The organism is Erwinia endophytica, assembly GCF_009295515.1.
Classification (GTDB): Bacteria; Pseudomonadota; Gammaproteobacteria; order Enterobacterales; family Enterobacteriaceae; genus Erwinia; species Erwinia endophytica.
The window spans coordinates 1-57,671 of sequence record NZ_RQVV01000016.1 but is presented as its reverse complement, the minus strand read 5'-3'; the positions used below and the strand labels follow the sequence as shown (position 1 = coordinate 57,671).

Annotated in this window: 50 protein-coding genes and 7 tRNA genes (1 of these 57 running past the window's edge); 16 read left to right on the top strand and 41 right to left on the bottom strand. The window is 52.3% G+C overall.

Going from position 1 to position 57,671, the window contains the following annotated elements; all coding sequences use genetic code 11:
• Both glpT and glpQ read left to right on the top strand, forming a co-directional pair.
• Nucleotides 1-1,267, top strand: partial view of a glycerol-3-phosphate transporter gene (gene glpT, locus EH228_RS06040; protein ID WP_152320777.1) — the 3' portion only. It extends 89 nt beyond the left edge of the window; 1,267 of the gene's 1,356 nt are visible here — the last part of the coding sequence; the start codon falls outside the window, past its left edge; its stop codon occupies nt 1,265-1,267.
• An 11-nt stretch (nt 1,268-1,278) separates the two neighbouring features.
• A complete protein-coding gene (gene glpQ / locus EH228_RS06035) occupies nt 1,279-2,328 on the top strand; it encodes a glycerophosphodiester phosphodiesterase (RefSeq protein ID WP_420841450.1) in 1,050 nt (349 codons plus the stop codon).
• 38 nt (nt 2,329-2,366) lie between these two features.
• Here glpQ and yigL read toward each other — a convergent pair whose 3' ends face one another.
• Together yigL and pldB are read right to left on the bottom strand one after the other, a co-directional pair.
• A complete protein-coding gene (gene yigL, locus EH228_RS06030; protein ID WP_152320775.1) occupies nt 2,367-3,167 on the bottom strand; it encodes a sugar/pyridoxal phosphate phosphatase YigL in 801 nt (266 codons plus the stop codon).
• A 70-nt stretch (nt 3,168-3,237) separates the two neighbouring features.
• Entirely contained in the window at nt 3,238-4,230 is a 993-nt protein-coding gene (pldB, locus tag EH228_RS06025) for a lysophospholipase L2 (protein ID WP_152320774.1), read from the bottom strand.
• A gap of 113 nt (nt 4,231-4,343) precedes the next feature.
• Between pldB and rhtB the strand changes: the two genes are divergently transcribed.
• Nucleotides 4,344-4,967, top strand: coding sequence for a homoserine/homoserine lactone efflux protein (gene rhtB, locus EH228_RS06020; RefSeq protein WP_152320773.1), 624 nt, complete (start codon nt 4,344-4,346; stop codon nt 4,965-4,967).
• A gap of 134 nt (nt 4,968-5,101) precedes the next feature.
• Here the strand turns inward: rhtB and rhtC are convergent, their stop codons facing one another.
• From rhtC to pldA, 3 genes are all read right to left on the bottom strand, one after another.
• Nucleotides 5,102-5,731 (bottom strand): threonine export protein RhtC, encoded by a 630-nt coding sequence (gene rhtC, locus EH228_RS06015; protein WP_152320772.1) that lies wholly within the window; start codon nt 5,729-5,731, stop codon nt 5,102-5,104.
• Between the two features lie 27 nt (nt 5,732-5,758).
• A complete protein-coding gene (gene recQ, locus EH228_RS06010; RefSeq protein WP_152320771.1) occupies nt 5,759-7,585 on the bottom strand; it encodes an ATP-dependent DNA helicase RecQ in 1,827 nt (608 codons plus the stop codon).
• 61 nt (nt 7,586-7,646) lie between these two features.
• A complete protein-coding gene (pldA, locus tag EH228_RS06005) occupies nt 7,647-8,525 on the bottom strand; it encodes a phospholipase A (protein ID WP_152320770.1) in 879 nt (292 codons plus the stop codon).
• Nucleotides 8,526-8,812: 287 nt separating this feature from the next.
• Between pldA and EH228_RS06000 the strand changes: the two genes are divergently transcribed.
• Both EH228_RS06000 and rarD read left to right on the top strand, forming a co-directional pair.
• On the top strand, nt 8,813-9,283 hold the full coding sequence (locus tag EH228_RS06000; protein WP_152320801.1) for a thioesterase family protein: 471 nt from the start codon (nt 8,813-8,815) through the stop codon (nt 9,281-9,283).
• Between the two features lie 34 nt (nt 9,284-9,317).
• Nucleotides 9,318-10,211: an EamA family transporter RarD gene (gene rarD, locus EH228_RS05995; RefSeq protein ID WP_152320769.1), complete on the top strand. Its 894-nt coding sequence runs from the start codon at nt 9,318-9,320 to the stop codon at nt 10,209-10,211.
• A gap of 98 nt (nt 10,212-10,309) precedes the next feature.
• Here the strand turns inward: rarD and corA are convergent, their stop codons facing one another.
• Nucleotides 10,310-11,263: a magnesium/cobalt transporter CorA gene (gene corA, locus EH228_RS05990; RefSeq protein WP_152320768.1), complete on the bottom strand. Its 954-nt coding sequence runs from the start codon at nt 11,261-11,263 to the stop codon at nt 10,310-10,312.
• 286 nt (nt 11,264-11,549) lie between these two features.
• On the opposite strand from corA, the gene EH228_RS05985 reads away from it, so the two are divergent.
• Nucleotides 11,550-12,023: a WbuC family cupin fold metalloprotein gene (locus tag EH228_RS05985; RefSeq protein ID WP_152320767.1), complete on the top strand. Its 474-nt coding sequence runs from the start codon at nt 11,550-11,552 to the stop codon at nt 12,021-12,023.
• A gap of 10 nt (nt 12,024-12,033) precedes the next feature.
• Here the strand turns inward: EH228_RS05985 and uvrD are convergent, their stop codons facing one another.
• From uvrD to EH228_RS05950, 7 genes are all read right to left on the bottom strand, one after another.
• Entirely contained in the window at nt 12,034-14,196 is a 2,163-nt protein-coding gene (gene uvrD, locus EH228_RS05980) for a DNA helicase II (RefSeq protein WP_152320766.1), read from the bottom strand.
• Nucleotides 14,197-14,252: 56 nt separating this feature from the next.
• The gene (yigB, locus tag EH228_RS05975) at nt 14,253-14,969 is read right to left on the bottom strand and encodes a 5-amino-6-(5-phospho-D-ribitylamino)uracil phosphatase YigB (protein ID WP_152320765.1); all 717 of its coding nucleotides are present in this window, start codon (nt 14,967-14,969) and stop codon (nt 14,253-14,255) included.
• A complete protein-coding gene (xerC, locus tag EH228_RS05970) occupies nt 14,969-15,877 on the bottom strand; it encodes a tyrosine recombinase XerC (protein ID WP_152320764.1) in 909 nt (302 codons plus the stop codon). The genes yigB and xerC overlap by 1 nt, the downstream gene beginning before the upstream one ends.
• Entirely contained in the window at nt 15,874-16,578 is a 705-nt protein-coding gene (locus tag EH228_RS05965) for a DUF484 domain-containing protein (RefSeq protein WP_152320763.1), read from the bottom strand. Before EH228_RS05965 ends, xerC begins: the two co-directional genes overlap by 4 nt.
• Nucleotides 16,575-17,399, bottom strand: a complete 825-nt coding sequence (gene dapF / locus EH228_RS05960; protein WP_152320762.1) for a diaminopimelate epimerase — start codon at nt 17,397-17,399, stop codon at nt 16,575-16,577. Before dapF ends, EH228_RS05965 begins: the two co-directional genes overlap by 4 nt.
• 26 nt (nt 17,400-17,425) lie before the next feature.
• Nucleotides 17,426-17,626, bottom strand: coding sequence for an LPS translocon maturation chaperone LptM (gene lptM / locus EH228_RS05955; RefSeq protein WP_152320761.1), 201 nt, complete (start codon nt 17,624-17,626; stop codon nt 17,426-17,428).
• A 146-nt stretch (nt 17,627-17,772) separates the two neighbouring features.
• Nucleotides 17,773-20,328, bottom strand: coding sequence for a class I adenylate cyclase (locus EH228_RS05950; protein WP_152320760.1), 2,556 nt, complete (start codon nt 20,326-20,328; stop codon nt 17,773-17,775).
• Nucleotides 20,329-20,615: 287 nt separating this feature from the next.
• On the opposite strand from EH228_RS05950, the gene hemC reads away from it, so the two are divergent.
• The 4 genes from hemC to hemY are packed head-to-tail and all read left to right on the top strand — an operon-like array spanning nt 20,616 to nt 24,641.
• Nucleotides 20,616-21,557 (top strand): hydroxymethylbilane synthase, encoded by a 942-nt coding sequence (gene hemC, locus EH228_RS05945; protein ID WP_152320759.1) that lies wholly within the window; start codon nt 20,616-20,618, stop codon nt 21,555-21,557.
• Nucleotides 21,554-22,294, top strand: a complete 741-nt coding sequence (gene hemD, locus EH228_RS05940) for a uroporphyrinogen-III synthase (RefSeq protein WP_152320758.1) — start codon at nt 21,554-21,556, stop codon at nt 22,292-22,294. Before hemC ends, hemD begins: the two co-directional genes overlap by 4 nt.
• 23 nt (nt 22,295-22,317) lie before the next feature.
• The gene (hemX, locus tag EH228_RS05935) at nt 22,318-23,448 is read left to right on the top strand and encodes a uroporphyrinogen-III C-methyltransferase (protein ID WP_152320757.1); all 1,131 of its coding nucleotides are present in this window, start codon (nt 22,318-22,320) and stop codon (nt 23,446-23,448) included.
• 2 nt (nt 23,449-23,450) lie between these two features.
• On the top strand, nt 23,451-24,641 hold the full coding sequence (gene hemY, locus EH228_RS05930) for a protoheme IX biogenesis protein HemY (RefSeq protein WP_152320756.1): 1,191 nt from the start codon (nt 23,451-23,453) through the stop codon (nt 24,639-24,641).
• A gap of 690 nt (nt 24,642-25,331) precedes the next feature.
• Here hemY and EH228_RS05925 read toward each other — a convergent pair.
• The 17 genes from EH228_RS05925 to trxA form a co-directional block, all read right to left on the bottom strand.
• Nucleotides 25,332-25,408: transfer RNA gene (locus EH228_RS05925), tRNA-Pro, on the bottom strand.
• Nucleotides 25,409-25,479: 71 nt separating this feature from the next.
• Nucleotides 25,480-25,556 (bottom strand) — tRNA-Pro (locus EH228_RS05920).
• Between the two features lie 38 nt (nt 25,557-25,594).
• Nucleotides 25,595-25,681, bottom strand: a tRNA-Leu gene (locus tag EH228_RS05915).
• Nucleotides 25,682-25,696: 15 nt separating this feature from the next.
• A tRNA-His gene (locus EH228_RS05910) sits at nt 25,697-25,772 on the bottom strand.
• A 59-nt stretch (nt 25,773-25,831) separates the two neighbouring features.
• Nucleotides 25,832-25,908, bottom strand: a tRNA-Arg gene (locus tag EH228_RS05905).
• 303 nt (nt 25,909-26,211) lie between these two features.
• Nucleotides 26,212-26,952, bottom strand: coding sequence for a lipopolysaccharide N-acetylmannosaminouronosyltransferase (gene wecG, locus EH228_RS05900; protein WP_152320755.1), 741 nt, complete (start codon nt 26,950-26,952; stop codon nt 26,212-26,214).
• A gap of 51 nt (nt 26,953-27,003) precedes the next feature.
• The gene (gene wzyE / locus EH228_RS05895; RefSeq protein ID WP_152320754.1) at nt 27,004-28,350 is read right to left on the bottom strand and encodes an ECA oligosaccharide polymerase; all 1,347 of its coding nucleotides are present in this window, start codon (nt 28,348-28,350) and stop codon (nt 27,004-27,006) included.
• On the bottom strand, nt 28,347-29,417 hold the full coding sequence (locus tag EH228_RS05890) for a TDP-N-acetylfucosamine:lipid II N-acetylfucosaminyltransferase (RefSeq protein ID WP_152320753.1): 1,071 nt from the start codon (nt 29,415-29,417) through the stop codon (nt 28,347-28,349). Before EH228_RS05890 ends, wzyE begins: the two co-directional genes overlap by 4 nt.
• A complete protein-coding gene (wzxE, locus tag EH228_RS05885) occupies nt 29,414-30,664 on the bottom strand; it encodes a lipid III flippase WzxE (protein WP_152320752.1) in 1,251 nt (416 codons plus the stop codon). Before wzxE ends, EH228_RS05890 begins: the two co-directional genes overlap by 4 nt.
• Nucleotide 30,665: 1 nt before the next feature.
• Complete coding sequence (gene rffA / locus EH228_RS05880) at nt 30,666-31,796, bottom strand: dTDP-4-amino-4,6-dideoxygalactose transaminase (protein WP_152320751.1); 1,131 nt, start codon at nt 31,794-31,796, stop codon at nt 30,666-30,668.
• Between the two features lie 4 nt (nt 31,797-31,800).
• Nucleotides 31,801-32,520, bottom strand: coding sequence for a dTDP-4-amino-4,6-dideoxy-D-galactose acyltransferase (rffC, locus tag EH228_RS05875; RefSeq protein WP_240116236.1), 720 nt, complete (start codon nt 32,518-32,520; stop codon nt 31,801-31,803).
• A complete protein-coding gene (gene wecC, locus EH228_RS05870; protein ID WP_152320750.1) occupies nt 32,517-33,779 on the bottom strand; it encodes a UDP-N-acetyl-D-mannosamine dehydrogenase in 1,263 nt (420 codons plus the stop codon). Before wecC ends, rffC begins: the two co-directional genes overlap by 4 nt.
• Nucleotides 33,776-34,906 carry a non-hydrolyzing UDP-N-acetylglucosamine 2-epimerase gene (gene wecB / locus EH228_RS05865; protein ID WP_152320749.1) on the bottom strand — a complete coding sequence of 377 codons (1,131 nt, stop codon included), beginning with the start codon at nt 34,904-34,906 and terminating at the stop codon, nt 33,776-33,778. Before wecB ends, wecC begins: the two co-directional genes overlap by 4 nt.
• A gap of 49 nt (nt 34,907-34,955) precedes the next feature.
• Nucleotides 34,956-35,984 (bottom strand): ECA polysaccharide chain length modulation protein, encoded by a 1,029-nt coding sequence (gene wzzE, locus EH228_RS05860; RefSeq protein WP_152320748.1) that lies wholly within the window; start codon nt 35,982-35,984, stop codon nt 34,956-34,958.
• A 57-nt stretch (nt 35,985-36,041) separates the two neighbouring features.
• Entirely contained in the window at nt 36,042-37,121 is a 1,080-nt protein-coding gene (gene wecA / locus EH228_RS05855) for a UDP-N-acetylglucosamine--undecaprenyl-phosphate N-acetylglucosaminephosphotransferase (RefSeq protein WP_152320747.1), read from the bottom strand.
• A 310-nt stretch (nt 37,122-37,431) separates the two neighbouring features.
• Complete coding sequence (rho, locus tag EH228_RS05850) at nt 37,432-38,691, bottom strand: transcription termination factor Rho (RefSeq protein ID WP_152320746.1); 1,260 nt, start codon at nt 38,689-38,691, stop codon at nt 37,432-37,434.
• A gap of 380 nt (nt 38,692-39,071) precedes the next feature.
• Nucleotides 39,072-39,404: a thioredoxin TrxA gene (gene trxA / locus EH228_RS05845; protein WP_152320745.1), complete on the bottom strand. Its 333-nt coding sequence runs from the start codon at nt 39,402-39,404 to the stop codon at nt 39,072-39,074.
• A 117-nt stretch (nt 39,405-39,521) separates the two neighbouring features.
• On the opposite strand from trxA, the gene rhlB reads away from it, so the two are divergent.
• Entirely contained in the window at nt 39,522-40,814 is a 1,293-nt protein-coding gene (gene rhlB, locus EH228_RS05840) for an ATP-dependent RNA helicase RhlB (protein WP_152320744.1), read from the top strand.
• Nucleotides 40,815-40,821: 7 nt separating this feature from the next.
• Nucleotides 40,822-42,306 (top strand): exopolyphosphatase, encoded by a 1,485-nt coding sequence (gene ppx / locus EH228_RS05835; RefSeq protein WP_152320743.1) that lies wholly within the window; start codon nt 40,822-40,824, stop codon nt 42,304-42,306.
• 125 nt (nt 42,307-42,431) lie between these two features.
• On the opposite strand, the gene rep is transcribed toward ppx, so the two are convergent.
• Complete coding sequence (rep, locus tag EH228_RS05830) at nt 42,432-44,459, bottom strand: DNA helicase Rep (RefSeq protein WP_152320742.1); 2,028 nt, start codon at nt 44,457-44,459, stop codon at nt 42,432-42,434.
• Nucleotides 44,460-44,551: 92 nt separating this feature from the next.
• On the opposite strand from rep, the gene ppiC reads away from it, so the two are divergent.
• Nucleotides 44,552-44,833, top strand: coding sequence for a peptidylprolyl isomerase PpiC (ppiC, locus tag EH228_RS05825; RefSeq protein ID WP_034938966.1), 282 nt, complete (start codon nt 44,552-44,554; stop codon nt 44,831-44,833).
• An 82-nt stretch (nt 44,834-44,915) separates the two neighbouring features.
• Here ppiC and ilvC read toward each other — a convergent pair whose 3' ends face one another.
• Complete coding sequence (gene ilvC / locus EH228_RS05820) at nt 44,916-46,394, bottom strand: ketol-acid reductoisomerase (RefSeq protein WP_152320741.1); 1,479 nt, start codon at nt 46,392-46,394, stop codon at nt 44,916-44,918.
• 165 nt (nt 46,395-46,559) lie between these two features.
• Between ilvC and ilvY the strand changes: the two genes are divergently transcribed.
• The gene (gene ilvY, locus EH228_RS05815; protein ID WP_152320740.1) at nt 46,560-47,441 is read left to right on the top strand and encodes an HTH-type transcriptional activator IlvY; all 882 of its coding nucleotides are present in this window, start codon (nt 46,560-46,562) and stop codon (nt 47,439-47,441) included.
• Here the strand turns inward: ilvY and ilvA are convergent, their stop codons facing one another.
• The 6 genes from ilvA to EH228_RS05785 form a co-directional block, all read right to left on the bottom strand.
• Nucleotides 47,442-48,986, bottom strand: coding sequence for a threonine ammonia-lyase, biosynthetic (gene ilvA / locus EH228_RS05810; RefSeq protein WP_152320739.1), 1,545 nt, complete (start codon nt 48,984-48,986; stop codon nt 47,442-47,444).
• A 5-nt stretch (nt 48,987-48,991) separates the two neighbouring features.
• The gene (gene ilvD / locus EH228_RS05805; protein WP_152320738.1) at nt 48,992-50,842 is read right to left on the bottom strand and encodes a dihydroxy-acid dehydratase; all 1,851 of its coding nucleotides are present in this window, start codon (nt 50,840-50,842) and stop codon (nt 48,992-48,994) included.
• Between the two features lie 60 nt (nt 50,843-50,902).
• Nucleotides 50,903-51,829, bottom strand: a complete 927-nt coding sequence (locus EH228_RS05800) for a branched-chain amino acid transaminase (protein ID WP_152320737.1) — start codon at nt 51,827-51,829, stop codon at nt 50,903-50,905.
• Between the two features lie 18 nt (nt 51,830-51,847).
• Nucleotides 51,848-52,105 (bottom strand): acetolactate synthase 2 small subunit, encoded by a 258-nt coding sequence (gene ilvM, locus EH228_RS05795; protein ID WP_152320736.1) that lies wholly within the window; start codon nt 52,103-52,105, stop codon nt 51,848-51,850.
• A complete protein-coding gene (ilvG, locus tag EH228_RS05790) occupies nt 52,102-53,748 on the bottom strand; it encodes an acetolactate synthase 2 catalytic subunit (protein WP_152320735.1) in 1,647 nt (548 codons plus the stop codon). The genes ilvM and ilvG overlap by 4 nt, the downstream gene beginning before the upstream one ends.
• 140 nt (nt 53,749-53,888) lie before the next feature.
• On the bottom strand, nt 53,889-53,987 hold the full coding sequence (locus EH228_RS05785) for an IlvGEDA operon leader peptide (RefSeq protein ID WP_152320734.1): 99 nt from the start codon (nt 53,985-53,987) through the stop codon (nt 53,889-53,891).
• Nucleotides 53,988-54,336: 349 nt separating this feature from the next.
• On the opposite strand from EH228_RS05785, the gene EH228_RS05780 reads away from it, so the two are divergent.
• Nucleotides 54,337-55,854 carry a YifB family Mg chelatase-like AAA ATPase gene (locus EH228_RS05780; protein ID WP_152320733.1) on the top strand — a complete coding sequence of 506 codons (1,518 nt, stop codon included), beginning with the start codon at nt 54,337-54,339 and terminating at the stop codon, nt 55,852-55,854.
• Nucleotides 55,855-55,923: 69 nt separating this feature from the next.
• Here the strand turns inward: EH228_RS05780 and EH228_RS05775 are convergent, their stop codons facing one another.
• Nucleotides 55,924-56,262: a MaoP family protein gene (locus EH228_RS05775; RefSeq protein WP_152320732.1), complete on the bottom strand. Its 339-nt coding sequence runs from the start codon at nt 56,260-56,262 to the stop codon at nt 55,924-55,926.
• Nucleotides 56,263-56,383: 121 nt separating this feature from the next.
• Between EH228_RS05775 and hdfR the strand changes: the two genes are divergently transcribed.
• On the top strand, nt 56,384-57,208 hold the full coding sequence (hdfR, locus tag EH228_RS05770) for an HTH-type transcriptional regulator HdfR (RefSeq protein ID WP_152320731.1): 825 nt from the start codon (nt 56,384-56,386) through the stop codon (nt 57,206-57,208).
• Nucleotides 57,209-57,361: 153 nt separating this feature from the next.
• Here the strand turns inward: hdfR and EH228_RS05765 are convergent.
• Nucleotides 57,362-57,437: transfer RNA gene (locus EH228_RS05765), tRNA-Trp, on the bottom strand.
• A gap of 7 nt (nt 57,438-57,444) precedes the next feature.
• Nucleotides 57,445-57,521: transfer RNA gene (locus tag EH228_RS05760), tRNA-Asp, on the bottom strand.
• Between the last annotated feature and the right edge of the window lie 150 nt (nt 57,522-57,671).

Here is a 57,671-nt window from a genome sequence, read left to right as displayed (position 1 = left end):
CTTTCTGGGAATATTCTTCGGTTATGCCGCTTACTATCTGGTGCGCAAAAATTTTGCGCTGGCGATGCCCTATCTGGTCGAGCAGGGATTCTCACGCGGCGATCTGGGATTTGCTTTGTCAGGGATCTCCATCGCTTATGGTTTTTCAAAATTCGTGATGGGCGCCGTCTCAGATCGCTCTAATCCCCGTTTTTTTCTGCCCGCGGGCCTGATCCTCGCAGCAACGGTAATGCTATTGATGGGATTTGTTCCCTGGGCAACTTCCAGCATTATGGTGATGTTTATGCTGTTATTGTTGTGTGGCTGGTTCCAGGGCATGGGCTGGCCACCCTGCGGCCGAACCATGGTTCACTGGTGGTCGCAAAAAGAACGCGGCAGGGTGGTTTCGCTGTGGAACTGTGCGCATAACGTGGGCGGCGGCATTCCACCTTTACTATTTCTGCTGGGAATGGCCTGGTTTAACGACTGGAAAGCGGCACTGTATATGCCCGCGTTCGGCGCTATTGTGGTGGCGGTCTTTGCCTTTGCCCTGATGCGTGATACGCCACAATCCTGCGGCCTGCCACCGATTGAAGAATACAAAAATGATTACCCGCCGGACTATGACGCGAACCATGAGCAAGAGTTGTCTGCAAAACAGATCTTCAGGCAGTACATCCTGCCGAACAAACTGCTGTGGTATATCGCGCTGGCCAACGTTTTTATTTATCTGCTGCGCTACGGCATCCTTGACTGGTCACCGACCTATCTGAAAGAGGTGAAACATTTCACGCTGGATAAGTCTTCCTGGGCCTATTTTCTGTATGAATACGCGGGTATTCCTGGCACGTTGCTGTGTGGCTGGATGTCCGATACCGTCTTTCGTGGTAATCGAGGGGCTACCGGGGTGTTCTTTATGGTGTTGGTAACCATAACAACGGTGATTTACTGGCTAAACCCAGCCGGTAATCCCAATGTGGATATGGCCTGCATGGTCATCATTGGCTTTCTGATTTATGGGCCAGTGATGTTGATCGGGTTACATGCTCTGGAACTGGCGCCGAAAAAAGCCGCAGGGACGGCAGCTGGCTTTACCGGTTTATTTGGTTATCTCGGCGGTTCCGTCGCTGCCAGCGCAATCGTCGGCTACACCGTCGACTACTTCGGCTGGAACGGCGGCTTCATCATCATGATCGGTGGCGGCGTTCTGGCCGTTCTTCTGCTCATCCTGACCATGATCAGCGAAAACAAACACAAGCAGCAGTTAATGGAGAAATACAATGTTTAATGGAGAAAACAATGTTTAAAACGATGATAGCCGGCCTGATGATGGTTTCTTCGCTGTGCGCAATTGCGGCGGGAAAAGAAAAGATCGTGATTGCTCACCGTGGTGCCAGCGGCTACCTGCCAGAGCATACCCTGTCGGCAAAAGCGATGGCCTATGCTCAGGGCGCGGATTTTCTTGAGCAGGATCTGGTCATGACTAAAGACGACCAGTTAGTGGTGTTACATGACCACTATCTTGATCGTGTGACCAACGTGGCCGAACGTTATCCCGATCGGGCACGCAAAGATGGTCGCTATTACGCCATCGATTTTACTCTTGCCGAGATCAAGAGTTTGAAATTCACTGAAGGTTTTAGCATCAAAAACGGTCAGAAGGTGCAAACATTCCCTGGGCGCTTCCCAATGGGAAAAGCTGATTTTCGCGTTCATACTTTTGCTGAAGAGATCGAGTTTATTCAAGGGCTGAATCACTCCACCGGTAAAAACATCGGTATTTATACTGAGATTAAAGCTCCGTGGTTCCATCGCCGGGAAGGGAAGGATATCTCAGCAAAAGTGCTCGATGTGCTGAAACAATATGGCTACACCAGTAAAAGCGATAATGTGTATCTGCAATGCTTCGACTACAACGAGGTGAAGCGGATTAAAACAACGCTGGAGCCACAACGTGGCATGAACCTGAAAATGGTGCAACTGATTGCCGAGACCAAATGGAATGAAACTCAGGAACTGCAAGACGGCAAGTGGGTGAACTACAGCTATGACTGGATGTTTAAACCCGGCGCGATGAAAACCCTCGCGCACTACGTCGACGGGATCGGGCCTGACTACCATATGCTGGTGGCTGAAGGGTCGACTAAGGGCCATATCAGCCTGACGAACATGGTGCAGGAAGCGCATCAGAACAGCCTGGTCGTCCACCCTTACACCGTGCGCGCTGACCAACTGCCTGACTGGGTTGATCATGTTGATCAGCTCTATGACGTGCTGTATCACCAGGCTGACGTCGATGGATTATTTACTGATTTCCCGGACAAAGCCGTACGTTTCCTGCAGCGCTGAGCAACTTCCGCCCCTGAACTCGGGGCGGATACCGCCGGTCAAACGTGATACAACTTACGCAGATAGTGTGGTACCGCATTGTCTGCGTTGCTGCCAATCACGTCCAGCATCGGCAGCAGATCCTTCAGCCGCTGATGAGCATTGCTCATAATACAGCCTTTACCGGCCATACTCAGCATCTCTTTATCATTCATACCATCGCCGAAGGCAATGCAATCCCGCAGAGAATGACCGAGTATCTGCGACACGGCATCCAGCGCGTGACCTTTAGATACCCCTCCCGCCATCACTTCAAGACAAGTCGGCAGCGAGAAACTGACATTAATTTTATCACCCCAGCGGTCGATCAGCGCCTCTTCCAGCGGGATCAATTTATTCGGTTCAGCACTGGTGAAAAATACCTTACTGATACCGTCTGTCGGCAGTGAATCCGGCTTGTAGACCTGATAATTGAAATTGGATTCTTGAAAAAAATCCATCTCGCCAGGACGATGGCGGTTCAGGAACCACTCTTCATCACGGTAGATATTGGTGTAGATATCCGGATGACTGTAATGGATGGCAAACAACTCACGGGCAATGCTTTCATCCAGGTTATGGCTAAAGATCAGCTCTCCAGCGGTATTGTGCACGCGCGCACCATTCGAGGTTATCATAAAAGCATCAATACCCAGACTGTCACGCATCTGCGCGACATCGATATAATGACGCCCCGTGGCAAAGATGAAATTCACCCCTTTCCCGGTTAACAATTGCAACGTTTCACGGGCAAAAGGAGATAAACGGTGATCCGGAGACAACAACGTGCCATCAAGATCAGAAGCAACGATAGGGTACATAAAACCTCTGGTTAATTTGTTATCAGGAAACCTCGCGTTCCCCGCCCAAAAGCCCATCTGAGCCGTAACATCAGGAATGTCGGGAAAAAAACGCTACAATGGCCTCCAACGCTTCAGCACGCATACTGTCTTTTTCAAACAAGATCTCATGGCGCGCGCCGACAATAACCTGCGGTTTTCCCCCTTCACAGGGCTGCCCTGCGGCAACCATGGCCTGACAGAATAAATCCTGAGCCCGGTTATCCACCACCCTGTCATCACTGGCCTGCAGCAGCAGCAGCGGTGTGGAAATTTCTTTCGCCTTATTAAGAATACTTTGCCCCGCCTGCAGCCCTTCCCGCACCCAATGATAGGTGGGTCCCCCAACCCGCAGTTGTGGGTCGTCCACGTAAAAACGCAGGTTATGCCGGTAACGCTCGTCACTGTGGGTCAGTTGGTTGAGAGCAAATGGCCTGGGCCGCCATTTTCCGGTACCCGGCGCATAGCCATCGCGAAAGGTGGGCCGCTTTTCCGCCCAGTCGAGGATTCGGTTAGCCATCCACTTCGGCATGGGCAGAAAAATACCAAACATCGGCGAAGCCAGCACCACAGCATCAAAGGCCTTCGGCTGTCTGCCAATCATCAGCGTTATGATCGCGCCGCCCATTGAGTGGGCCAACGCATAGCGACGGCGATAATGGCGGTTACGGATCTCTTTCAGATACAACGTTTCCAGATCATCAACGTAATGCGAGAAATCCTCAACATGACCCCGGTGAGAATCCTGCAACAGCCGCCCGGATCGCCCCTGGCCCCGGTGATCGATAATCACCACATCATAGCCGCAATGAAACAGGTCATAGGCCAGTTCCGGGTATTTCATATAACTTTCAATGCGGCCCGGGCAAATCAGGATAACCTTGTCATGTTGCGGGGAGACGAAACGAACATAGCGAATAATGACATTATCGACGCCGGTAAACTCCCCTTCTTTCCGGCTATGCCAGAAATCCAGCAGCGGCCCCGTAACAAATGCGGCGAACGATTTTTCACGCGTTACCCAGTCGTTATTCTGCTTCTCCATCGGCTTTCATCTCTCTGGCTTTCGTCACCTGAACTGGCTCGCAGCTATCCGTAGCACAACCAACAACAATGTCGTATTGTGTCACACTTCTGCACGTTCAGGGAGCATTACCCATGACCATCGAATGGTGGCTAACCTATCTTTTGACCACCAGTATATTGAGTCTTTCACCCGGTTCGGGTGCTATCAACACCATGAGTACCGGTATCAGCCATGGTTATCGTGGCGCGATTGCGTCTATTTCTGGTTTACAAGTCGGTCTGGCCGCACACATTGTGCTGGTTGGTATTGGTCTTGGCGCATTATTCTCACAATCCCTGATGGCCTTCGAAATACTGAAATGGGCAGGGGCGGCTTATCTGGTCTGGTTAGGGATCCAACAGTGGCGATCCCGTGGGGGTCTCGATCTGCAGACCGTGGCGAAAGCCATGCCGCGACGCCGACTGTTCAAGCGCGCTGTACTGGTTAACCTGACCAACCCGAAGAGTATCGTCTTCCTGGCGGCGCTGTTCCCGCAGTTCATTATTCCACATCAACCACAAGCGGTGCAGTATCTGGTACTGGGAACCACCACTGTGGTGGTCGATATTCTGGTGATGACTGGCTATGCCACGCTGGCCACGCATATCGCAGGCTGGATCAAAGGGCCAAAACAAATGACACTGCTGAACCGAATCTTTGGCGGGATGTTTATGGCCGTTGGCGCGCTACTGGCCTCTGCCCGGCGCATTGCCTGATAACACCGTGAAAAACCACAGATAAAACAACCGCCAAAGCTGGTGCCGTAACGGATACCAGCCGGGCAATCACCGCAGACTTTGTGCAGGTTGATAATAAGCGACACTGCATCTGAATCCGGTCAGCAACACGTTTAGCGCGACAGGATCAAATGAATACCAAATCCTGCAAACAGGATCCCCGCAAAACTATCAATCCACTTCGCTGCTCGTTGATAGCCCCTGCGCATCGCTGGCAGGGCAAAAATACTGGCAACCAGGGTGAACCATACAAAGGTCTCAACGATAATCAGCAGAAACAATCCCCAGCGTTCACCCGCGTCAACATCATTACCCACAAACAATGAAAACACACTACCGAAGTAAACAACTGCTTTCGGATTCGCCAGATTGGTCAGCAGACCGCGCAAAAAACTGCGGCTATCAGATGGCGGCGCTACCGTATTCTCTTGCTGAGTCGCCGCCGGCGCCTGATGCTGCTGACGAGCAGAGCACAGCATCTGCCAGCCCATCCACAACAGATATAAACCACCAGCGGTCATAATGATTTGATGCAGCCACGCCATCTTTTGCAAGATCATATTCAGCCCCAGCAGCGCCACGCTCGCCCAAATGGCAATCCCTATGGTAATGCCCAACACACCGAGCATGGCTGCTTTACGCGAGCGACTTGCTGCTGTTTGCGACACAAAGAAAAAATCCGGACCTGGGCTCATCAGTGCGACGAGATGCACCAGGGCAACCGTCAGAAACAACATCAGCATTTGCGCTTCCTTAAACAAAGATAATCACTAGATTTCACCGTCAACGTGCTCGCGGATCATCACCATAAAGGGTTTGCCAAAGCGCTCCAGCTTACGCTGACCGACACCATTGATATTCAGCATTTCGGCGGCAGTCAACGGCAGCTGCTCAGTCATTTCAATCAACGTTGCATCATTGAATACCACATAAGGCGGGATGTTTTCTTCATCGGCAATCGCCTTACGCAGTTTACGCAACTTGGCAAACAGCTTACGGTCATAACTACCACCAAAGGATTTTTGAGTATTACCGCGTGGTTTGATACTGACCAGACGCGGCACGGCCAGCATCAACGGTACTTCCCCACGTAAAACCGGACGTGCAGCTTCCGTCAGTTGTAAGGCGGAATGCATGGCAATATTTTGCGTCACCAACCCCAAATGAATCAGTTGACGTAGTACGCTTATCCAGTGCTCATGGCTCTGCTCACGGCCAATACCGTAAACTGGCAACTTATCATGCTGCATATCGCGGATGCGTTGATTGTTGGCTCCTCGCAGGATTTCAACAATATAGCCCATGCCAAAACGTTGTCCAACACGATAGATACTCGACAGTGCTTTCTGCGCTTCCAGCAAACCATCATAACGACGTGGCGGATCAAGACAGATATCGCAGTTGCCGCAGGGCTGCTGCCGCCCCTCGCCGAAATAGTTCAACAGTACCAGACGACGACAGGTTTGCGCCTCAGCAAACGCCCCCATCGCATTCAGCTTATGGCGCTCAATATCCTGCAACGGCCCGGGTGCTTTTTCATCAAGGCACCGACGTAACCAGGCCATGTCTGCCGGGTCGTAAAGCATCAGCGCTTCTGCGGGTAGCCCGTCACGACCGGCACGCCCCGTTTCCTGATAGTAGGATTCAATATTACGCGGGATATCGAAATGCACCACAAAACGAACGTTCGGTTTATTAATCCCCATACCGAAAGCCACTGTCGCCACCACAATTTGCAGGTCGTCGCGCTGAAAGGCTTCCTGCACCTGAGCACGATGCGTGTTATCCATTCCGGCATGATAGGCACCAACGCTGAGGCCCCGGCTTTGCAGTCGGGCGGCGGTATCTTCTACCTTAGCCCGGCTGTTACAGTAAATAATGCCACACTTGCCGTGCTGCTCCTGCACGTAACGGATCAACTGCTCGGTTGGTTTAAACTTCTCCATCAGCGTGTAGCGGATATTGGGGCGATCGAAACTACTCACCTGAATTAATGGGTGGTCCAACTGCAGCAAACGTACGATGTCGTTACGGGTGGTTTCGTCGGCGGTAGCGGTCAGCGCCATCACCGGTACATCAGGGAGTCGCTGACGAAACTGCCCAAGTGCGCCGTATTCGGGACGAAAATCATGCCCCCACTGGGAAATACAGTGGGCTTCGTCCACCGCCAGCATCGTCGGATTCCAGTGCAGGAGATTATCGAGAAAGTTGTCCAGCATCAGCCGCTCAGGGGCGATATACAGCAGCTTAATCTGACCAGTACGGCAGCCAGCCAGTACGTTCTGCTGTTCCTCCCGCGACTGGGTAGAGTTAAGACAGGCCGCCGCCACGCCATTAGCCAGCAGTTGATCCACCTGATCTTTCATCAGCGAAATCAGCGGCGATACCACCAGTGTTAATCCTTCCCGTATCAGTGCCGGGATCTGGTAACAAAGTGATTTTCCTCCACCGGTCGGCATCACCACCAGGCAATCCCGCCCTTTCAGTGAAGCCTGAATAATGGTTTGTTGACCCGGGCGGAATTGCTGGTAGCCGAAGGTTTCCTGTAAAATCTGTTCCGCCAGCGCTTCCTGATCAATCACTGCAACCGTAGACACGTATTCCCCAAATCTGATAACGGGCGGATACACTGAAAAATTTCAGCCCGCCCGAAAAGCATTAAAACAGATCGTTCAGCATGACGCCGACACCTACCCGGGTCTGACGATGGTTATAGTCAATCAGCGATTCCCCATAACCACTAAAAACTTGCGTGTAGAAACGGACATGTCCACTCAGCGGATAGCTCCACCCCAGTAGCGCCCCACCGTAACCGGTGTTCCAGTTATAGTTGCCCTGAAGACTAAAGACGCTGGCACCCAGTTCGTACCCGACAGTCAGGCGATAATACCCCATGTACTTGGTGATATCTGGGTTATCATCGTTTTTTTCACTTTCTGGAATGCGATACCAGGGTTTTGCCTCAACCAGCCAGTTACCACGCTGCGCCATCAGGCGGGCATAGACGCGATTCCAACTGCGGGAAGTGGGCTCGGAACGACCGTTCGAATCGTGGTTCAGCCCCACTTCCACATCACGTAATGTCCAGCCCGCAAAGTTATAATCCGTGGCCCAACCAAGGAAAATCTGCGGCTGATAATTCGTTTCCCGGAAAGGGGCGGACCCGTCACTGTTGGTGGCTTGCCACCACGAGTCCTGAGTATAGGAGGCGGCCAGAACAGAGTTGTCCCCCAGAATGCCACGCCATAATGGGATCGCCAGACTCAGTTGAAATTTCACTTCATCATGTCTGGAGGTATTCGACCAGTTGTAAGACTGTATCGCCTCTTTATTGATGTTACTGGTGTCAGTGTAAAGGACGTAGTTACTTTCATACGGATAAAGGACGAAAGGATTGTCATGCTTTTCCAGCAAGTTAGCAATGATACTGCCACGGACGGGTGGCCGGTCATGCACCTTTGTCACCGTCGCTTCTTGCGCCAAAACTAACGAAGGGAACAGAAGCGCTGCAATCAGCAACCCTTTCAGCATAGGCATGGTATTCTCCAGAGCAATAATGGAATAAGTCTATCTACCCGAAATAATTCGCGTTGCAGAAAGGCCTGTAAGCAAATCCCCGGCAGCTTATTCAGGTAAGTGACGGGGCGCGCTTGCAGCCAACACCTCTGCGGATTGAAGACATAAAAAACACGTTATTCTACACAGAAAAATAGTGACCGACATTAACGCTGATGTCGTCAAGTGGAAAGCACTACCGTACCAGTCCAGATTAGCCATTCTGTTAAAATATCTCCGTCTATTTTTTCGCAAAGGGATTCCCGATGATGTCTGTTGTTCCCCTCAATCAGAACGCCGCCCGGCGCCTGATCGGTGAGATTTTTGTGTATGACATGCCGTTTAACCGTGCCCTCGGTTTGCAATTGGATCGGCTGGAGCCGGATTACGCCGAACTGAGCTTTGCCCATCAGCAGAAGTTGATTGGCAATGTCGCGCAAAAAATTCTGCACGGTGGCGTCATTGCCTCCGTACTGGACGTGGCGGCGGGACTGGTTTGTGTCAGCAGCGCCTTAACCCGCCAGGAAAGCATTACTGAAGAAGATCTACGCCAACGCCTGTCGCGGATGGGCACCATCGACCTGCGTGTTGATTATCTGCGTCCCGGACGCGGTGAACGTTTCGTTGCCACCAGCAACCTGCTGCGCAGCGGTAATAAAGTGTCCGTGGCCAGGGTGGAACTGCATAACGACGCAGGTGGGTATATAGCCAGCGCCACGGCGACTTATCTGGTCGGCTGAAAGCCGGGTTAATCATCACTGAGAGCCTATTTACATGGATGCACAACAAACACGACAAGGGATATTTTTTGCTCTGGGGGCTTATTTCATCTGGGGCATCGCCCCCGCCTATTTCAAGCTAATCCAACAGGTGGACGCCGGAGAGATAATCACTCACCGGGTGATCTGGTCATTCTTTTTTATGCTGATTCTGGTCAGTTGCAGTCGCAACTGGGCAAAGGTAAAACTCACGCTACAGCAACCGAAAAAAGTGCTGCTGCTGGCCGTGTCCGCCAGTATGGTTTGCTGTAACTGGTTGATTTTTATCTGGGCGGTGAATAACCATCATATACTGGAAGCCAGTCTTGGTTATTTTATCAATCCGTTGCTCAACGTGCTGGTTGGGATGGTATTTCTCGGCGAACGTTTCCGCCGGCTACAGTGGCTGGCGGTGTTATTGGCCGCCAGCGGCGTACTGATTCAGCTATGGAAATTTGGCTCAGTACCGATGATTGCCCTGGGGCTGGCGCTGACCTTCTCTTTCTACGGCCTGTTGCGCAAAAAAATTGGCGTGGATGCGCAAACCGGGATGTTAATTGAAACCAGTTGGCTGCTACCCGCGGCGGCAATCTATCTGTTTGGCATCGCCGACAGCACCACCAGCCACCTGACACAAAACCCGATGTCGCTGAATCTGTTACTGGTCGCCGCGGGGATTGTCACCACCATCCCATTGATGCTGTTTACCGCCGCCTGTACCCGATTGCGGCTCTCCACCGTGGGCTTCTTCCAGTATCTGGGCCCGACACTCATGTTCCTGCTGGCGGTAATATTCTATGGTGAACAACTGACGCCAGACAAGACAGTGACCTTTGGCTTTATCTGGGCCGCGCTGGCACTGTTTATTTTTGACGCACTGAGCACACTGAGACACAGGGAACCACGGTAAATCTGACTGGCGGATAGTCCACCTGTCGCCGTCCATGGCACGAAAGGTTTTATGTCGGATCGGCGTTCACCGCCCGTCGGGTTGAGAGCGGTGAAGACTTACAGCCAGTTCTTACGCTTAAAGTAAGCATAAGGTGCCAGACCCGCGAGGATCATCAGACCGATGGCGGCAGGATAACCAAAGCTCCACTTCAGCTCCGGCATAAACTCAAAGTTCATCCCATAGCTGGAGGCCACCAACGTTGGCGGCAGGAACACCACCGAGACCACGGAGAAAATTTTGATAATGCGGTTCTGCTCAATGTTGATAAAGCCCATCGCCGCCTGCATCAGGAAGTTTACCTTCTGGAACAGTGATTCATTATGCGGCAACAGCGACTCAATATCGCGCAGGATTTCCCGTGCCTGCTCCAGTTGGTTAGCGGGCAGACGCGCCTTACGCACCAGGAAATTGAGCGCTCGCTGAGTATCCATCAAACACAGACGAACCTTCCAGCCAATATCTTCCAGTTCCGCCAGTGTCGACAGCGCAGCGTCAAATTCATCGCCCTGTTGACCTTCCATAATGACCCGACTGAGCTTTTCCAGATCGCTGTAGATATTCTCGATTTCATCCGCCAACTGTTCAATTTTAGTTTCGAACAGATCCAGCAACAGTTCATAAGCATTGCCGTCGATCAATACCTGATTACGCGCACGCATACGATAAAGGCGGAATGCCGGCAGTTCGCGCTCACGCAGGGTATAAAGGCGGCCTTCACGGATGGTAAAGGCCACTGTGGAGTTACCGGCGTGATCGTCCGCATCTTCATAGAAGAAAAAGGAGTGGATATGCAGGCCATCTTCATCTTCGAAGAAACGGGCTGATGCCTCAATATCTTCCAGTTCAGGACGCGTCGCTAAACTCTGACCCAGCTCGTTCTGAACACGATCGCGCTCATTTTCTTCCGGCTCAATCAGATCAACCCAAACTGAACTGACCAATTCATCGGTAGGTTCTTCCAGCTCAAGACGAGTCAGGCGACAGTGATCAAGTTTAAATGCACTCAGCATAGCTGTACTCCCAAATCACAGTAACATGGGACTGGCGCTTGAACACAGGAAACGGGGACGTTTCGGTCGATATGACTCAGTGCGGCACAAAAGCGGAGCGCCAACAACCACGAAGGCTATCGGCTGAGAAGGATAGCCTTAGGAGTTGTACCTGGTGGTATCCAGGTCAATAAGCCAGTATCTACTGGGTGTGTCCAAGGCAAATGTCCTCTTAGGGTAATGGTGCGCGCATGTTACGCTGTGCTGAAAATGGCGTCAACAGCAACCCCGGATAATAAGGATTCGAATGAAACAACTCACCCATTCCGACCTGGTCAACATGAGCCAACAGGCTGCCAGCGTAGCCCGCCTGCGTTCGCACCGCACCCTGCATGAAGAGCTCAGCGATCCGGTACAGCGTCTGGCCATCGCGATGGAACCAGGCACTTACATTCGCCCTCACCGCCATCCACAAACCTGGGAGTTGCTCACGCCCCTGAAGGGCCGTTTTGTGCTGCTACAGTTTAGTGACACTGGCGAAGTAACCCACCGCACCGTGCTGGGCGAAACGGTTTTGTTACAAGAAATACCCGCCTTTACCTGGCATGCCGTACTATCACTGGATGAAGGTGGGGTAATTTTTGAAGTAAAACGCGGCCCTTATCAGGCGCTGGTAGAAGATGATTGCATGTCCTGGGCACCACCGGAAGGCGGCGCAGATACGGATAAAGTCATGGCCTGGTATGCCCGCGCGCACCCCGGCGACCGTTACGCATGGTAACCATACAGCATCATACCGTTTCCAGCTTCGCGTAAGCAGCGACCAGCCATTTGATCCCCTGTCCCTGGAAGGCGACCTGCAAACGACTATGTTCGCCGCTGCCTTCCAGATTAACGACCGTGCCTTCGCCAAACTTGGCATGGCGTACGCGCTGCCCAAGAGCGAAACCGCTGTCGTTCTGGGTGATGGGGGTCCCCATTCGCTGGTGGCTGACCGGACGAGTAACGCTGGCGCGTAGTCGTACTTCTTCCACACACGCCTCTGGCAGTTCGCCGACAAAGCGCGAGGGACGGTGATACACCTCTTTGCCATACAGGCGACGCGTTTCAGCATAGGTCAGGGTCAACTTCTGCATCGCGCGCGTCACGCCGACATAGGCAAGACGCCGCTCTTCCTCCAGCCTTCCCCCTTCCTCCAGCGACATCTGACTCGGAAACATGCCTTCTTCCATGCCGACGATAAACACCTGCATAAATTCGAGACCTTTCGCTGCATGCATGGTCATCAACTGCACCGCATCCTGCCACTTATCCGCCTGGCCTTCGCCGGCCTCCAGCGCAGCATGCGCCAGGAAAGCCTGCAACGGCAGCAAATCTTCCTCTTCATCCTGATAGCTGTACTGCCGGGTGGCATTGACCAGTTCTTCAAGGTTTTCAATGCGTGCCTGGCCTTTCTCTCCCTTCTCCTGCTCGTACATCAGCCACAAGCCTGAGTCTTTAATCACCCGATCAGTCTGAACATGCAGTGGCAGCTCGCTGGTTTCCTGCGCTAACGAGTCCACCAGTTCGATAAAACGCTGCAACGCGGAAGCTGCGCGACCCGCTAATGCTTTTTCCTGCAACAACGCACGCGTGGTTTGCCACAATGTCAGTTGGCGCTCACGGGCCGTTTGCCGCACCACATCCAGCGTGCGATCACCAATGCCACGTGTCGGCGTATTCACCACGCGCTCAAAAGCGGCATCGTCATTACGGTTGGCAATCAGACGCAGATAAGCCAGTGCATCCTTGATTTCCTGGCGCTCGAAGAAACGCATACCGCCATAGATGCGGTAAGGCAGGTTGGTTTGCAGCAACGCTTCTTCCAGCACGCGCGACTGAGCATTGCTACGATAGAGTATTGCACAGTCATTCAGCGCCCCACCGTTTTCCATCCATGCTTTGATGCGGCTGACCACAAAACGGGCTTCATCCAGCTCATTAAACGCGCAATAAATAGCGATCGGCTCACCGTCGACACCATCGGTCCACAGCTCTTTACCCAGTCGTCCGTTATTGTTGGCGATCAGGGCGTTAGCCGCTTTAAGGATATTGTTGGTGGAGCGATAGTTTTGTTCCAGACGAATAGTTTCAGCACCGCTGAAATCGTTGAGGAAACGCTGAATGTTTTCCACCTGCGCACCACGCCAGCCATAGATCGACTGGTCATCATCCCCAACAATCATGACGTTGCCAGTGTCACCCGCCAGCATTCTAATCCATGCATACTGGATATTATTGGTGTCCTGAAACTCGTCCACCAGAATATTGCTGAAGCGTTCGCGGTAGTGATTGAGAATATGAGGTTTATTCAGCCACAATTCATGTGCTCGCAGCAATAGCTCGGCAAAATCCACTAACCCCGCCCGGTCACAAGCTTCCTGGTAGGCCTGGTAAATCCTCAGCCATGTTTGCTCAACGGGGTTGCCGTAACTCTCGATATGTTTCGGCCGCAACCCTTCATCTTTCTTACCATTGATGTACCACATGGCCTGTCGGGCTGGCCACTGCTTCTCATCCAGATTCATGGCCTTAATCAAACGTTTCAGGAGACGCTGTTGATCTTCACCGTCCAAAATCTGGAAATCCTGCGGCAAATTGGCATCAAGATGATGCGCGCGTAACAAACGATGAGCCAGTCCGTGAAAAGTCCCAATCCACATGCCGCCCTGGCTGGTGCCAACCAGTTGCTCAATACGATGCCGCATCTCTGCGGCGGCCTTATTGGTAAAAGTCACGGCCACTATTGAATAAGGCGAACAGTTCTCTACCGCCAGCAACCAGGCAATCCGGTGCACCAAAACGCGGGTTTTCCCGCTCCCCGCTCCAGCCAGTACCAGCATATTACGGCGCGGCGCGGCAACGGCTTCGCGTTGTTTGTCATTTAAGCTGTCGAGCAGATCAGAAACGTCCATAAGCACCGTCAGGAAAGGGGAGCGTCTGGCGCTCCACTGGATATTTAACCAGCTTATTATACCAGCGCGGTCAGCGATGCCAACCGGGAAATTTCTAAATCTGGCAACAGGCGACTGTCGGCGATATGCATCAAGTTGCCTGCACACAGATTGATCCAGCAGGATTGCATGCCGCAACGCACCGATCCCGCGACATCTGTGGTCAGGTCATCGCCAATATGCAAAATGTTCTCCAGCGGCAAACCGAGGTTTTGGGCCGCCAGATGATACATATCGTGATACGGTTTAGCCCGGCCATCAGGCCCGGCTCGCAGGATAAATTTGAAATATTTATCCAGACCGAACAGGTGAGGTTCGGCATTACCATTGGTGATAACCACCAGCGGGATACGTTCTGCCAGCATGGCGAGCGTGCTATGTGTCTCATCCGGCACCTCGACCTGGCTACGCCAGTAAGCAAACTCCGCCATCACCGCACGCGATCCTTCCCCAGCTTCATCTTCGTTGAGACCCACATTGCGCATCGCCAGTTCGACGGCTCGGCGACGCCATTCACTGACGTCATGATAAATATCAGGTTCCTGTTTGAGCAGGCTGTCGCGCAGTTGTTGATACTGCTCAACGCTGAACTGGCGCAACAACGGATGATACGACTGCAGGAAGGCATGGGATTTTTGGGCAGTGCGACGGATAACGGGACGGTTGTCGTACAGCGTGTCATCCAGGTCAAAGGTCATCGCCGCGATCGGGCGCAGTGGACGATAAAAACGCATCAGGATTTTCCTCGTTTGGCACGGGGATGGGCAGCATCGTAAACCGACGCCAGGTGTTGGAAGTCAAGATGGGTATAAATTTGTGTGGTACTAAGATTGGCGTGGCCCAACAATTCCTGTACAGCACGCAGATCACCGCTGGATTCCAGCATATGAGTGGCAAAGGAGTGACGCAATTTATGAGGATGAATATGGCTGGAAACCCCCTGCTTAACTCCCCACTCGGCAAAGCGCTTCTGCACGTTGCGGGCCGAGATGCGTTTTCCCTGTTTCGAGAGAAACACGGCATGGTCTTCCGGTGCAAACAGCTCACGCATTTCCAGCCAGTGCTCCATCCACAGTACCGCCGTGCGGCCCATAGGCAAACGGCGCTCTTTGCTGCCTTTCCCCATAACCCACACTTCGCCGGAAGCAAGGTCAAGATGGCCCGTATCTATCCCAACCAGCTCAGACAAACGCAGACCCGCACCGTACATAATCTCCAACATGGCCCGATCGCGCACCGCCAGCGGATCATTGAGGTCGATCTCCAGCAGGCGATCAACCTCATCGACATCGATATTTTTCGGTAAATGGCGTGGCGCACGTGGCGTGGCGATCCCCTTCGCTGGATTCGCCTTTAACATTCCCTGACTCATCTGCCAGTCCAGGAAACTACGTAAAGCGGAGAGACGTAATGCAAGGCTGGCAGGTTTTAACCCGGCACGGCGACTGCGAGCTGCGAGCGAGCGAACCTGAGCCGCATCCAGTTTATCCCAGCCTGAAAGTTTCATCTCCGTCAGCAGCAGGACACAGGCGCTAAGCTGACGCTGATAATTGATCTGCGTCAGCGGACTGAGCTGGCGTTCTACCTTCAGATAACGCAAAAAGCCCTCGACGGCTGACTGTAGAGGGGAATCGTTGTTCATGCGCGCTCAATCCAGCGCTGCAAAAGTTCTGGCAGCATTTGTGACAAATACTGCAGCAGCACCGTACCCATGCCGGATTGATAATGTTGCTTATCACGGCTGCTGAAGATCAATACGCCGAGCTCGCCCTGCTCCCCCATCAGCGACAGAGCAACCGAGCCGATAGCTTTCGCCTGAGGCAACAGCAGTAGCAACTCAGGACCGTTCAGACTGCCAAGATAATGATGCTGTTTCCCCAAACGCTGAATGCGGATGGGCTCAAAAGCCTGGTGCGACAATGCCAGTTGTGTGAAGTCCGAAGGCGCGCCAATACGCCACTTTTCGCTGAATAAACGCACATTCGCACCGGCCAGACCCAACTCACGCGCCCAGCGGTGCAGGCGGTTCAGCATGTCATGCAGGCTGGAGGCTGACGCAAGGTGGGACTGTAGCATTAACAAGCGATCGAACAGTTGCTGATTGGCGCTGGCCTGCTCCATCAGCAAGGTTATCTCTTCTTCCAACTGGGTGATCTGATTGCGCTGACGACTCAGTTGCCATTCCACCAGAGAAACCGTTCCACGGATCGGATGCGGTACCTGCATTTGCTCGACCTGGCGGGCATTGCGAATAAAGAAGTCCGGATTTTGCAGCAGGTAATCGCTGACTGCACGATCATCCAGCAGGTCGCTGGTCGCCTGTTGTTCTCCGACATTTTTCATAAATGAATAAATCCGTCATAAACGTGAGTAGCAGGACCGGTCATATACAACGGATGCCCCGGGCCTTTCCAGGCAATATTTAAGCTGCCGCCGGGCAGGTCGACACGCACTTTTTCCGCCAGCAGCTGTTGCTGGATCCCGACCGCCACGGCAGCGCAGGCTCCGCTACCACAAGCCAGGGTTTCACCCGCACCACGCTCATAAACGCGCAGGCGAATGTGCTCGCGGCTAACGACTTCCATAAAACCAACATTCACCCGCTCCGGGAAACGCTCGTGACTTTCCAGAACTGGGCCGAGCGATTCCACCAACGCGGTTTTGACACTTTCCACTTGCAACACGCAATGTGGGTTACCCATTGAGACGACCCCACACATCACCGTCTGTTCGGCTGCACGCATCAAATAGATGTTTTCGGCTTTGTTGGCGCGAAACGGCACCTGCTGAGGTTCGAAGTTCGGCTCGCCCATGTTCACACACACCAGTTCATCCGGGGTGACAGTGAGCACCATACGGCCAGTCTGAGTACTGACGCGAATATCACTTTTATTGGTTAACCCTTTCAGCCGGACAAAACGGGCGAAACAACGCGCGCCATTGCCACACTGAGCGACTTCGCTGCCATCTGCATTAAAAATACGATAATGAAAATCGAGGTCAGGATCGTACGGTGGTTCAACAAGCAACAGTTGATCAAAACCTACCCCCTGATATCGGTCCGCCAGGCGACGGATCAATTCAGGAGAAAAATAGACGTTTTGCGTCACGGCATCGACCACCATAAAGTCATTGCCCAAACCGTGCATTTTGGAGAACTGCATTTTTAGCTCCAATGGGTGCGCCATAGTTACTGAGCTGATTGTTCGCCCGAAGAACCGGTGACAGTTGTTGTCGACTGCGGCTCTTTATTGGTCGCTGATTTGGTCACTGGTGGAGTTTGTTGCTTCGGTTGTTCCGGTGGCGGAAAATACAAAGGCCCTTTCAATCCGCATCCCACCAGACTGGCGACAGCCAGCGCCAGCGCCATCTGGCAAATCACTTTGTTCATTGCTTATTCTACTCAATTGATACCTGTTGATTGCCTATCATCGCAGGTGAAGTGCTAAAAGCAACAGGAAAAAATGATCGCATCTCGCAGAAAGGAAAGTGGGTAGCCCACTCCGCACCTCATCGTCCACAGTCACCTGAGCGCTATTAATGCATCTGGTAGCGCTGGACGTAATCGGTGTTGGACTCGTTATCTGACACCGAAGCACACAGTTGCGTCAGGGTCTCGCTACGGAAAGGGATCACCTGGAAACGCCCATCTACCTGCACAATCTGGTAAAACTGCGGCAGATTGAAATTGATAAAGCTGGAGCCGTAGGTAAAGCGATCATGAGAAGACGAATAGAAACGGCTCACGTCACGCACCAGGTCTTCTTTACTCCCTTCACAATGATGATAAATCTCTACCCGGTTGGTTTCATCAAGGATGTAGATATTAAAGCCGTGGTCGTCCTGAGTGTCTTCAAAGAAAAACTGGATGATCCCCTCGCTGGCATAGCCATTCACCACCGCAGGCAGGCGTGCCTGGTCGGTTTCCACCTTGATCGACAACCCGTGCAACTTGTTGTTGGAAATAGCGCCGTAGAACTCTACGGCATTTTCCAACTTCTGTACCGACACACTCAGCCGCTCAAAAAACAGGCCCCACGTCTGCCCAGCCACACGCACAGCTTTAAAGCGCCCGGGCTCCTGACGCGTGCTGGAAAGACGCAGTTCAATGCACTCTGATACCAGTTGCTGAACACGGGTACGGATTAACCCACGTAAATGCTGGCTATAGCAGAACACCTCAACGGAATCCGGCGGCGCGGCATCCTGATGCATTTTGCCCAGAATGGTTTTCAATCCTTCAGTCATCGCCTGTTCGCCATTGAAATGTAACGTACGCACCTCATTCCACGAGTTACGATACAACAGGTCGATGCTACCAATCAGGCACTGCTGTTGCTGACCGAAGCTGAATACGTCCAGCTTACGGAAATCAAAATGTACCACCTGATTACGGAAGACCGCGGTGGGGTCATACTCCAGATTGACAATAATCGCCAGATGCCGAATTTCGCAAGGGCTGTAAAGCGCCTTCGGCGTGGGGGCGGGCAACCGCAGCGGAAAGTGGTGCGAAACATCCGCCACCAGCGCCTGCAGTCGCGCTAAATCACAAATTTCATTGCCTTTGATATGCAGGCGGGTTTTGCTGGTCAGCAGACCATTAAACCACGCCCACGCCACCAGCTTATTAAGGTAGCGGTTATATTCCAGCGGCTGATGACTGATTATCGATTGCATATCAGGCGACTGATTATACAGATACCAGCCGGCGCGATTCGCACGACCATGTGGAACGTGAATAAAAGTCAGATGCGGTTCAGACAGGTCAGGGGATATCTGCGGATTAACCAGAGTGACTTTACCCGGTAATGCTTCAAACGCCGCATAGAGTTTCCGCGTTAACACGCCGATATCCTGCGGGCTGGCGCTGACGCTCAGATTATTACGACGGGCGAAGCGGATCAGGTTGCGATAACTCTGCATCATCGCATCCAGCAGTTCATTATGCGCTTCGCGCACACGTTCGATTTTCCATTCAGCGCGGCTATCCAGCATCTCAATGCGCTGTGCATCCCAGCCCCACTCTCTGACCAGTTGACTGAGGATTTCACGCCGCCAGCCGGATTCACCGGTATTCATCGACAGCTTCTCGCACACTTTCAGATAAAAGCAGCGCCGAACGAGATCGAGGCGGGCGTGATCATCAATGCGGGTAAGATAATGCGTCACCCTTTCCAACATCATGCAATAAGGATCGAGGCCGAACGACACGATCTCGCCATCATGCAGGCGCTGTTTAATGTCCATTGCCAACAGACTGGTTTTGGGGTATTCCCAGGAATAAGCTTCCAGCAGGAGTGTTTTCAGCACGGCTTTATACGGCGAATCAATGCTTTTATACAACTGCCACAGGCTGGCCCCAAAATACTCTTCAGCTGAGAGTGTGCCCAGACCACCAAGATCCAGCCACTCGTTCGGCGTCAGCACCCCCTTCTGATACAGCGACATCACATAATCGTCATAGTGCTCTTCTTCTTCCCCAGGCACCATGCTCCACAGGATACGCTTGCCAGCCAGACGAACCGCAGTACGGTAGAATTCATCCAGCAACAGGATATGCTGGGTGGACCCACAATCTTCACCGCCCAGGCTCCCACTTTCGTTATGGCGAAAACGGTTTTCATCGACCAGAAAGAAGCTGACTTCCATCCCCATCGTTGCACACCACTTCTGCAACAGAGTACATTTTTTCTGCAGGCAGAGGCGTTCTTCATTATCCAGCCATGACTGGTGACAGACCCAGATATCAAGGTCTGATGTGAGGTTTTGACCAACCGAAGAGGTACTGCCCATTGAGTAGACACCCGTGATCGGCATCTCTCCTGGGGGGGGGACAGCGGCACTTAATCTTGATTTCTTTTCTAAATCATTAAGATATTTTATCTGGCTTTCATCAGGCGTGTAAAAGCTGATGCCATGTGGAACGTCACCTTCAAGGTAACCCGGCATCAGCGGATGATGATAATGTAATAAGGCTGGCAGCAGACTGTAAACCTGTTGGAACGCGGGTTCCATAGCAGCCAATGCGCGATCTACGCGCAGTTGATTGATGGCATCCAGTCTCTGTTTCAGTGTCTCTATGTAGAGGTACAAGACGTCTCGCCTGATTATCCCAGTGCTTATAAAAAAACCTGTTCCCGAAATCCGCCGCTTGATTTAAAAATAGTCGTGCGAATTATTGCTGGAAACGTGATCAATCTAACATCTGACCAGTTGACCGTAAAGAAAGTTGCGCTACACAACAGTTTAGCATGCTTTACAATCGTTCAATCCTAAGATTCCTCACACCAACGCTTCTCCACCGCTTAAAACTGCGGAAACTGACAGCATTCCCGTATCAATGATAGGATAATCATTGAACGATAAAAACGGTAACAAGCATGTTAGACAAAATTTTAAGAATTGCCACCAGGCAAAGTCCGCTTGCGCTATGGCAGGCACAATATGTTCAGCACCGTCTGATGGCTTGCCATTCCGGGCTTCGCGTTGAACTGGTGCCAATGGTGACCAAAGGAGATGTACTCCTCGATACACCTTTAGCCAAAGTCGGCGGCAAAGGGTTGTTCGTCAAAGAACTGGAACTGGCACTGTTATCTGACCGCGCAGATATTGCCGTTCACTCAATGAAAGACGTACCGGTTGCCTTCCCGGCAGGACTGGGACTGGTCACCATCTGTGAACGGGAAGATCCCCGGGATGCCTTCGTTTCCAATCAATTCGACTCGGTCGATAGCCTGCCGTTGGGCGCCGTGGTCGGGACCTCCAGCCTGCGTCGCCAGTGCCAACTCAGCGCTCGTCGACCTGATCTGATTATTCGCTCGTTGCGCGGCAACGTGGGAACACGGTTGGCTAAACTCGATACGGGTGATTACGACGCCATTATTCTGGCCGTCGCCGGGCTGAAGCGTCTGGATCTGTCCCATCGTATTCGCCATGCCATGCCAGCGGAAGAGTCTCTGCCAGCGGTGGGCCAGGGCGCCGTAGGTATTGAGTGTCGTGTGGATGACGCAGAGACCATCGCCCTACTCTCTGCGCTGCATGATGAAGACACCGCCGTGCGCGTAAAAGCCGAGCGCGCGATGAACACCCGTCTGGAAGGCGGCTGTCAGGTTCCCATCGGCAGTTTTGCCGTCCTTAATGGCGATGAGCTGTGGCTACGCGGTCTGATTGGCGCGCCTGATGGCTCGGTGATCATCCAGGGCGAGCGTCGTGGCCCGCGTAAAAACGCAGAAACCATGGGGATTTCCCTGGCTGACGAATTGCTGAACAATGGCGGCCGTGAAATTTTGTCCAGCGTCTATCAAGGGAATCCTCCCGCATGACCATTCTGGTCACCCGTCCCGAACCAGCTGCCGACGAGCTGGTCGGCCGCTTACGTCAGGTGGGAAAGGTTGCCTGGTCAATGCCGCTGATTGAATTCACGCCGGGAACAGGGCTGAACAGCCTGTCCGGCGAGCTTGTCTCCCTGCCGGCAGGATCTCTGGTGTTTATCCTTTCACAACACGCCATTCATTATGCTCATCCTGCCCTGGTGCGCGCTGGGGCTACGTGGCCAACCAACCTGAACTATTATGCTATAGGTCGCACCACGGCATTAGCCTTCCATGCCGCCAGTAGGTTGGATGTGGTCTGGCCTGAGGAACGTGAAACCAGTGAGGTACTGATACAATTACCGGCGTTACAAAAAATCTCCGGTAAGCAGGCGTTGATCCTACGGGGCAATGGCGGGCGTGAACTTCTGGCAGAAACCTTGCAACAACGCGGCGCTCATGTACAGTTCGTTGAATGCTATCAACGCTGTGCAAAGCATTATCAAGGTTCAATCGAAGGTCGCCGCTGGCGCGACCGCGGCATTACCACTCTGGTGGTCACCAGCAGTGAAATGCTACAACAGCTATATTCGCTGTTTCCCACTATTGATCGTGAGGAATGGCTTCTGCACTGCCGACTGATTGTCGTCAGTGAACGCTTGGCTACCCGTGCCAGGGAACTGGGTTGGCGCGATATCAAGGTGGCCGATGGTGCCGATAACGACGCTTTATTGCGGACGTTACAATAAACTTAAATATGGGATGTGCCACAATGACGGAACAAAAAGATTCCTCTGCCATGGTTGATGAGACCCCCCCAACGGTAGAGGCCTCACCACCAGAGCAAAAGCCTGACCACAAATCGCGGAATCCCGCCACTGCGTTGGCAGTACTGGCGATCGTGATTGCGCTGGCTTCAACAGCTGGTCTTTATATTAACGGTAAACATCAGACCGAACAGCTAACCTCTGCCAATCAGGCGCTGGCTCAGCAATTGTCCTCTCTTCAGCAGCAGTCGGTTAGCGACAAGCAGACCTTTGTGCAACAGTTGGCGACGCAGACCAACGTGTTAGACACCGACCGCCAGCAACAGGCAGCCATCAGCCAGCAACTTGACCAGTTAAAAGAAAAAGTCGCGACGATCTCCGGTGGCGATGCGCGCATCTGGCTTCTGGCCCAGGCCGATTATCTGGTCAAACTGGCGGGACGTAAGCTATGGAGCGATCAGGATGTCACCACGGCGGCAGCCCTGTTGAAAAGTGCTGACCATAGCCTGGCAGAAATGAATGACCCCAGCCTGCTCGATGTACGACGAGCACTGACGCATGACATCAGTACGTTGTCTGCGGTCAGTCAGATCGATTACGACGGCATCATCCTCAAGCTGAACCAACTTTCCAACGGGGTGGATAACCTGCGTCTGGCTGACAATGACGATAATGATGCCCCGATGGACGTCGATGACGGCGAACTGTCATCATCGTTACGCGAGTGGCGGCAAAACCTGGCGAAAAGCTGGCATAACTTCATGGATGACTTTATTACTATCCGCCGCCGCGACAGCAACGCAGAACCCCTGCTGGCCCCTAACCAGGACATTTATCTGCGTGAAAACATCCGCTCAAAGCTATTGATTGCCGCGCAGGCAGTACCGCGCCATCAGAACGAAATCTACAAACAGTCTATTGGTACCGTGGCAACCTGGGTTCGTGCGTGGTTTGATACCAACGATCCTGCCACCAAAGCCTTCCTCGGGCAGTTGGATGACCTCAGTCAGCAAAGTGTGTCCATGGACCTTCCCAGCACACTACAAAGTCAGCCACTGCTGGATAAACTGATGCAAACGCGTGTACGCAACCTGCTGGCCCAGCCTGGTGCCGGGCAACAGCAGCAGGGAGAATAAGCATGGTTAAGGTCCTGATACTTTTTCTGTTACTGATAGCAGGCGTGGTGCTCGGCCCAATGCTGGCGGGTCACCAGGGCTATGTTTTGATCCAGACCGATAACTGGAATATTGAAACCAGCGTGACGGGTCTGGCAGTCATTCTCATCCTTGCGCTAATAGTTATCCTGTTGGTGGAATGGCTGTTACGTCGCCTGTTGCGTACCGGCGTCAGAACTCGCGGCTGGTTTATGGGGCGCAAACGCCATCGCGCGCGTAAGCAAACCAGTGCTGCGCTGATGAAGATGGTCGAAGGCGATCATCGCCAGGTTGAAAAACTGCTGTCACGCAACGCTGATCATGCTGAACAACCCGTAGCCAATTACCTGCTGGCAGCTGAGGCGGCTCAACAACGTGGTGATGAGATCCGCGCTAATCAACATCTCGAAAGAGCGACTGAACTGGCCGGTAACGACCCGTTGCCAGTAGAAATTACTCGCGTACGACTGCAACTGGCCCGTAACGAAGACCATGCCGCCCGACACGGTGTAGATCGTCTGCTGGAGGTGGCACCCCGTCATCCTGAAGTCCTGCGTCTGGCCGAACAGGCTTATGTACGCACCGGGGCCTGGGGACCCCTGCTGGATATTTTGCCTGCGATGGAAAAATCTCAAGTAGCCGATGAGGCCCACCGGCTGGCGCTACAACAGGAAGCCTGGCTGGGATTAATGAATCAGGCTATGGCCGACCAGGGTAGCGCAGGTCTGAAACAATGGTGGCATAACCAAAGCCGTAAAACTCGCCAGGAGACCACGTTACAGGTTGAGATGGCAAACCACCTTATCGTTTGTGATGACCACGAGACAGCACAGCAAATCGTCCTGGACGGTCTGAAACATCGTTATGATGAGCGCCTGGTGCTGTTAATGCCGCGCCTGAAAACCGGCGATCCGGAAAAACTGGAAAAAGTACTGCGCCAGCAGATCAAACAGCAAGGTGCGACACCTCTGTTACACAGTACTCTGGGGCAACTGTTGATGAAGCATGGTGAGTGGGAACAGGCCAGCGACGTCTTCAGAGAAGCACTGAAACAACGTCCTGACGCATTCGATTACGCCTGGCTAGCCGATACACTTGACCGTCAGCATAAGCCAGAAGAAGCGGCAGAAATGCGTCGTGAAGGATTGCTGCTGACGCTGAAGAATACACCATAATCCCGTGGGGTCTTCCACATTATCGACGGCAGATTGAGGGTTTACTCACGTCCATTATTGCTGGGTAAGATCTGGATATAATGGGCTTGAGTTAGACGTGACGTTATGCTGAAGTTAACGTTAAAAAAAACACCTGCCATCACTCCGGCAGGTGTATAAAAGATCAGATCAGATTTGGCTGATACCTGACTCAACGTAGTGTCCTGATACCGTTAAAGTCTTGCGACAATAGCGGCTGGTGGACAACAGGTACCGTAGGGCTCTGCATCATTCCGGATTTATGAAGTGTGAACAATCATAAGCAGTGGAATGAGCATCTACGTGTGTAATATTGCATAGTTCATGCCAAAACAGGATTTCCCGCAAGAAAAACATTCAATTCATTGATAAATAACATTTTAATTCAGAAACCCTCTCACATTTCATGTGACGTACCGTTGCTAATCTGCGACAAACACCATACCGCACGTCGTCATTTGGCGACAGCACATGTATAGTTAAGTAAATTAGTTATATAACAATGAGTTATCCGTCTCAATTATGAGACAGAACGACATTTTCTGGCAACGGATAAAAATCAAAAGGGTTTTTTATAACCGACTTATAGCTGAAAGCTTTACTGACCCCCAGCCTGGCTGGGCGTTTTCTTTAGACAATAAAAAAACCCCGCCGAAGCGGGGTTTCTAAAGATGGTCGGCGAGAGAGGATTCGAACCTCCGACCCACTGGTCCCAAACCAGTTGCGCTACCAAGCTGCGCTACTCGCCGGATATTACTGCTACTACGCTTAGATCCACAGATCTTTAAGCAAAACCCTGCGTCTGCAAGATTTAGAAATATGGTCGGCGAGAGAGGATTCGAACCTCCGACCCACTGGTCCCAAACCAGTTGCGCTACCAAGCTGCGCTACTCGCCGAAAACATCTTTTTTATGGCTAAGTTACTGAAGATTTTGTGGTGCGAAGAGAGGGACTTGAACCCTCACGTCCGTTAAGACACTAACACCTGAAGCTAGCGCGTCTACCAATTCCGCCACCTTCGCCTGCCTGACAAAATCTGGGGTGGCTAATGGGACTCGAACCCACGACAACTGGAATCACAATCCAGGGCTCTACCAACTGAGCTATAGCCACCACACCTGCTACTACCTAACGCGGTAAAACTACCACCGCAGCTCTTGCGCACAACTTAGTGGCGCGCCCGACAGGATTCGAACCTGAGACCTCTGCCTCCGGAGGGCAGCGCTCTATCCAGCTGAGCTACGGGCGCGTAGCGCCGTTGCGGATGGGGATACTACGGATTTGAGCCGATCCTGTCCAGTGCTTTTTGCACAAAAAATCCTGTTTGATTACGCTTTGTGCATTCTGTCTATCACACAGTCGTTTTAAGCCGATTATCACCGCTAAATAGCTGCTTTATATACCCGTCACAACGCCTGGTCGCAGGTATACCAGCGGTGCGAGCGCCCCGGTTGACCAGCCAGAGTCGGAACTTGCTCGCTGGTCACCTGATGGCAATTTGAATAGTAAATGATTCAGGCGCCAGCCACACTGGACACGGCAAAAAAGAACATCAAAGCTCACCGCGCAAATGATAATTTAGGTATTTCAGCAACTTGAGCTGACGACGCAGACGAGAAGGCTGCGAAATTAGCCGGTACAGCCACTCCAGCCCCATTTTCTGCCAGATCTTTGGGGCCCGTTTCACTTGCCCGGTAAAAACGTCATAAGTACCTCCTACGCCCATATACAAGGCCTGTGGATAAACAGCTTTGCAGTCACGCATCAGTACTTCCTGCCGCGGGGAACCCATTGCCACCGTGACAATCGTCGCCCCACTGGCCACAATACGGGAAAACAGCGCCTCACGGTCGGCTGGCGCAAAGTAACCATCCTGTGAACCAACAATATTCACATTCCATTGCCGACGGAGCTTATCTTCTGTCTGTGCCAGGATGGCCGGTTTGCCGCCAACCAGGAACACAGGCGTCCCTTCACGTCCGGCCCGCTCCATCAACCCTTCCCACAAATCGGCGCCAGCAATGCGTGACACTCTGGCGTGCGGATACTTCTTGCGGATAGAACGCACAATACTAATGCCATCAGGATATTTATACTCTGCCGCATCGATCAACTGATGGATCTCTGGATTACTCTCGGCTATCAGCACCTTTTCGGCATTGATCGCCACCAGTGTGCCGGTTTTCAGCCGATCCCCCTGATAGAGATAGTCCAGCATCTCCGCCATATCACCCAATCCCAGTAACGTGAAACCGCGGATCTGATACTGCGGGACAAAAGAAGTCGGGGCCATCGTGCGTTCCTTAAAGTCAAATACGACAATCTGTCCCAAAACAGAGAAAAATCAGTTCTGCACTGGCAACGAAGCCGCCATTTTTCGGGCACGGATCAGACCCGCGCTGTCAAGCAGCCAGAAAATCAGTTTGGCGACCACTACGGCAGCAGTAAAAATCAGGCAGAAAAACACCACGCGAGAAACAAAAGAATCCAGCCCTTCACGGGCGAGCACAATCATGTTGAAAACCGCGCCAAAGCAGAAGCTTTGCAGTACCGCCGCCTTGTAGCGATTGGTTTCCTGCCGCCCTTTCTGATAGAGCCAGTCGAACCACTTAATAATCATCCCCACCACGATTGCGCCAGGAGGGATAAACCCTACCCCGCCCATCACCACCAGCGAACCAATCAACGTCGGCGAGATAGCCAGGCCGGAATGGTTATTTAGCACTTCCCAGGTGAAGTAGTTGCCGCTGTTCAGCACCACAGAAGGACGATCCGGCCACAACCAGTTGGGTATAAAGACGTAAAAATCCCGAACAATGGGCGCCAGTCCCTGGAAATCAATTTTATCGTAATTCTGCAGGAGCAATCCCAGGTTTTCCCATGGCGAAAAGGTATCGCGTGTCAGATAAAGGAAAGTGTAAAACGCCTCAGCACCACTGACATCCAGGTTATAACGCCGCAAGGCCAGCCAGAACATCCCTACCACACCCGCCACACCCGCCGCCATCAGCATCCACAATGTTAACCAGCCGCGAATAACGCCGATAAACAGAAACAGCGCAAAAGCAATGATGATATTGGCTCGTGTGCCACCGACAATCACATAAGTTAGCAAACCGAATGTCACTGTCGTCGCCAGAAAATACAGCCAGTGACGAAAGCTCTGGTGGAGAAAATAGACCACCAGCATCGCGGGAATAAAGAAATAGAAGAAGCGTTTCAGCGCCACACCCGACACTTCAGCAGAGAAAATCTGACTATAACTTTTCAGCTTAAACAGCAGGAAACCATTATGCAGGAAGAACACCAGCACCGTGCCCAACGCGATCAACGCCAGAATGCCCCAGGTGAGATGGGCCTCCACACGATTGATGGTGAACAGTTGACGTGGCACCCTGGTACTCTGAGCCCTCAGGCGGGTTTTATAGCTGACGTAATAAATAGCGTAAAATCCGGTGGAGGCCAGCATCGCCTGCAGCAGATATTCTGCCGGTACCACCTCAACGTTAAAACCAAACACCAGAAAACTGGTCAGCGGAAAACCAAAGTAAAAAGTCAGCAAAAACAGCAGAGAAAAGAAAACATTGAAGTTAAATCGCACCCGCCGAAACTCTCGCCAGACCAGGGTCACGATCAGTCCCAACGACAGCAACCAGACCACCAACAGGCCGGAAAATTGCGACAACATCATGCCATTTCGCCCTCCGACAGTGACAGTGCCTGTTTCCAGCCTTCGATATAAGCGGGTTCAAAAAAGGCGATCGAGGATTTATCCAGTCGCGTCATCTGCCGCTGCGCATCAGCCACAATCAGGGCATCAAGCGGGTCTCCAGCGAATAATACCGGTACCTGCTGCTCAGTCAAATCCTGCCAGAATGGATTTTTACGACTCACTACAAAAGGAATATTCGCCTGAATAAGCAAGCATAGCGTACCGATGCCCTGTTGGCGTTCAAAAATAAAATACCCTAAATCACAACGCGAGATCACGTGCAAATAGGCCTGAAAATCAAGATTCTCGCAGAGAAGATGTAACTTTTCCTCCGCAAATAATGCCCTGCCAACCTCGCGGACCTGGCTGATATAAACCTCGTTATTTGCCGGATAACCCAGCGGCACGATCACCTCCGCTTGATCGCCAAACTGCTGATGGATCGCCTGCAGCGCCTGGATGTGACGATTGCTGGCATCCCCCGAATTACCGACCAGGATGGTCAGAGTATCCCCTTTCTGCGCTGCAGACGGAACAACCTGCGCTATCCGCGTAGGAAAGTAGAGTAAGGAAGCCGGAATGGAGGGGTGACGCTGCTGAAAATAGTTGATATCTCCCCGCGTGGCAAAAACCTGTCCCACTCGTTTCTGAGCCAACCGGCGCATAAGATAAAACAGTCGGAATTTTAGCCCGGCAGCCTGTTCATACAGATCAGCGCCCCAGATATGCCAGTAAACCTGCGAGGAACGCAGCTTGCCCACTAACAGTGCCAGCCATAAGGTTGGATTAAACTGCCCGTGGAAGAAAAAACGCGTGTTGCGATCAGCCCTGGCCAGCGCGCTCACTGCCTGAGCTAACATCCGCTTGTCAGCAAACCAACGAATAGACAGACGCCCCAAATCAGCAACGGGCGCTTCACCCACGACCCAGAACTGGCGGGGCGCAGAACGGGGAGCCGCTTCTGACAGGATATCATTGAAAAAACGTAACACAGTCTGATTGTGGTGGGGAATGGCCGATCCGAGAACATGAATCAATGTGATCATACGTGCCTACGATAAAGAAAAAAGGCAGCAGCGCAGAGCGCAAAATAAGCGATATAGGTCACCATATAGGCTTGGGCCGCTCCGGTAGCGCCATGTAAAGGGATCAGCCAGTGCGCAAATAGCGTCAGCAGCAAAAACTGACTGATTTCAGTCAAAATGTAAAAACGCAGTGAGGCTTTGGCGATAACCAAATAGCCAAACACATAAGAACCGACCTTGAACACGTCCCCGCTCAGTTGCCAGACAAACAGATCACGCATGCCGGTGAACTTGCTGGAGAAAAGCAGCCAGATAGCCACATCCCGCAGTAACCAGATCGTTACACTGACCGCGATCACCACCGGGAACACAAAGCGCAGTGAGCGAAAAATCTCACGAGAGATATCCTGTTTGCTGGTCAGTCGGGCAAGCGTCGGCAGTAAATACACGCTGAATGAAGCGGTAATAAACTGCAAGTAAGCATCAGAAATACTGGTCACGCCTTGCCACAACCCCACCTGCTCCCAGCCATTATGTTCAGCCAACAGATTGCGCATCATTATCCATGCCAGCGGTAATGTCAGTGAGGTTATCAAGGCCATCAGCGTGAATTTACTGAGGCTACGGGCAATATCCGCATGCCAGACTGGCGTAAGAAAGTGCAGTGGCAAATGGTCACGTTTCGCCAGTATGACCACCGCAGGCAGCACAATCAACGCCGGCACCATCGCCATCCCGACCAGCGCTCCACGATATCCCCCTACCCCATAACAGATAAACCACGCGGCCACGCCAACCAGGCTCCCGAGGATCAGCGCCAACGCATTTCCCCGCGCATCGCGAAAACCTTTAATAATTGCCAACGCCAGATTAGCCCAGGCAATGCCAGCTTGCAGAAACGCGACAATGCGTAACACATTCTGATAGCCGCCATGACCAAACAGCCCAACACTGATCGGCTCGGCAAACAGCAGAAACACGATGGCCAGCAGGGTCGAGACGCCCAGAACGATTGCTGAAGCCGTCGCCGTAACGGCCTGCAACCGCTGAGGCTGTTGCTGATATTCCGCGACATATTTCGTGACGCCGTTGAAAATCCCCGCCCCTGCCAGCACGCCTAACACCGTGATCAGTTGGCGGAAATTACCCGCCTGTCCAACACCACTGGGACCAAACGATACCGCCAACATTTTTACCACCAGCAAACCCGCAGCGATTTTTACCAGTGTCGACGCCGCCGTCCACATCGAAGCTTTAGCCAGTGACATATCAGGAAAAATAGCTCAGTAGTGAATTGATCACCGTCTGCTGATTGTTATCTGAGAGATTATAAAACAACGGCAGGCGTAGCAGGCGCTCACTTTCAGCCTGCGTGTAACGATCCGTACCGTGGAAACGACCAAAACGCCGCCCCGCTGGCGACAGGTGCAACGGAATATAGTGAAATACCGCCAGGATCTCCGCTTCCTTCAGCCAGTCAATCAGTGCCGTACGATCATCGTTGTCACGCAGCTTGATATAAAACATATGCGCATTGTGCTGGCAGTCTGGCGGCATCGACGGTAACGAAATCCGCCCTCGGGCCGCAACGGGTTGCAGCGCATCGTCATAGTTCTGCCATAGCCGCAGGCGCCGATCATTGATCCGCTTAGCCGCCTCAAGCTGCGCCCACAGGTACGCCGCCTGCAAATCCGCCATCAGGTAACTGGAACCGATGTCTCGCCAGGTATATTTATCCACCTGTCCACGAAAAAACTGGCTACGGTTAGTCCCCTTTTCACGGATGATTTCAGCCCGCTCAACCAATGTGGGATCATTAATCAGAGTCGCTCCGCCCTCGCCGCCTGCGGTGTAATTTTTGGTTTCATGGAAACTGAAACAGCCGATATGTCCAATCGTGCCCAGCGCTTTGCCTTTGTATGTGGACATTATGCCCTGCGCTGCGTCCTCAACGACCATCAGCTTATACTTCTCCGCCAGCGCCATAATCACCTCCATTTCACAGGAGACGCCCGCATAATGGACCGGTACGATAGCCCGGGTTTTATCGGTGATAGCCGCTTCAATCAGGTTTTCATCAATATTCAGCGTATCAGGGCGGATATCCACAAATACGATAGTCGCGCCGCGCAGAACAAAAGCGTTAGCGGTGGAAACAAAGGTATAACTGGGCATAATCACTTCATCGCCCGGCTGGATATCAATCAGCATGGCCGCCATCTCCAGCGAAGCAGTACACGATGGCGTCAGCAGCACTTTTTTGCTGCCAAATTTATTTTCCATCCACTGCTGGCAACGTCGGGTAAAACCGCCATCGCCACACAGCTTGCCGCTTCCCATAGCCGATTGCATGTATTCAAGCTCGGTTCCCACTATTGCGGGAGCATTAAACGGAATCATAGGGTTACCTGTAAAGCCAGTAAGCGGTGCGTTCAATCACACCTCCGCAGCGAAGATAAAGCCGCAGCGCAGGCAGATTACCCAGTTGGGTAGCAACATGAAGACGCGTCAGGCGCCGGGCACGACACCAGTCAGACGCCGCCTCAATCATCCTTTGTCCAACGCCCAGCCCTTGCGCTTCAGCCAGTGTAGCCAGCAACCCAATACGTGCGCTGCCATCCGGCAATTCACGAAGAGAGACAAACCCCTGCAGGTTACCCTGCTCACTCACCGCCAGCAGGCACTGATGGTCGAAAATTCCCAGAACGGCATTTTCCACCCATTGGGCATAAAAACGACCACTGTCACCGGGCTGATACCAGGGCTCACGAAAACGACTGTAGGCAAAAGCACCACGGGCGACCTCGCGCAATGTCGGGATATGCTCCTGCCTGGCGATGCGGATACCCTCCGGCCTGCCGCCAGTGCGAATGCCCAGTACCAGCTCAACTTCACCTTCGACCAAACGGAATCCCAGATGATTCAACGCGTCCAGCTCTGCCGTCTGCTGAGAAAATACTTTGGCTTGCACCCGGTCGTATGATTGCAGCTGTGCTTCATCAATCGCCGCCTGGTGCACATCAAGACTGAGTAGAGCGCTGTTAATCGCAAAGAACGCATTTTCCCACGCCAGTGGCGTGAGCAGGCCTTGTACGGCCGGTAGAGGACGTCCAGCCAAACTCACTGCCAGATCCCTTTCGTATCGACAATCCGCTGTGATTGCACGCTAGCAATATCCAGCGCCTTAAACTGTGCATGATCAACTAACATCACCAGCACATCAGCTCGCTGCAAAGCGCTATCCTGCGGCACCAGGTCGACTTTACCCTCCAGCGTTTTCGGCAACTGATGAATATTCGGCTCAACCACCAGCGTGATACCCTGATGCCATTCGGCAATCATCCCGACCACCTCCATCGCGGGGCTCTCGCGCAGATCATCAATATCCGCTTTGAATACCAGCCCAAAGCAGGCAATAGTCAGCTCGCTGGCACGTTTGTCGTTAGCGGCCAGACATTCCGCCAGCGTCTTTTTCACCTGATCCAGTACCCAGTGGGGCTTACTATCATTCACTTCCCGCGCAGTACGGATCAGTCGGGCCTGTACAGGATTTTGCGCCACGATAAACCATGGATCGACCGCGATACAGTGCCCTCCGACGCCAGGACCGGGCTGCAAAATATTGACGCGCGGATGGCGGTTAGCCAGGCGAATCAATTCCCAGACGTTGATCCCCTGAGCGGCGCAAATCAACGATAATTCATTAGCGAAAGCGATATTGACGTCGCGAAAACTGTTTTCCGTCAATTTGCACATCTCAGCGGTACGGGAGTGGGTTACCACACATTCACCTTCCAGGAAAATCTCGTACAGCTGGCAGGCCATGTTGGAACAGGTCGATGTCATGCCGCCAATCACCCGGTCATTCTTCACTAACTCGACCATCACTCGTCCCGGCAGAACGCGCTCCGGACAATAGGCAATGTGGATATCCGCCTGCTCGCCAGCATGCTGCGGGAAGGTCAGATCGTCACGTGCCGCCGCCAGCCATTCAGCCAGTTGTTCAGTCGCGCCGACAGGAGAGGTGGATTCGAGGATCACGATATCCCCTTTTTTCAGCACTGGCGCAACAGACTCCGCCGCGGCTTTCACAAACGACAAATCAGGTTGATGGTGATCTTTAAAAGGAGTGGGGACGGCTATCAGAAAAGCCTCGGCTGGTTCCGGAGTCACCGCGGCCCGCAGATAACCTTGTGCCACGGCGGTGCTCACCACCTGACTGAGGTCTGGTTCAACAATATGGATCTCACCGCGGTTAATGGTCGCTACCACATCAGCATTGAGATCAATGCCAATGACCGATTTCCGCCGCGCAGCAAAAGCGGCTGCGGTTGGCAAACCGATATAGCCCAGTCCGATAACGGATATGGTATTAAACGTCATAATGTCATCCGATTGTTTTTAAGTGCCTGCACAATACGTTGGCAGGCCAGGCCATCTCCATAGGGATTGTGGGCACGACTCATGGATTGATACGCCTCGTCATCTGTCAGCAGACGCGCTACCTCATTGACGATTTTCTCGACGTCGGTGCCGACCAGCCTGACCGTTCCAGCCTCAACCGCTTCTGGCCGCTCGGTGGTATCACGCATCACCAGCACCGGCTTACCCAACGACGGCGCCTCTTCCTGGATACCGCCGGAATCGGTCAGAATTAACCATGAATGCACCATCAACCAAACGAAGGGCAGGTACTCCTGCGGCTCGATCAGCATAATATTGTCGATGTCCCGCAGAATACGGTTAACTGGTTCATTAACGTTAGGATTCAGATGTACGGGATAGACAATCTGCACTTCAGGGTGCGAGCGAGCGATCTCCGCCAGTGCACTACAGATACGTTCAAAACCGCTGCCAAAACTCTCGCGACGATGACCTGTCACCAGAATCATCTTTTTATTCGCGTCGAGAAACGGGTAACGCCCCGCCAGGCTGGCGCGCAACGTTTCATCACTCAGTACCCGATCACGCATCCAAAACAGGGCATCAATCACCGTATTCCCTGTCACAAACATACGGGCATCCCGAAGATTCTCACGCAACAGGTTCTGCCTGGCCGCTTCCGTTGGGGTAAAATGATAACAAGCCAGATGCCCAGTCAGCGTACGGTTAGCCTCTTCAGGCCATGGGGAATAAAGATCGCCAGTGCGCAGACCTGCCTCCACATGCCCCACGGGGATCCGGTGATAGAAAGCAGCCAGGCTGGCGGCAAAAGAGGTGGTGGTATCGCCATGTACCAGCACGACATCTGGGGCGAAGTCGGCAAACACCGTTTTTAACCCATTAAGAATACGGCAAGTTACCTCGGTCAGATCCTGTCCAGGACGCATAATATTGAGATCGTAGTCCGGGACAATAGCAAACAGCTGTAATACCTGATCCAGCATCTCGCGGTGCTGTGCCGTAACGCACAGCCGCGCTTCTATCTCGCTATCCTGCGCGAGTGCATGAATCAGAGGCGCCATTTTTATTGCTTCCGGGCGCGTGCCAAAAACAGTTAATACTTTCACTGTTGCTCTCTTAGATTCATCTGTTAAGTAACGATAAGCTGACGGACGATTAATCGCGACGCCGACGTACCAGCGCTATCCCTGCTCCAGTAAAGGCGCCTACCGCACCCCACATAATCATCAAAAACAGACGACGAGGACTGTCGCGTTGCACCGGTTCTTCCGGCGTCCTCAAATAGCGCCAGGTCTGGAAAGTATTTAGCAGTGTTGGGCCGGCATTCAGCGTGTTCAGCATGGCTTTATTTTGATCATAGTCCAAATCGGCGCCAGGCCCTGCGGCCTGCAGACTCTCCAGACGGGCCTGTAACATTGAACGACCGAGTAAGAACAGTTCTGAATCAGGCAGTTGCTCCACAGGTATCGCCGTTTTCGCCTGTTCAAATCCCTGCTGCTGAGCAATTTTCAGCGCATTTTGCACACTCTTCACCTGGCGGTCATAAATAGCTTTTGCCACCTCCTCCTGCCGTTTTACCTGTGCTTTCAGTTGGAGAGTCCGGGCAGCCCAGGCACCTGCCAATTCTTCATTAAGATGAGAAACCGCCCGCTGATTAGCAAATGTCACGTACTGACGCAACAGTGTATTGGCTTCCGGTGCAGTTTCCGCCACCAGCTTGACGGTATCATGAAGGTTTTTCACCGCATCAGCCGGCTGATATTGAATGTTCGCGATTAACTCATCCAGCAATACAGCATCATGGCGGGTATGACCCGTCTGGCGCTGTTTGTAGTACGGGTTTCGCAGCCAAAAGTCCCGGCGGGCATCATATGCCGAGAGCTGCATAATGAATTCCTGGTAAGCTTCATCCACCACCGAGGGCGGCACCAGGTTAGTATTGCGGCTGCGCGCATCCAGATTATTGAGAAACTGCTGCTGTGCATAGAAGTTGCCCAGCATGTTGACAGTAGGACGATCGGTGATAGCCGTGGAACTCCATTTTGGCGTAACGAGAAGCGACCAGATATAGGCCAGCAGGGCGAACAGCAACGCGCTGCCGATGATCCAGTACTTACCCCGCCATAAAGTGCAGCAAAGTCCGCGAATATCCAGTTCGTTATCTGCAACGTCAGGATGCGTCATACTTTATATTCCTTGTTTTCAGGGTATTGAGTTCTGTCAGCCAGGGAAAACCGCGAATTATTGTGCTTTACGCAAGCGCCTTTTAAACCTTTTTATCAGGCGCGCCACACGCCATGCCCGCTTGATACAGTAGCCATAAAGCATAAACGCCAGCAGGAACAGCAGCAGCATTGCCCAGTCAGGGACAAAGCTCAGGTATTCACCCAGCACGCCCACACCGGCCAGTAACGCGGCGGCCAGGGTAATCAGGAGACAGGCCTGTTTCGAGGTGAACCCAGCACGCATGATCAAATGGTGGATGTGCTGGCGATCCGCGGAAAACGGACTCATGCCTTTGCTAAGACGACGGTACATGATAGCCACCATGTCCATCAACGGAATGGCAATCAACCACAAAGCGGTGACAGGGGTGATGGGATGATACTGGCCCTGAGTGGCTTCCAACAGGATCCAGATGATAGTAAAACCAATAAGCGTACTACCTGCATCGCCCATAAAGACTTTATAACGGCGGCCAAATACACCAAGGTTCAGCAGGATATAGGGCACAATGGCAGCAATCATCGAAAAACACCACATCGCCAGACTTGGCTGCCCATCAAACAACAAAATAATGCCCATCGCCAGGAAAGTCACACAGGAGAGGCCCCCCAGCAGACCATCAATACCGTCCACCATATTGAAAGCGTTGATCGCCGCCCAAACAGCAAACAGTGTCAGCACGTAACCAAACGGACCAACTATCAACTCCCATGGACCGAAAATATAACCAAGACTCAGCAAATACAGCTTTCCCATGACCATCATGACCACAGCGATAGCTGCCTGTACAAAGGCACGGATTTTTACACTAATATCGAAGCGGTCATCCAGCGCCCCCACCAGGACCAACATACCGGCACATCCCAGGTAAAGCCGAAAATGAGGAATGTAGTCGTTAGTGATGGCAAAGCCAAAACAGATCCCGGCAAAAACAGAGATTCCCCCCACCAGAGGGATAACCCCCTGGTGGCGTTTACGGTAGTTGGGCTTATCCACCAGACCCACTTGTTTAGCTGCTTTACGGGCGAAGAAAAGAAAAACCAATGAAAACACAAAAATTAAAGCAAGCTCAGTACTCATATTGAGTAAATTCACATTAACCAGTTCTCCGCTAAGAATCTCGCAGTGTTATAGGCGTTTTATACGCCACTAACATCTATTTAATTCTGATTTCCATTCCATTTCAGAAATAAAATGCAGAATCTGACTGCTTTTCATCCTGAATCACACCATTGTTTAATTCTTCAGTTGCTGAATATCGTATAGCCCATAAACAAAAAACGCCACGTCTGAGCGTGGCGTTTCCTAAGTTTTCTTACTTTTGGCTAGCATGTGAACTGCTTTTTCACTGCTAAAAAGTCAATAACTCACCCCTCTTTCTTCAGAGGGGGATCGGGCAAAACGCTTAAGAGCGTTTCATCATCTCGAAGAACTCATCGTTAGTTTTGGTCATCGCCAGCTTGTTGATGAGGAACTCCATCGCGTCAATTTCCCCCATTGGGTGAATAATTTTGCGTAAGATCCACATTTTTTGCAGTTCTTCGGAGCTGGTAAGCAGTTCTTCTTTACGTGTACCAGACCGGTTGTAATCGATGGCCGGGAACACACGCTTCTCAGCGATTTTACGCGCCAGATGCAGTTCCATGTTGCCGGTACCTTTAAATTCTTCATAGATAACTTCGTCCATCTTCGAACCGGTATCCACCAGCGCGGTGGCAATGATAGTCAGGCTTCCGCCTTCTTCCACATTACGCGCAGCACCGAAGAAACGTTTTGGACGATGCAGGGCGTTTGCATCCACCCCCCCTGTCAGCACTTTACCTGAAGCTGGCACGACCGTGTTATAAGCACGCGCCAGGCGAGTGATTGAGTCCAGCAGGATTATCACGTCTTTTTTATGCTCCACCAGACGTTTGGCCTTTTCGATTACCATTTCGGCAACCTGTACATGCCGGGAAGCAGGCTCATCAAAGGTAGAGGCGATCACTTCACCTTTAACCAGACGCTGCATCTCGGTCACTTCTTCCGGACGTTCATCAATCAGCAGCACCATCAGCACACAATCAGGATGGTTGTAAGCAATACTCTGCGCGATATTCTGCAGCAACATGGTTTTACCGGCTTTAGGCGGCGCCACAATCAGCCCACGCTGACCACGACCAATTGGCGAGGCCAGGTCAAGTACGCGCGCGGTTAAATCTTCAGTAGAACCGTTACCTCGCTCCATACGCAAACGGGAGTTGGCGTGCAATGGCGTTAAGTTCTCGAACAGGATCTTATTACGGGCGTTTTCCGGCTTGTCGTAGTTAACTTCGTTAACTTTCAACAAAGCAAAATAACGCTCACCTTCTTTTGGTGGGCGGATTTTACCGGAAATGGTGTCACCTGTACGGAGGTTGAAACGGCGGATTTGACTGGGAGAAACATAGATATCGTCGGGACCGGCAAGGTAGGAGCTGTCTCCAGAACGGAGGAATCCAAATCCATCCTGTAATATCTCCAGTACACCATCGCCGAAGATATCTTCACCACTTTTCGCATGCTGTTTAAGGATGGCGAAGATAATGTCCTGTTTACGCATACGGGCAAGGTTTTCCAGCCCCATGTTTTCGCCGAGTGTTATCAATTCAGAAACCGGCGTGTTTTTTAATTCGGTAAGATTCATAATGGTGGGTTCTTAAAAAGGGGTAAATCTCGAAGTATTTGTCATAAATGGTATGGCGAAAAATCCATGCCTGTTAATGGCATTCTTGTCAGGGTCCGCTCGATAATCACGTGCAGAAAACGCAAATCTGAGACGATGAGACGGTATGGACAAGACGCCGGAATTGCTGATGATACTAACCGTCAGATTGCTGAATATCTGTAATTAAGATAAATACAGTATTCAACAAGGAATAAATCTTAGATTCAAACTACAAGGTAAGTTTCGTAGTGCAGTGAACAGTAAATTAGCATGCCTGATGACAAACGTCTAGCGGTGAACTAAAAATATACCAGTGGTCTGACAGCAGGCTCCACACTGTCAGCCACCGGACCTGTCATTTAGCCTAAATTCGCGTTCAGAAATTCTTTGAGCTGACCTTTTGAGAGCGCGCCCACTTTGGTCGCCGCCACTTCGCCATCCTTGAACAGCAACAGGGTTGGAATACCCCGGATACCATACTTCGGCGCGGTGCCCGGGTTTTCGTCGATATTCAGTTTTGCGATTGTCAGCTTGCCATCGTATTCTTCAGCAACTTCATCAAGAATTGGGGCAATCATTTTGCATGGACCGCACCACTCTGCCCAGAAGTCGACCAGCGTCAAACCCTCTGCTTTCAGTACGTCGGTCTCGAAGCTGTCATCGGTCAGGTGAATAATTTTATCGCTGCTCATGTCTTACTCCAAAAGATTATGCCTGGCTGGTTGGCGTAACATCTGCCAACGTAGGTTGACTTTATTTCACCGGATACGCTTTCGTAAAGCAATAGTAAGCTGATATTCTACCACACTATGAGCAAAACATACTTAACTGAACAGAAGTTTTCCGACTTCGCCCTGCACCCAAATGTCATTGAAGCCCTTGAAATTAAAGGGTTTCATAACTGCACACCTATTCAGGCATTGGCGTTGCCTTTTACGCTGGCTGGGCGTGATGTGGCAGGACAGGCGCAAACCGGTACCGGCAAAACGATGGCGTTCCTGACGTCAACGTTCCATCATCTTCTTTCTCACCCTGCGCCGGAAGGCCGTCAGGTGAATCAGCCCCGTGCGCTAATCCTGGCGCCGACCCGAGAATTAGCCGTCCAGATTCATGCTGATGCAGAACCACTGGCTCAGGCCACCGGCCTTAATCTCGGGCTGGCCTATGGCGGCGACGGCTATGACAAACAACTGAAAGTCCTCGAAAACGGCGTCGATATTCTGGTTGGCACAACCGGCAGGTTGATCGATTACGCCAGGCAGAATCACATCGACTTAGGCGCTATTCAGGTGGTGGTCCTTGACGAAGCTGATCGGATGTTCGATCTGGGCTTCATTAAAGACATTCGCTGGTTGTTCCGTCGTATGCCAGCGGCAAACCAGCGCCTGAATATGCTGTTCTCTGCCACCCTCTCCTTTCGCGTCCGTGAACTGGCGTTCGAAAATATGAACAATGCCGAATATGTGGAAGTCGAACCGGAACAAAAAACTGGCCACCGGATTAAAGAAGAGCTGTTCTACCCTTCGAACGAAGAAAAAATGCGCCTTCTGCAAACGCTGTTGGAAGAAGAATGGCCGGATCGCGCCATCATTTTCGCCAACACCCGGCACCGCTGTGAAGATATCTGGGGACACCTGGCTGCCGATGGCCACCGCGTGGGTCTGCTGACTGGCGACGTGGCGCAGAAAAAACGCCTGCGGATCCTGGATGACTTCGCCAAAGGCGACGTTGATATTCTGGTTGCGACCGATGTGGCCGCGCGTGGTCTGCATATTCCTGCGGTGACCCACGTTTTCAATTACGATCTTCCTGATGACTGTGAAGATTACGTTCACCGTATTGGTCGTACCGGGCGCGCAGGCGCGAATGGGCACTCGATCAGTCTGGCGTGTGAAGAATATGCTCTGAACCTGCCGGCAATCGAAGAATACATCGGCCACAGCATTACTGTGAGCCGTTACAACAGCGATGCACTGCTAACCGAACTCCCCCCGCCGAAGCGCCTGACACGTAATCGCTCTGGCAATGGTCCGCGTCGTGGCGGCAGCAATCATCGCCGCGCTGGCGCACCGCGCAACAATAACCGCAAACGTTCAGGTTAAGACTGCCATGCTGAGCGCCTCATCGCTTTATGCTGCAATAGATTTAGGATCCAACAGTTTTCATATGTTGGTGGTGCGCGAGGTGGCGGGCAGCATCCAGACCGTTGCACGCATTAAGCGTAAAGTGCGCCTGGCGGCGGGACTTGACGGTAGCAATCATCTCTCGAACGAGGCCATGGAACGCGGCTGGCAGTGTTTGCGGTTGTTCTCTGAACAACTGCAGGACATTCCTCCTGACCAAATCAGGGTGGTTGCCACAGCGACCTTGCGTCTTGCTACTAACGCCGGAACCTTTCTACAAAAAGCCCAGCACATTCTGAATTGCCCGGTGAATGTCATCAGTGGCGAAGAAGAGGCTCGACTGATTTATCAGGGAGTGGCCCATACCACGGGGGGGTCGGATAAACGCCTGGTGGTGGACATCGGCGGAGGAAGCACCGAACTGGTTACCGGCAGCGGTTCACAAACCACCGCGTTATTTAGCTTATCCATGGGCTGTGTTACCTGGCTGGAACGTTATTTCGGTGATCGTCATCTCGGTAAACAAAATTTCGAAGAGGCTGAACAGGCAGCACGCGATATGATCCGCCCAGTGGTCAAACCGTTGCGCGAGCAGGGCTGGCAGGTATGCGTGGGAGCCTCCGGAACAGTGCAGGCACTGCAGGAAATTATGATGGCGCAGGGCATGGACGAGCGCATCACGCTCAGCAAACTACAACAGCTCAGGCAACGTGCTATCCAGTGCGACAAACTGGAAGAACTGGAAATTGAAGGGCTGACCCTGGAACGTGCGCTGGTCTTCCCCAGCGGATTGTCGATTCTGATCGCCATTTTTACCGAGCTGAATATTAGCAGCATGACGCTGGCCGGCGGCGCGCTGCGCGAAGGTCTGGTGTATGATATGTTGCCTCTTCCGACAGACCGTGACATTCGTGGCCGCACACTGCATAACATTCAGCGCCGGTTTACAATTGATACCGAACAGGCTGAACGCGTACGCCTGTTGGCCAGAAGCTTTGCCCGTCAGGTCAGCCATAGTTGGAAGCTGGACGACCGATGTTGCGAGCTGCTCGACAGTGCCTGTCTCATCCATGAAATCGGCCTCAGCGTTGATTTTAAACAGGCTCCGCAACATGCCGCCTATCTAATTCGCCATCTTGACCTTCCCGGCTTTACCCCCGCGCAGAAAAAATTATTGGCAACGCTGCTACAGAATCAGGTGAACAGTATCGATCTGGCATTACTTAGCCAGCAAAATGCCGTTACACCGCGGGTGGCGGAAAGATTGTGCCGCCTGCTACGGCTGGCAATTATTTTTGCCAGTCGCCGCCGTGATGATACTTTACCCGCAGTGCGTCTGCATGCCGATGATGACCATCTCACCCTGACATTGCCTGTTGGCTGGCTGGACGCGCATCCGCTAAGAGAAGAGTTGCTGGAACAGGAGTGTCACTGGCAAAGTTACGTACACTGGTCGCTGACCGTAGACTGAATAAGACAAAAAGCGACCGTCTCGCATGGGTAAAATCGCCATCGACGTTACGCTTTACCATGGACCATAACGTATTTTTTTATACGAGTAACGGCGATATCCCCGCCCCGTTTACCTGAATCACGTTATGCTCCTTTCGCTTTTTCCAACATGGCTTTCAGACTCGCGACCCGACTCTGTCCGGTCTGCATACGTTCTTCAGCACTGACCACTTTACGCTCGGTTTCCCAGTTCAGGTCATCCTGCGGCAACTCCAGCAAAAAACGACTCGGCTCGGGCCGCACCAGCTCACCATACTGACGCCGCTCGCGGCACAGGGTAAAAGTGAGCGCCTTCTGCGCACGGGTAATGCCGACATAGGCCAGGCGTCGCTCTTCTTCAATGTTATTTTCGTCAATACTGCTCTGGTGCGGCAACAATCCTTCTTCCATCCCCACCAGATAGACGTAAGGAAACTCAAGGCCTTTCGACGCATGCAGAGTCATCAACTGGACCTGGTCCGCCTCTTCATCACTTTCGCCACGTTCCATCATGTCACGCAGCGTGAAGCGCGTGACGACCTGCGTCAGCGTCATCGGTTCATCAATATCGCTGCCTTCCAACATTTCGGTCATCCACTGGAATAATGTATTGACGTTCTTCATGCGCATTTCGGCGGCTTTCGGGCTGGCCGAGGTTTCAAACAGCCAGCTTTCATAATCTATGCCACGGATCAGATCACGCACCGCGGCTACCGGTTCCCGCTCGGCAAGTGCCGCAATTTCCTGCAACCAGCCAGTAAAACGCTGCAGCGATTCCAGTCCTCGCCCAGTCAGAGTTTGCCCCAGCCCCATATCAAAACTGGCGCTAAACAGACTCTTATTGCGTTGCAGCGCCCACTCCCCCAACTTTTGCAACGTAGCCGGGCCAATTTCCCGCTTTGGCGTGTTCACAATGCGCATAAAAGCGCTGTCATCATCGGCATTAGTCAGCACTCTCAGGTACGCGAGCAGGTCTTTAATTTCGGAACGGGAGAAGAATGATGTGCCGCCGGAAATACGGTATGGGATGCGGTTCTGCATCAGCATCTTTTCGAAGACACGTGACTGATGGTTGCCACGATACAAAATAGCGTAATCTTTGTACTGTGTTTTATTGATAAAGTGATGGGCAATCAACTCGCCGATGACGCGCTCGGCCTCATGCTCCTCATGATTGGCTGTCACCACCTTTAATTCCGAACCGTATCCCAGCGCAGAAAACAGACGTTTTTCAAAGACGTGAGGGTTATTGGCGATCAGGATATTCGCCGCTTTCAGAATACGTTCTGAAGATCGGTAATTCTGTTCCAGCTTAATCACCTGCAACGCCGGAAAATCTTCCTTCAGTAGCACCAGATTTTGCGGTCGCGCGCCACGCCATGAGTAGATTGACTGATCATCATCCCCCACCACAGTAAAACGCGCGCGCGCGCCCACCAGCAACTTCACCAGCTCGTACTGACTGGTATTGGTATCCTGATATTCATCGACCAGCAGATAGCGAATACGCTGCTGCCAGCGCTCCCGTACCACCAGGTTTTTCTGGAGTAACAGAGTCGGCAACAGGATCAGGTCATCAAAGTCCAGCACATTGCAAGACTTCAGGTGACGGTCATAAAGTGCGTAACAATGTGCAAAAATCCGATCTCGTTCTGATTGTCCCGCGACCGCTGCTGCTGCCCGCGAGGGATCCATCAGATCATTCTTCCAGTTAGAGATGGTCGAAACCAGCTGTTGCAGCAGATTTTTGTCGTTCTCCAGCCATTCTTCTGTCAGCTCTTTCAACAACGCCAGTTGGTCCTGATCGTCAAACAACGAGAAGTTCGATTTCATCCCCAGCGCGGCGTATTCCCGTTTAATGATCTCCAGTCCCAGCGTATGGAAAGTGGAGATAATCAAGCCCCGCGTTTCTTTACGCCCAAGAGATTGCGCCACACGCTCTTTCATCTCGCGCGAAGCCTTGTTGGTAAAAGTCACGGCAGCGATATGTCGAGCCTGATAGCCGCATTCACGGATCAAATAGGCGATTTTATTGGTGATGACGCGCGTTTTACCCGAACCGGCGCCAGCCAGTACCAGACAAGGCCCGGTAACAAATTCAACGGCGTGTTGCTGAGCTGGATTAAGACGCATAAGGGGATCGCTCGATGATGAAATATAACAAAAGGAAAGAAAGACAGCGTGATAGTATAGCCAGCAGCATCCCTATGACTCAAGGTACGATCATGGCAAAAACCGCAGCAGCACTCCATATCCTTGTTAAGGAAGAGAAACAGGCGCAGGACATTTTGGCTCAACTGGAACAAGGCGCTGATTTTGAAAAACTGGCGAAGAAACACTCCATTTGCCCATCAGGCAAAAAAGGCGGCCATTTGGGTGAATTCAAACAGGGCGCAATGGTTCCCGCTTTCGATAAAGTGGTGTTCTCCTGTCCGTTGATCACGCCTTATGGCCCGCTGCATACGCAATTCGGTTACCATATCATCAAGGTGCTGTACCGTAACTGAGTCCGTATTTCGGTCAAAAAAAAGAGCGGAATTCCGCTCTTTTTTCCACACAGAACCAGTCTTCACCAGCCCAGGTGTCAGATTAACCCGCTACCGCGATACGTTTCATATCAGTCATGTAACCACGCAGTTTGCGACCGACAGATTCGATCGGGTGATGACGAATCGTTTCATTGACATCACGCAACTGTGCGTTATCCACCCTGGTGGAACCGCTGGTCACTTTACCCAGATCACCAACCTGCAAGGTGGTCATAAACTCTTTCAGCAATGGCACCGCCGCATAAGAGAACAGGTAGTTGCCATATTCAGCAGTATCGGAGATAACCACGTTCATCTCATACAGACGCTTGCGGGCAATGGTGTTCGCAATCAGCGGTAACTCATGCAGTGACTCATAGTAAGCTGACTCTTCGATGATGCCAGCATCCGTCATGGTCTCAAACGCCAGTTCAACACCGGCTTTCACCATCGCGATCATCAATACGCCCTGATCGAAGTAGTCCTGCTCGGCAATTTTACCCTCAAACTGCGGCGCATTTTCAAACGCGGTTCTACCGGTCTCTTCACGCCAGCCCAGCAGTTTCTTGTCATCATTCGCCCAGTCAGCCATCATGCCGGAAGAAAACTCACCAGAGATGATGTCGTCCATATGCTTCTGGAACAGCGGCGCCATAATAGTTTTCAACTGCTCAGACAGCGCAAACGCACGGATTTTAGCCGGGTTGGACAGGCGATCCATCATCAGCGTGATGCCGCCCTGCTTCAGAGCTTCGGTGACGGTTTCCCAACCAAACTGGATCAATTTTCCTGCATAAGCCGGATCGGCACCTTCAGCCACCAGCTTGTCAAAGCACAACAGAGAACCTGCCTGCAGCATACCGCACAGAATCGTCTGCTCGCCCATCAGATCAGATTTCACTTCAGCAACAAACGAAGACTCCAACACCCCCGCCCTGTGACCTCCCGTTGCCGCCGCCCAGGCTTTGGCAATCGCCATGCCTTCGCCTTTCGGATCGTTTTCTGGGTGAACCGCGATAAGTGTAGGCACACCGAAACCACGCTTATATTCTTCACGTACTTCAGTTCCCGGACATTTCGGCGCAACCATCACCACAGTAATGTCTTTACGGATCTGCTCACCCACTTCAACGATGTTGAAACCATGAGAGTAGCCCAATGCCGCCCCATCTTTCATCAGCGGCTGCACGGCCTGCACGACAGCAGAGTGCTGCTTGTCCGGCGTCAAATTAACCACCAAATCAGCCTGTGGGATCAACTCTTCGTAAGTGCCTACTTTGAAACCGTTTTCAGTCGCTTTACGCCAGGAAGCCCGCTTCTCGGCAATCGCTTCAGCACGCAAGGCATAAGCGATATCAAGACCGGAATCACGCATGTTCAACCCCTGGTTCAAACCCTGAGCACCACACCCAACGATAACGACTTTTTTCCCTTTCAGGTAACTCGCTTCATCGGCAAATTCATCACGCGCCATAAAGCGACATTTACCTAACTGCGCTAACTGGTTGCGCAGGTTCAATGTATTGAAATAGTTAGCCATGGATACTCCGTATAGGGTTGTGTTCATCTTTATATTCGGGGTGAGGCCGTCTGGCGGTTCACCGTACATGATCCCTATCATATGACAGGAAATGTATTGCTTAAATTGATATATTAACAATGTGATATTGCAAAAACTGCAACGCTAAAATAAGGCCATTGCCGCATGGATTTACGAGATTTAAAACTGTTTCTGCATCTGGCCGAGAGCCGCCATTTTGGTCGTAGCGCCCGGGCAATGCACATCAGTCCTTCGACGCTTTCACGGCAAATCCAACGTCTGGAAGAAGACCTGGGCCAGTCGTTGTTCTTGCGGGATAACCGTACTGTCACGCTGACAAATGCCGGAGAACAACTACGCCTGTTTGCGCAACAAACGCTGTTGCAGTATCAACAGTTGCGACATGCCATTGGTCAGAACGGTCCTTCACTCAGCGGCGAGCTCCGGTTATTCTGCTCGGTCACGGCAGCCTATAGTCATTTGCCGCCAATCCTTGACCGTTTTCGTGCCGGGCATCCGCTGGTTGAAATTAAGCTAACCACCGGCGACGCAGCAGATGCCGTTGAGAAAGTTCAGAGCGCGGAAGCTGATATCGCTATCGCCGGGCGACCAGAAACCCTGCCAGCCAGTATCGGTTTTACGCCTCTGGGACTGATTCCGCTAGTGTTGATTGCTCCCGCTTTGCCCTGCCCGGTACGCAACCAGGCAACCCAGGCGGAACCCGACTGGACGCAAATCCCGTTTATCCTGCCCGATCAGGGGCCTGCCCGACAGCGTATTGACCTGTGGTTTCGCCACCGCCGAATTCCTAATCCGTTGATTTATGCCACCGTCTCCGGGCACGAGGCGATTGTCTCGATGGTGGCGCTGGGATGTGGCATTGCCTTACTGCCAGATGTGGTGTTAGAGAACAGTCCAGAGCCAGTACGTAACCGAATCCTGGAGTTGGATAATGTCGAGATGGTCGCACCATTTGAACTCGGCGTTTGCGTGCAAAAAAAGCGACTCAATGAGCCGCTTATCAACGCGTTCTGGAGCCTGATGTAACTAGCCCGCGAGGAAAAAACTGAACGCCGGGTTGCTGGTTTCATCATGGAAATCATAACCCAGCGCCTGGAGGTGCTCTTCAAACTGCGGTTCGTTCTCGCCCAGCTCAAAACCCGCCAACACGCGCCCGTAATCAGTCCCGTGGCTGCGGTAGTGAAACAGTGAGATATTCCAGTACGTCCCCAGGGTTTGCAGAAAGCGCAACAACGCTCCCGGCGCTTCCGGAAACTCAAAGCTGTATAGCCGCTCGCGCAGCGGTTTCGAAGGGCGACCACCGACCATATAGCGTACATGCAGCTTCGCCATTTCATCGTCAGAGAGATCAACCACCTTGTAACCGCCTTCATCCAGCAACTGCAGGATCTCGCCACGCTCTTCCAGCCCACGGGTCAGGCGTACGCCAACAAAAATACAAGCGTGGTTCGCATTGGCGTAGCGGTAGTTGAACTCGGTGACTGAACGACCGCCGAGCAACTGACAGAACTTCAGGAAACTGCCTTTTTGCTCAGGAATGGTCACCGCCAGCAGCGCTTCTCGCTGTTCACCCAGCTCACAACGTTCGGAGACATAGCGCAAACCGTGAAAGTTCACATTAGCCCCCGACAGCACATGCGCCAGGCGCTCTCCCTTGATTTGATGCTGCTGGATATACTTTTTCATCCCAGCCAGCGCCAGTGCACCGGAGGGTTCAGCGACAGCGCGAACGTCTTCGAACAAATCCTTCATCGCCGCGCAAATAGCATCACTGTCCACGGTGATGATGTCGTCGAGGTATTCCCTGCAAAGGCGGAAGGTTTCACTGCCAATACGCTTCACCGCCACCCCTTCGGCAAACAACCCGACACGGGACAAGTCAACCGGATGCCCCGCATCCAGCGCGGCCTTCAGACAGGCAGACTCTTCCGCCTCCACAGCAATCACTTTAATCTGGGGCATCAGTTGCTTAATCAACACCGCAACGCCCGCCGCCAAACCACCGCCGCCGACAGGAACGAAAACACGATCGATATGTGCATCCTGCTGCAACAGTTCCATCGCCAGAGTGCCTTGCCCGGCAATGACCATTGGGTGATCAAAGGGCGGCACAAAGGTATAGCCCCGCTGCTCAGCCAGCTCAATCGCTTTTCCCTTCGCCTCGTCAAAATTAGCGCCAAACAGGTAAGCCTCACCGCCAAACGCCCGCACCGCGTCCACTTTGATATCGGCGGTCGCCACCGGCATCACGATCAGAGATTTAATCCCCAGACGCGCCGCCGACAGCGCCACGCCTTGCGCATGATTGCCCGCAGAGGCGGTAATCACGCCTCGCGCCTTCTGCTCCTCGCTCAGTGTGGCAATCATTGCGTAAGCCCCGCGCAATTTAAAGCTATGCACCGGCTGACGATCCTCACGCTTCACCAAAATGGTGTTGCCGAAACGAGAAGAAAGTTTCTCCATCTTCTGCAACGGGGTGACCTGTGCGATTTCATACACTGGCGAGCGAAGGACCGCCCGTAGATACTCCGCGCCGCACGGCTCGGCGGGTAGCGATTGAGACTCAGCCATGTTTGTTAGCCTCCCAGCTTGCTCTTGTCACGCACAGCGCCTTTGTCCGCGCTGGTTGCCAGTAAGGCATAAGCACGCAGAGCAAAAGAAACCTGTCGTTCACGTCCATGAGGTGTATAAGCAGCTTCACCGCGCGCCTCTTCCTCTTCACGACGCGTGTGCAGTTCGTTGTCCGGTACGTCCAGTTTGATACGACGATGAGGAATATCAATATCAATCATATCGCCATCTTTCACCAGCGCGATGCTACCGCCGTTGGCTGCTTCAGGAGAAATATGTCCGATAGACAGGCCGGAAGTCCCTCCGGAAAAACGACCATCGGTAATCAGGGCACAGCTTTTGCCCAACCCCATTGATTTCAGGTAAGTGGTGGGGTAAAGCATTTCCTGCATACCCGGTCCGCCTTTTGGACCTTCGTAGCGAATGACCACCACATCACCGGCAACCACTTTCCCCCCCAGAATCGCGGCTACCGCATCGTCCTGGCTTTCGTAAACTTTAGCCGGACCACGGAAGGTGAGGATTTCTTTATCCACACCCGCCGTTTTAACGATACAGCCATCTTCAGCCATGTTGCCGGAAAGTACCGCTAAACCACCGTCCTGACTGAAGGCGAACTCACGAGAGCGAATACAACCATGCTGACGATCATCGTCCAGCGTGTCCCAACGCGTGTCCTGTGAAAATGCCTGAGTGGTGCGAATACCCGCCGGACCTGCGCGGAACATCTTCTTCACATCCTCGTCGTTGGTCTGCATGATGTCATAGTGTGCCAACGTTTCCTGCAGGCTTTTGCCCAGCACATTTCTCACCCTGTTATCCACCAACCCAACGCGATTCAGCTCGCCAAGGATGCCGAGCACGCCTCCAGCCCGATGGACATCTTCCATATGGTATTTTTGCGTACTTGGCGCCACTTTACACAGGTGAGGTACCTGACGAGACAGACGGTCAATATCGGAAATATTGAAATCGATTTCACCTTCCTGCGCGGCGGCCAGCAGGTGCAGAACGGTGTTTGTTGAACCGCCCATCGCGATATCCAGCGTCATGGCGTTCTCAAAAGCGGATTTGTTCGCGATGCTACGCGGCAACACGCTTTCATCGTCTTGCTCGTAATAGCGCTTCGCCAACGCAACGATACGTTTACCTGCGGCGAGGAACAGTTCCTTACGGTCAGCATGAGTGGCCAACAGCGAGCCGTTACCTGGCAGGGACAGGCCTAACGCTTCAGTCAGGCAGTTCATCGAATTGGCCGTGAACATTCCCGAGCAAGAACCACAGGTTGGGCAGGCTGAGCGCTCGATCTGTTCACTGTCCGCGTCACTGACCTTTGGATTAGCGCCCTGGATCATCGCATCCACCAGATCCAGCTTAATGATTTGGTCGGAGAGCTTGGTTTTACCGGCTTCCATCGGGCCGCCGGAAACGAAGATAACCGGAATATTCAGACGCAGGGATGCCATCAGCATTCCTGGCGTAATTTTATCGCAGTTGGAGATACACACCATGGCGTCTGCACAGTGCGCGTTAACCATATACTCCACAGAATCGGCGATTAATTCACGCGAAGGCAGGGAGTAAAGCATGCCGCCATGCCCCATCGCGATACCATCATCCACGGCAATGGTGTTGAACTCTTTAGCTACCCCACCGGAGGCTTCAATCTGTTCGGCAACCAGTTTCCCCAAATCGCGCAAGTGCACGTGTCCCGGTACGAACTGAGTGAACGAGTTAACCACAGCGATAATTGGCTTACCGAAATCATCATCGGTCATTCCTGTGGCCCGCCACAGGGCACGGGCACCCGCCATATTACGGCCATGAGTGGTGGTGGCGGAACGGTACTTAGGCATGCTCATACTCCAGAATCAGATAGTACGCGGGCGTCAACTGACGCCCGCAAAATGTCATTATTATGAGTTAACTGGATCCAGCCAGCCCCATTTGTCTTCGGTCTCGCCAGTAAACAGGCCGAAGAATGCTGACTGGATACGGCTGGTCATCGGGCCGCACTTACCTTGACCAACCTGGATGCCATCAACGCTGCGCACCGGGGTAATTTCAGCTGCCGTTCCGGACATAAAGACCTCGTCAGCCAGATACAGAGATTCGCGGGACAAGACCTGCTCACGAACTTCAATACCTAACTCTTTCGCCAACTTGATTATCGCATCACGGGTGATACCCGGCAGAGCGGAAGAAGTGAATGGCGGTGTGAACAGGATACCGTCTTTCACTTCAAACAAGTTTTCACCGGCACCTTCCGAGATATAACCATGAGTATCCAGCGCAATGCCTTCCTGATAGCCGTGGCGGCGCGCTTCGCTGCCTACCAGCAATGAAGACAGGTAGTTACCGCCCGCCTTGGCTGCGGTTGGCAGAGTGTTAGGCGCAACGCGGTTCCACGAGGAAACCATGGCGTCAATTCCCTGCTCCAGCGCCTCTGCGCCCAGGTAGGCCCCCCATGGGAAGGCGGCGATGATCACGTCAGTGCTGTAACCATCGGGCGGGTTAACCCCCAGGCCTACGTCGCCAACAAAGACCAGCGGGCGAATATAGGCGCTTTTCAGTTTGTTCACACGCAACACTTCACGGCAAGCTTCCATCAGTTCATCAACACTCTGACGAACGGGGAAACGATAGATTTTTGCAGAGTCATGCAGGCGCTGCATATGTTCACGATGGCGGAAGACCACCGGCCCTTTGTGCGAGTCATAGCAACGGATGCCTTCAAAAACAGACGAGCCGTAGTGCAGAGCATGGGACATTACGCTGACCTTCGCGTCTTCCCACTTAACCATCTCGCCATTGAACCAGATAAAGTCAGCTTTTTTGGTCATTCTTATTTCCTTTCGCGCTCAGGCGCGGATTTGTTGTGTTGTCTGTTGTTGGATCTGGACGCATGCGACATCCATTAGTTTGCTAAGTTGCGTTGACAGTAAATCGACTGAGCGCTGGCTGGCAACGGTCAATTCAATATTAATATTGTCTGTATCCACTCCCGAGACCATATTCATGGCACACACCCGAAAGCCACGGTGGCGGACGACACGTAAAATGCGCTCCAGTATTTCGGGGCGGCAACGCGCTTCGATAGACAATTGATGCTGCATCATGAGGTTTTCTCCATCATATTTTCATTGCTGGCACCCGGCGGTACCAGTGGCCAGACGTTCTCATGCTCGTCAATCACGACGTGGAGCATGTATGGCCCGTCACTGTGCAGCAACGTGTCTATGGCAGTCTCGACCTGGTCTTTACGGGTGATACGCTGGCCAGGAATATCAAAGGCGCTGGCCAGTGTAAGGAAATCAGGGTTATCAGAAAGGTTAGTTTCACTGTAGCGCTCGGAAAAGAACAGTTGCTGCCACTGACGTACCATACCCAAACGCTGGTTATCCATCAGGACAATTTTCACCGGCAGTTTCTTGCGCTTGATGGTACCCAGCTCCTGCACATTCATCATGAAAGAACCGTCGCCCGACACACAGATGACAGTATCCTGAGGACGGGCAACCTGAGCCCCCACCGCCGCGGGCAGGCCAAAGCCCATGGTGCCCAGACCACTTGAAGTGATGAAGTTTTCCGGACGGGTGAAACACATATGCTGCGCTGCCCACATCTGATGCTGCCCCACATCAGTCGTCACAATCGCGCTATCAGGTTTACGAGCGGAAAGCTGTTTGAGGAACAAGGGGGCATAAATAGCCTCCCCTGGATGATCATAGCGCCAGCAATGTTCCGCTTTCATAGTCTGAACATGCTCACGCCAGGCCGCGATGTTGACTGGGTGATACAAGTCTGGCAGCAACTTATTGAGATCGCCGCGTAACACTACATGAGCCTGACGCAATTTATTTAACTCCGCCGGATCAATATCCATATGGATAACGCTGGCATTAGGGGCGAAGGTATTCAGTTTACCGGTCACGCGATCATCGAAGCGCGCCCCTACCGCAATCAGCAGGTCACACTGCTGCACCGCATAGTTTGCCGCCTTGGTGCCGTGCATTCCCAACATTCCCAGGTAGCCGTCATCTTGTGCATCAGGCGTCCCCAAACCTTTCAGAGTGGCCACAGTAGGAATGCCGGTTTCTTTCGCGAAAGCGCGCAAAGCATCAACCGCATTTGCCATGCCAACACCGCCACCAATGTACAAAATCGGTTTTTGCGCCTGAGACAGCATCGCACGGGCCCGTTGCAGTTCCTGAACCGGATGCCCAATCTCATCGTCAACCGGTATCAGATGTGCAACAAAATCACCAGAAGCCAGCTGAATATCTTTAGGAATATCAATTAATACTGGACCTGGTCGGCCAGACTGCGCGATAGAAAAGGCCTCAGCCATCACCGCTGGAAGTTCCTCCAGCGACGTCACTAAAAAACTGTGTTTAGTACAAGCCAGAGACAGACCCAATACGTCAATTTCCTGAAAAGCATCCGTACCAATCAGACCGCCAGCAACCTGTCCCGTGATGGCTACCACCGGAACCGAGTCCATCATCGCGTCGGCCAAACCGGTAATCAGGTTGGTAGCGCCTGGACCGGAAGTTGCAATGCAGACGCCAACTTTGCCGGTAGAGCGCGCATAACCAATGGCCGCCATCGCAGCCCCCTGCTCATGGCGGCACAGTAGGTGTTCGACGCCTCCATCATATAACGCGTCATAGACGGGCATAATCGCCCCGCCGGGATAGCCGAAAACTGTTTCTACCCCTTGCACACGCAGCGCCTGAACCACCCACTGAGCACCATTCATAGTTATTTCCCCGCCTCTTGCTGGTAACAACAGCATTTTATTCTATTGTTCATTTTTCATTCCTCTGTCATTGCACCTTGCCAAAAAAAAAACCCCCGGACCTTTCGGTGCGGGGGTTCTTCTGAATTCAGGCTTGATTTTTAAGCCTTTCTTCCTCCGAGCGTAGCCCCGCACGGCGTGATAATAATCACGACGACGTTAATGACGACCAGGCTTAGGACTCGTAGAAGGGTTAGCATTTTGAGTTCGATAATTTCACTTGTTCGAAGTAATGCTTACAGAGTTAACACAGTCAGCAACTGAGGTTCAACTTTTTTCATCATTTTATTTTATACCTGCTGCTAAAAACCCAATAAAAATGCATATTATTCAAATAATAAGTCTTATAATGAAAAATATTCATTAGTCACCAAAAGTAACAAATTCCAGAAGTCAATACGCTTCGACTGACTTGCGGCTCCTCTCTGGAATCTCTGGAAACATTTGTCGGATCCAGAAAATCATTTGCGAACCTCCCCGGCCCGAACAACGTTCAGAATCGCTTTGCACTGTTAAATATTGCACACTGCCATTCTACAAGGAGCGTGTATGTCGCTATCTGTTACCTATACCCGGGCAGCCATTGGTGTGGATGCTCCGTTGGTCTCAGTCGAAGTCCATCTGAGCAATGGTTTGCCCGCTCTTGCCCTGGTTGGCCTGCCTGAAACAACGGTTAAAGAAGCACGTGAACGAGTGCGCAGCGCAATGATCAACTGCGGCTTTGTTTTTCCCGCCAAACGCATTACCGTAAATCTGGCACCGGCCGATCTCCCTAAAGAAGGCGGTAGATATGATCTGCCTATCGCTATCGCTATTCTGGCGGCCTCAGAGCAAATATCCGGCGATAAACTGGGGCAATATGAATTTCTGGGAGAACTGGCTCTGACAGGCGTTGTACGGGGCGTACAGGGGGCTATCCCTGCGGCCATCGCAGCCATTGAAGCTAATCGACAGTTGATCCTCTCCAGTGACAATGTGGCGGAGGTCGGTCTGGTCCGTCACGGTGTCAGCCTGATAAGCACTAACCTGTTGGAAATCTGCGCTTTCCTTAATGGTCAGACTGAGCTCCAGGCCGCCCACTACAAGCATCATGAACACCCCCCCAGACAGGGCGACTTAAATGAAATCATTGGGCAACAGCAAGCCAAGAGAGCCTTAGAAATTACGGCCGCTGGGGGACATAATCTGCTACTGATAGGCCCTCCAGGAACAGGAAAAACCATGTTGGCCAGCCGACTACCCGGACTGATGCCTCCATTAAGTGATCGTGAAGCGCTTGAGAGCGCTGCAATTGCCAGTCTGGTCAACAGTGGTGGAATACAGCGGCAATGGCGTCAGCGCCCTTTCAGGGCCCCTCATCACACCTCATCCCGCTATGCGTTGGTCGGCGGCGGCTCGTTACCAAAGCCAGGTGAAATATCCTTAGCCCACAATGGCATCCTTTTTCTGGATGAGCTGCCTGAGTTTGAACGTAAAACACTTGATGCACTGCGAGAACCCATTGAATCTGGAATGATTTGTATCTCTCGGGCCAAAGCCAAAGTTATCTACCCTGCTCACTTTCAATTGGTCGCGGCGATGAATCCCAGTCCGACCGGGTATCATAGCGGTACCCACAGTCGCAGCACACCTCAACAAACACTGCGCTATCTGAACCGTCTTTCCGGACCGTTTCTGGATCGCTTCGATCTTTCACTGGAGGTGCCCCTTTTGCCTTCAGGCACGTTAAGTCGTGCTTCCCTCGCCAGTGAATCAAGCGAAACTGTCCGCCAACGAGTGTTGATGGCCCGCGAACGTCAACTTGCCCGAGGCGGGATAATCAATGAGGCAATGGGGCCGAAGGAAATCCAGCTAGCCTGCAGCATTAAGCAGTTGGACGCATGCTGGCTGGAGGAAGTGTTAAATCAGTTAGGGCTGTCTGTCCGCGCCTGGCAGCGTATCCTAAAGGTTGCCCGCACCATTGCCGACCTTGCGGGTGAAGAAGAAGTACAGCGCCAGCATCTGAATGAAGCATTGAGCTATCGTGCCATCGACAGGTTACTCATTCATCTACAAAACCATCTATAATAAACGGGCTCTACCACGGATAAGGCGGTCAAAAACGAGTGTAAAAAAGGGGCCGAAGCCCCATGATGTTTAATCGTCACTATCCGAATAGTCTTCCACACCTTCCATCTGCGGCTTACCGCCAGACAGAGTGTGGAAACGTTTAGGGCGCTTGATACGCGTCATATATTTCGACCAGACCCGCTCTGCTTCAGTCTGCGGCTCGCGGATTCCACGGCACACTTCAATAAACTGACGCTCTTCTTCGGTCACGGGCTCACGCTTTGCCAGATCCAACTCGTTAAAAGCGTAACCATGGCGCTCAAGAAGTTGGGCTTCTTTGATGGTGAAATCACCGTGACGGGAGAAACCACGCGGGTAATGTTTGTTGTCAAAAAAACGATTCGTCGTTGCGAAACTTTCCGCCATTTTACACGCTCCTAACTCTTTTATGGCCGTGCTATTTATGGCGCGGAGTATTAGATACGCTTGACAGAGTGTAAAACAAAACATTTAAATCATAACGACAAATATTTTTTAGGAGATGGATGTGGATACGGAATTACTGAAGACCTTTCTTGAAGTAAGCAGAACCCGCCACTTTGGGCGTGCCGCTGAAGCGCTCTATCTCACTCAATCCGCCGTCAGTTTTCGCATCAGACAACTTGAAAATCAGTTGGGAGTAAATCTTTTTACCCGACATCGTAACAATATCAGGCTAACCTCAGCGGGTGAGCGTTTGCTACCGTATGCCGAAAGTCTGATGAGTACGTGGATGATGGCGAAGAAGGAAGTATCGCACACCCAGCAGCATCATGAATTATCTATTGGGGCCAGTGCATCGCTTTGGGAGGCTTATCTTACGCCGTGGCTACAAACTCTCTATGAGAACAGGGAAAGCCTGCATCTGGAGGCGCGGGTAGCCCAGCGTCATCTGCTGGTAAAGCAACTGCATGAACGCCAGCTTGATCTGCTGATCACCACTGAGGCCCCCAAAATGGATGAGCTGACCAGCCAACAGATCGGTCATATTTCCTTAACACTCTTTCGTTCGCGAAAATCGGAGAAACGCGATAAATATGATTACATAAAAGTGGAATGGGGTGCTGATTTTCATCAACACGAAAGCTATCTGGCTGGCGCAGATGATATTCCCGTGCTGACGACAACTTCCGCACATCTGACCCGGCAATTGCTACATACCACTGGGGCCTGCGCTTTTCTGCCAGACATCTGGCACAATGATTACCCAGACCTGACAGTGATCCCGGATACGCCTGTCGCCGTTCGACCACTGTATGCGGTTTGGTTACAGAGCAGCGATCAACAGACGCATATCCGCCAGTTACTAAAATTCCCCGTTAATACGCAATAGGTTTCTGGCAGAAATGGTCAGTTTACTGGCCATTCTGTATCTGAAAAATGACCACTGGGATTAAGTACGTAAAAGGGAAAGCTATTTCGCAGAATAGCCATAGCCGCTCTCAGGACAAAAAAAATCCTTTGCCTTAAGCAAAGGATTTTTATCTGGCAGGGGCGGAGAGACTCGAACTCCCAACACCCGGTTTTGGAGACCGGTGCTCTACCAATTGAACTACGCCCCTAAAAGGGTGGCGGAACGGACGGGGCTCGAACCCGCGACCCCCTGCGTGACAGGCAGGTATTCTAACCAACTGAACTACCGCTCCACCGATTCTGTACTGGAATCAGAGAAAATGTCTGATTTCAGGTATTTCTCCCTTCCTGCGTCACCAGGAAGGTCATGACCAGCTACTGGTCTAAATTGATGCCTGGCAGTTCCCTACTCTCGCATGGGGAGACCCCACACTACCATCGGC

Coding starts and splice junctions, on each gene's coding strand:
- glpQ (WP_420841450.1), top strand. CDS start 1,279: ATGTTTAAAACGATGATAGCCGGCCTGATGATGGTTTCTTCGCTGTGC.
- yigL (WP_152320775.1), bottom strand. CDS start 3,167: ATGTACCCTATCGTTGCTTCTGATCTTGATGGCACGTTGTTGTCTCCG.
- pldB (WP_152320774.1), bottom strand. CDS start 4,230: ATGGAGAAGCAGAATAACGACTGGGTAACGCGTGAAAAATCGTTCGCC.
- rhtB (WP_152320773.1), top strand. CDS start 4,344: ATGACCATCGAATGGTGGCTAACCTATCTTTTGACCACCAGTATATTG.
- rhtC (WP_152320772.1), bottom strand. CDS start 5,731: ATGCTGATGTTGTTTCTGACGGTTGCCCTGGTGCATCTCGTCGCACTG.
- pldA (WP_152320770.1), bottom strand. CDS start 8,525: ATGCCTATGCTGAAAGGGTTGCTGATTGCAGCGCTTCTGTTCCCTTCG.
- EH228_RS06000 (WP_152320801.1), top strand. CDS start 8,813: ATGTCTGTTGTTCCCCTCAATCAGAACGCCGCCCGGCGCCTGATCGGT.
- rarD (WP_152320769.1), top strand. CDS start 9,318: ATGGATGCACAACAAACACGACAAGGGATATTTTTTGCTCTGGGGGCT.
- corA (WP_152320768.1), bottom strand. CDS start 11,263: ATGCTGAGTGCATTTAAACTTGATCACTGTCGCCTGACTCGTCTTGAG.
- EH228_RS05985 (WP_152320767.1), top strand. CDS start 11,550: ATGAAACAACTCACCCATTCCGACCTGGTCAACATGAGCCAACAGGCT.
- uvrD (WP_152320766.1), bottom strand. CDS start 14,196: ATGGACGTTTCTGATCTGCTCGACAGCTTAAATGACAAACAACGCGAA.
- yigB (WP_152320765.1), bottom strand. CDS start 14,969: ATGCGTTTTTATCGTCCACTGCGCCCGATCGCGGCGATGACCTTTGAC.
- xerC (WP_152320764.1), bottom strand. CDS start 15,877: ATGAACAACGATTCCCCTCTACAGTCAGCCGTCGAGGGCTTTTTGCGT.
- EH228_RS05965 (WP_152320763.1), bottom strand. CDS start 16,578: ATGAAAAATGTCGGAGAACAACAGGCGACCAGCGACCTGCTGGATGAT.
- dapF (WP_152320762.1), bottom strand. CDS start 17,399: ATGCAGTTCTCCAAAATGCACGGTTTGGGCAATGACTTTATGGTGGTC.
- lptM (WP_152320761.1), bottom strand. CDS start 17,626: ATGAACAAAGTGATTTGCCAGATGGCGCTGGCGCTGGCTGTCGCCAGT.
- hemC (WP_152320759.1), top strand. CDS start 20,616: ATGTTAGACAAAATTTTAAGAATTGCCACCAGGCAAAGTCCGCTTGCG.
- hemD (WP_152320758.1), top strand. CDS start 21,554: ATGACCATTCTGGTCACCCGTCCCGAACCAGCTGCCGACGAGCTGGTC.
- hemX (WP_152320757.1), top strand. CDS start 22,318: ATGACGGAACAAAAAGATTCCTCTGCCATGGTTGATGAGACCCCCCCA.
- hemY (WP_152320756.1), top strand. CDS start 23,451: ATGGTTAAGGTCCTGATACTTTTTCTGTTACTGATAGCAGGCGTGGTG.
- wecG (WP_152320755.1), bottom strand. CDS start 26,952: ATGGCCCCGACTTCTTTTGTCCCGCAGTATCAGATCCGCGGTTTCACG.
- wzyE (WP_152320754.1), bottom strand. CDS start 28,350: ATGATGTTGTCGCAATTTTCCGGCCTGTTGGTGGTCTGGTTGCTGTCG.
- EH228_RS05890 (WP_152320753.1), bottom strand. CDS start 29,417: ATGATCACATTGATTCATGTTCTCGGATCGGCCATTCCCCACCACAAT.
- wzxE (WP_152320752.1), bottom strand. CDS start 30,664: ATGTCACTGGCTAAAGCTTCGATGTGGACGGCGGCGTCGACACTGGTA.
- rffA (WP_152320751.1), bottom strand. CDS start 31,796: ATGATTCCGTTTAATGCTCCCGCAATAGTGGGAACCGAGCTTGAATAC.
- wecC (WP_152320750.1), bottom strand. CDS start 33,779: ATGACGTTTAATACCATATCCGTTATCGGACTGGGCTATATCGGTTTG.
- wzzE (WP_152320748.1), bottom strand. CDS start 35,984: ATGACGCATCCTGACGTTGCAGATAACGAACTGGATATTCGCGGACTT.
- rho (WP_152320746.1), bottom strand. CDS start 38,691: ATGAATCTTACCGAATTAAAAAACACGCCGGTTTCTGAATTGATAACA.
- trxA (WP_152320745.1), bottom strand. CDS start 39,404: ATGAGCAGCGATAAAATTATTCACCTGACCGATGACAGCTTCGAGACC.
- rhlB (WP_152320744.1), top strand. CDS start 39,522: ATGAGCAAAACATACTTAACTGAACAGAAGTTTTCCGACTTCGCCCTG.
- ppx (WP_152320743.1), top strand. CDS start 40,822: ATGCTGAGCGCCTCATCGCTTTATGCTGCAATAGATTTAGGATCCAAC.
- rep (WP_152320742.1), bottom strand. CDS start 44,459: ATGCGTCTTAATCCAGCTCAGCAACACGCCGTTGAATTTGTTACCGGG.
- ppiC (WP_034938966.1), top strand. CDS start 44,552: ATGGCAAAAACCGCAGCAGCACTCCATATCCTTGTTAAGGAAGAGAAA.
- ilvC (WP_152320741.1), bottom strand. CDS start 46,394: ATGGCTAACTATTTCAATACATTGAACCTGCGCAACCAGTTAGCGCAG.
- ilvY (WP_152320740.1), top strand. CDS start 46,560: ATGGATTTACGAGATTTAAAACTGTTTCTGCATCTGGCCGAGAGCCGC.
- ilvA (WP_152320739.1), bottom strand. CDS start 48,986: ATGGCTGAGTCTCAATCGCTACCCGCCGAGCCGTGCGGCGCGGAGTAT.
- ilvD (WP_152320738.1), bottom strand. CDS start 50,842: ATGCCTAAGTACCGTTCCGCCACCACCACTCATGGCCGTAATATGGCG.
- EH228_RS05800 (WP_152320737.1), bottom strand. CDS start 51,829: ATGACCAAAAAAGCTGACTTTATCTGGTTCAATGGCGAGATGGTTAAG.
- ilvM (WP_152320736.1), bottom strand. CDS start 52,105: ATGATGCAGCATCAATTGTCTATCGAAGCGCGTTGCCGCCCCGAAATA.
- ilvG (WP_152320735.1), bottom strand. CDS start 53,748: ATGAATGGTGCTCAGTGGGTGGTTCAGGCGCTGCGTGTGCAAGGGGTA.
- EH228_RS05785 (WP_152320734.1), bottom strand. CDS start 53,987: ATGCTAACCCTTCTACGAGTCCTAAGCCTGGTCGTCATTAACGTCGTC.
- EH228_RS05780 (WP_152320733.1), top strand. CDS start 54,337: ATGTCGCTATCTGTTACCTATACCCGGGCAGCCATTGGTGTGGATGCT.
- EH228_RS05775 (WP_152320732.1), bottom strand. CDS start 56,262: ATGGCGGAAAGTTTCGCAACGACGAATCGTTTTTTTGACAACAAACAT.